Source organism: Mediannikoviicoccus vaginalis (assembly GCF_928097925.1).
Classification (GTDB): Bacteria; Bacillota; Clostridia; order Tissierellales; family Peptoniphilaceae; genus Mediannikoviicoccus; species Mediannikoviicoccus vaginalis.
Window position 1 is genome coordinate 692,057 of record NZ_CAKMRI010000001.1, and the last position, 57,671, is coordinate 749,727.

The 57,671-nt window shown below is 35.2% G+C and carries 58 protein-coding genes and 1 other annotated feature (2 of these 59 running past the window's edge); of the genes, 3 read left to right on the forward strand and 55 right to left on the reverse strand.

Annotation, left to right across the window (positions count from 1 at the left end):
- The 38 genes from L6651_RS03410 to rpsF form a co-directional block, all read right to left on the reverse strand.
- Window positions 1–2,042 carry the 5' portion of a molybdopterin-containing oxidoreductase family protein gene (locus tag L6651_RS03410; RefSeq protein ID WP_237036621.1) on the reverse strand. Its footprint begins 73 nt before the window's first position, so 2,042 of the gene's 2,115 nt are visible here — the first part of the coding sequence; the start codon lies at window positions 2,040–2,042; its stop codon lies off the left edge, out of view.
- A gap of 87 nt (window positions 2,043–2,129) precedes the next feature.
- Entirely contained in the window at window positions 2,130–3,380 is a 1,251-nt protein-coding gene (gene saoX / locus L6651_RS03415; protein WP_237036622.1) for an ABC transporter substrate-binding subunit SaoX, read from the reverse strand.
- Window positions 3,381–3,452: 72 nt separating this feature from the next.
- On the reverse strand, window positions 3,453–3,848 hold the full coding sequence (locus L6651_RS03420) for a MerR family transcriptional regulator (RefSeq protein ID WP_237036623.1): 396 nt from the start codon (window positions 3,846–3,848) through the stop codon (window positions 3,453–3,455).
- Between the two features lie 36 nt (window positions 3,849–3,884).
- Entirely contained in the window at window positions 3,885–4,367 is a 483-nt protein-coding gene (gene saoC / locus L6651_RS03425; RefSeq protein WP_237036624.1) for a Cys-Cys-COOH (seleno)protein SaoC, read from the reverse strand.
- A 1-nt stretch (window position 4,368) separates the two neighbouring features.
- Window positions 4,369–5,454 carry an efflux transporter SaoE gene (gene saoE, locus L6651_RS03430; RefSeq protein ID WP_237036625.1) on the reverse strand — a complete coding sequence of 362 codons (1,086 nt, stop codon included), beginning with the start codon at window positions 5,452–5,454 and terminating at the stop codon, window positions 4,369–4,371.
- A gap of 121 nt (window positions 5,455–5,575) precedes the next feature.
- Window positions 5,576–5,908 (reverse strand): DsrE-related protein SaoD, encoded by a 333-nt coding sequence (gene saoD, locus L6651_RS03435; protein WP_237036626.1) that lies wholly within the window; start codon window positions 5,906–5,908, stop codon window positions 5,576–5,578.
- On the reverse strand, window positions 5,905–6,045 hold the full coding sequence (locus tag L6651_RS09500) for a hypothetical protein (protein ID WP_156331311.1): 141 nt from the start codon (window positions 6,043–6,045) through the stop codon (window positions 5,905–5,907). The genes saoD and L6651_RS09500 overlap by 4 nt, the downstream gene beginning before the upstream one ends.
- 38 nt (window positions 6,046–6,083) lie before the next feature.
- The gene (merB, locus tag L6651_RS09505; protein WP_465221313.1) at window positions 6,084–6,347 is read right to left on the reverse strand and encodes an organomercurial lyase; all 264 of its coding nucleotides are present in this window, start codon (window positions 6,345–6,347) and stop codon (window positions 6,084–6,086) included.
- A gap of 179 nt (window positions 6,348–6,526) precedes the next feature.
- Entirely contained in the window at window positions 6,527–7,315 is a 789-nt protein-coding gene (gene saoA / locus L6651_RS03445; protein WP_237036627.1) for an ABC transporter ATP-binding protein SaoA, read from the reverse strand.
- Complete coding sequence (saoP, locus tag L6651_RS03450; RefSeq protein WP_416389100.1) at window positions 7,312–8,076, reverse strand: ABC transporter permease subunit SaoP; 765 nt, start codon at window positions 8,074–8,076, stop codon at window positions 7,312–7,314. The genes saoA and saoP overlap by 4 nt, the downstream gene beginning before the upstream one ends.
- A complete protein-coding gene (locus L6651_RS03455) occupies window positions 8,073–8,585 on the reverse strand; it encodes a hypothetical protein (RefSeq protein ID WP_237036629.1) in 513 nt (170 codons plus the stop codon). Before L6651_RS03455 ends, saoP begins: the two co-directional genes overlap by 4 nt.
- A gap of 48 nt (window positions 8,586–8,633) precedes the next feature.
- The gene (locus L6651_RS03460; protein WP_237036630.1) at window positions 8,634–8,849 is read right to left on the reverse strand and encodes a hypothetical protein; all 216 of its coding nucleotides are present in this window, start codon (window positions 8,847–8,849) and stop codon (window positions 8,634–8,636) included.
- Complete coding sequence (gene saoT, locus L6651_RS03465; protein ID WP_305067680.1) at window positions 8,842–9,105, reverse strand: thioredoxin-like (seleno)protein SaoT; 264 nt, start codon at window positions 9,103–9,105, stop codon at window positions 8,842–8,844. Before saoT ends, L6651_RS03460 begins: the two co-directional genes overlap by 8 nt.
- 128 nt (window positions 9,106–9,233) lie before the next feature.
- A complete protein-coding gene (dusB, locus tag L6651_RS03470; RefSeq protein ID WP_237036632.1) occupies window positions 9,234–10,193 on the reverse strand; it encodes a tRNA dihydrouridine synthase DusB in 960 nt (319 codons plus the stop codon).
- Window positions 10,171–10,968, reverse strand: coding sequence for a type III pantothenate kinase (locus L6651_RS03475; RefSeq protein WP_331473717.1), 798 nt, complete (start codon window positions 10,966–10,968; stop codon window positions 10,171–10,173). The genes dusB and L6651_RS03475 overlap by 23 nt, the downstream gene beginning before the upstream one ends.
- An 83-nt stretch (window positions 10,969–11,051) precedes the next feature.
- Complete coding sequence (locus L6651_RS03480; protein ID WP_237036634.1) at window positions 11,052–11,516, reverse strand: DUF5673 domain-containing protein; 465 nt, start codon at window positions 11,514–11,516, stop codon at window positions 11,052–11,054.
- Complete coding sequence (gene ftsH / locus L6651_RS03485) at window positions 11,506–13,425, reverse strand: ATP-dependent zinc metalloprotease FtsH (protein WP_255784616.1); 1,920 nt, start codon at window positions 13,423–13,425, stop codon at window positions 11,506–11,508. Before ftsH ends, L6651_RS03480 begins: the two co-directional genes overlap by 11 nt.
- A 10-nt stretch (window positions 13,426–13,435) precedes the next feature.
- Window positions 13,436–13,990, reverse strand: a complete 555-nt coding sequence (hpt, locus tag L6651_RS03490) for a hypoxanthine phosphoribosyltransferase (protein ID WP_237036635.1) — start codon at window positions 13,988–13,990, stop codon at window positions 13,436–13,438.
- Window positions 13,980–15,335 (reverse strand): tRNA lysidine(34) synthetase TilS, encoded by a 1,356-nt coding sequence (gene tilS, locus L6651_RS03495; RefSeq protein WP_237036636.1) that lies wholly within the window; start codon window positions 15,333–15,335, stop codon window positions 13,980–13,982. Before tilS ends, hpt begins: the two co-directional genes overlap by 11 nt.
- Window positions 15,336–15,368: 33 nt before the next feature.
- Complete coding sequence (locus L6651_RS03500) at window positions 15,369–15,770, reverse strand: S1 RNA-binding domain-containing protein (RefSeq protein WP_237036637.1); 402 nt, start codon at window positions 15,768–15,770, stop codon at window positions 15,369–15,371.
- A 70-nt stretch (window positions 15,771–15,840) separates the two neighbouring features.
- Window positions 15,841–16,131: an FtsB family cell division protein gene (locus L6651_RS03505; RefSeq protein WP_237036638.1), complete on the reverse strand. Its 291-nt coding sequence runs from the start codon at window positions 16,129–16,131 to the stop codon at window positions 15,841–15,843.
- Entirely contained in the window at window positions 16,128–16,370 is a 243-nt protein-coding gene (locus L6651_RS03510; RefSeq protein WP_237036639.1) for an RNA-binding S4 domain-containing protein, read from the reverse strand. Before L6651_RS03510 ends, L6651_RS03505 begins: the two co-directional genes overlap by 4 nt.
- A gap of 41 nt (window positions 16,371–16,411) precedes the next feature.
- Window positions 16,412–17,341 carry an HAD family hydrolase gene (locus L6651_RS03515; protein WP_237036640.1) on the reverse strand — a complete coding sequence of 310 codons (930 nt, stop codon included), beginning with the start codon at window positions 17,339–17,341 and terminating at the stop codon, window positions 16,412–16,414.
- Window positions 17,342–17,348: 7 nt separating this feature from the next.
- Complete coding sequence (rpiB, locus tag L6651_RS03520) at window positions 17,349–17,789, reverse strand: ribose 5-phosphate isomerase B (RefSeq protein ID WP_237036641.1); 441 nt, start codon at window positions 17,787–17,789, stop codon at window positions 17,349–17,351.
- Between the two features lie 8 nt (window positions 17,790–17,797).
- Window positions 17,798–19,552 (reverse strand): pyruvate kinase, encoded by a 1,755-nt coding sequence (pyk, locus tag L6651_RS03525; RefSeq protein WP_237036642.1) that lies wholly within the window; start codon window positions 19,550–19,552, stop codon window positions 17,798–17,800.
- Window positions 19,553–19,567: 15 nt separating this feature from the next.
- Window positions 19,568–20,527: a 6-phosphofructokinase gene (pfkA, locus tag L6651_RS03530; protein ID WP_237036643.1), complete on the reverse strand. Its 960-nt coding sequence runs from the start codon at window positions 20,525–20,527 to the stop codon at window positions 19,568–19,570.
- 8 nt (window positions 20,528–20,535) lie between these two features.
- A complete protein-coding gene (locus L6651_RS03535) occupies window positions 20,536–24,042 on the reverse strand; it encodes a DNA polymerase III subunit alpha (protein WP_237036644.1) in 3,507 nt (1,168 codons plus the stop codon).
- Between the two features lie 152 nt (window positions 24,043–24,194).
- A complete protein-coding gene (rplL, locus tag L6651_RS03540) occupies window positions 24,195–24,569 on the reverse strand; it encodes a 50S ribosomal protein L7/L12 (protein ID WP_237036645.1) in 375 nt (124 codons plus the stop codon).
- 25 nt (window positions 24,570–24,594) lie between these two features.
- Entirely contained in the window at window positions 24,595–25,137 is a 543-nt protein-coding gene (rplJ, locus tag L6651_RS03545; protein ID WP_237036646.1) for a 50S ribosomal protein L10, read from the reverse strand.
- Window positions 25,138–25,173: 36 nt separating this feature from the next.
- Window positions 25,174–25,291: a sequence feature (ribosomal protein L10 leader region), on the reverse strand.
- A 37-nt stretch (window positions 25,292–25,328) separates the two neighbouring features.
- On the reverse strand, window positions 25,329–25,982 hold the full coding sequence (locus L6651_RS03550; protein ID WP_237036647.1) for a 50S ribosomal protein L25: 654 nt from the start codon (window positions 25,980–25,982) through the stop codon (window positions 25,329–25,331).
- Between the two features lie 21 nt (window positions 25,983–26,003).
- The gene (locus L6651_RS03555) at window positions 26,004–26,249 is read right to left on the reverse strand and encodes a pro-sigmaK processing inhibitor BofA family protein (RefSeq protein ID WP_237036648.1); all 246 of its coding nucleotides are present in this window, start codon (window positions 26,247–26,249) and stop codon (window positions 26,004–26,006) included.
- 11 nt (window positions 26,250–26,260) lie between these two features.
- Window positions 26,261–27,589 carry a M15 family metallopeptidase gene (locus L6651_RS03560; RefSeq protein WP_237036649.1) on the reverse strand — a complete coding sequence of 443 codons (1,329 nt, stop codon included), beginning with the start codon at window positions 27,587–27,589 and terminating at the stop codon, window positions 26,261–26,263.
- Window positions 27,582–28,739, reverse strand: a complete 1,158-nt coding sequence (locus L6651_RS03565; RefSeq protein WP_237036650.1) for a glycosyltransferase — start codon at window positions 28,737–28,739, stop codon at window positions 27,582–27,584. Before L6651_RS03565 ends, L6651_RS03560 begins: the two co-directional genes overlap by 8 nt.
- 1 nt (window position 28,740) lies before the next feature.
- Window positions 28,741–30,588: a polysaccharide biosynthesis protein gene (locus L6651_RS03570; protein ID WP_237036651.1), complete on the reverse strand. Its 1,848-nt coding sequence runs from the start codon at window positions 30,586–30,588 to the stop codon at window positions 28,741–28,743.
- Complete coding sequence (locus L6651_RS03575; RefSeq protein WP_237036652.1) at window positions 30,589–31,737, reverse strand: glycosyltransferase; 1,149 nt, start codon at window positions 31,735–31,737, stop codon at window positions 30,589–30,591.
- Window positions 31,738–31,781: 44 nt separating this feature from the next.
- A complete protein-coding gene (rpsR, locus tag L6651_RS03580) occupies window positions 31,782–32,006 on the reverse strand; it encodes a 30S ribosomal protein S18 (protein WP_237036653.1) in 225 nt (74 codons plus the stop codon).
- Window positions 32,007–32,022: 16 nt separating this feature from the next.
- Window positions 32,023–32,550, reverse strand: coding sequence for a single-stranded DNA-binding protein (locus tag L6651_RS03585; protein WP_237036654.1), 528 nt, complete (start codon window positions 32,548–32,550; stop codon window positions 32,023–32,025).
- A gap of 11 nt (window positions 32,551–32,561) precedes the next feature.
- Window positions 32,562–32,846 (reverse strand): 30S ribosomal protein S6, encoded by a 285-nt coding sequence (gene rpsF, locus L6651_RS03590; protein ID WP_237036655.1) that lies wholly within the window; start codon window positions 32,844–32,846, stop codon window positions 32,562–32,564.
- Window positions 32,847–32,986: 140 nt separating this feature from the next.
- Here rpsF and L6651_RS03595 point away from each other — a divergent pair, with 140 nt between their 5' ends.
- Window positions 32,987–33,661 (forward strand): hydrolase, encoded by a 675-nt coding sequence (locus tag L6651_RS03595; RefSeq protein ID WP_237036656.1) that lies wholly within the window; start codon window positions 32,987–32,989, stop codon window positions 33,659–33,661.
- Window positions 33,662–33,687: 26 nt separating this feature from the next.
- Here L6651_RS03595 and fni read toward each other — a convergent pair whose 3' ends face one another.
- The 5 genes from fni to L6651_RS03620 all read right to left on the reverse strand — a co-directional run bounded on the left by fni (window position 33,688) and on the right by L6651_RS03620 (window position 41,562).
- Window positions 33,688–34,704: a type 2 isopentenyl-diphosphate Delta-isomerase gene (gene fni, locus L6651_RS03600; RefSeq protein ID WP_237036657.1), complete on the reverse strand. Its 1,017-nt coding sequence runs from the start codon at window positions 34,702–34,704 to the stop codon at window positions 33,688–33,690.
- A gap of 48 nt (window positions 34,705–34,752) precedes the next feature.
- Window positions 34,753–35,805, reverse strand: coding sequence for an LCP family protein (locus L6651_RS03605; protein ID WP_237036658.1), 1,053 nt, complete (start codon window positions 35,803–35,805; stop codon window positions 34,753–34,755).
- Window positions 35,806–35,928: 123 nt separating this feature from the next.
- Complete coding sequence (locus L6651_RS03610) at window positions 35,929–40,161, reverse strand: 2-hydroxyacyl-CoA dehydratase (protein WP_237036659.1); 4,233 nt, start codon at window positions 40,159–40,161, stop codon at window positions 35,929–35,931.
- The gene (gene mnmL, locus L6651_RS03615; protein WP_237036660.1) at window positions 40,151–41,065 is read right to left on the reverse strand and encodes a tRNA modification radical SAM protein MnmL/YtqA; all 915 of its coding nucleotides are present in this window, start codon (window positions 41,063–41,065) and stop codon (window positions 40,151–40,153) included. The genes L6651_RS03610 and mnmL overlap by 11 nt, the downstream gene beginning before the upstream one ends.
- 38 nt (window positions 41,066–41,103) lie before the next feature.
- Window positions 41,104–41,562 carry a nucleoside deaminase gene (locus L6651_RS03620; protein ID WP_237036661.1) on the reverse strand — a complete coding sequence of 153 codons (459 nt, stop codon included), beginning with the start codon at window positions 41,560–41,562 and terminating at the stop codon, window positions 41,104–41,106.
- A gap of 114 nt (window positions 41,563–41,676) precedes the next feature.
- Here L6651_RS03620 and L6651_RS03625 point away from each other — a divergent pair, with 114 nt between their 5' ends.
- Window positions 41,677–42,801, forward strand: a complete 1,125-nt coding sequence (locus tag L6651_RS03625; RefSeq protein WP_237036662.1) for a ribose-phosphate pyrophosphokinase — start codon at window positions 41,677–41,679, stop codon at window positions 42,799–42,801.
- Window positions 42,802–42,866: 65 nt separating this feature from the next.
- Here the strand turns inward: L6651_RS03625 and ahpF are convergent, their stop codons facing one another.
- The 10 genes from ahpF to yfcE form a co-directional block, all read right to left on the reverse strand.
- Window positions 42,867–44,384 carry an alkyl hydroperoxide reductase subunit F gene (ahpF, locus tag L6651_RS03630; RefSeq protein ID WP_237036663.1) on the reverse strand — a complete coding sequence of 506 codons (1,518 nt, stop codon included), beginning with the start codon at window positions 44,382–44,384 and terminating at the stop codon, window positions 42,867–42,869.
- Window positions 44,384–44,953, reverse strand: coding sequence for an alkyl hydroperoxide reductase subunit C (gene ahpC, locus L6651_RS03635; protein ID WP_237036664.1), 570 nt, complete (start codon window positions 44,951–44,953; stop codon window positions 44,384–44,386). The genes ahpF and ahpC overlap by 1 nt, the downstream gene beginning before the upstream one ends.
- 185 nt (window positions 44,954–45,138) lie before the next feature.
- Window positions 45,139–46,542, reverse strand: coding sequence for an NADP-dependent phosphogluconate dehydrogenase (gene gndA, locus L6651_RS03640; RefSeq protein ID WP_237036665.1), 1,404 nt, complete (start codon window positions 46,540–46,542; stop codon window positions 45,139–45,141).
- 21 nt (window positions 46,543–46,563) lie between these two features.
- Window positions 46,564–47,904: a GntP family permease gene (locus L6651_RS03645; protein ID WP_237036666.1), complete on the reverse strand. Its 1,341-nt coding sequence runs from the start codon at window positions 47,902–47,904 to the stop codon at window positions 46,564–46,566.
- 17 nt (window positions 47,905–47,921) lie between these two features.
- The gene (locus L6651_RS03650) at window positions 47,922–49,421 is read right to left on the reverse strand and encodes a gluconokinase (RefSeq protein ID WP_237036667.1); all 1,500 of its coding nucleotides are present in this window, start codon (window positions 49,419–49,421) and stop codon (window positions 47,922–47,924) included.
- A gap of 98 nt (window positions 49,422–49,519) precedes the next feature.
- Entirely contained in the window at window positions 49,520–50,242 is a 723-nt protein-coding gene (locus tag L6651_RS03655; protein ID WP_237036668.1) for an aminotransferase class IV, read from the reverse strand.
- Window positions 50,243–50,741: 499 nt separating this feature from the next.
- A complete protein-coding gene (locus L6651_RS03660; protein WP_237036669.1) occupies window positions 50,742–52,481 on the reverse strand; it encodes a cell wall-binding repeat-containing protein in 1,740 nt (579 codons plus the stop codon).
- A gap of 205 nt (window positions 52,482–52,686) precedes the next feature.
- Window positions 52,687–53,094 (reverse strand): hypothetical protein, encoded by a 408-nt coding sequence (locus L6651_RS03665; RefSeq protein ID WP_237036670.1) that lies wholly within the window; start codon window positions 53,092–53,094, stop codon window positions 52,687–52,689.
- Between the two features lie 71 nt (window positions 53,095–53,165).
- A complete protein-coding gene (gene pabB / locus L6651_RS03670; RefSeq protein ID WP_237036671.1) occupies window positions 53,166–55,172 on the reverse strand; it encodes an aminodeoxychorismate synthase component I in 2,007 nt (668 codons plus the stop codon).
- 97 nt (window positions 55,173–55,269) lie between these two features.
- Window positions 55,270–55,812 (reverse strand): phosphodiesterase, encoded by a 543-nt coding sequence (gene yfcE, locus L6651_RS03675; protein ID WP_237036672.1) that lies wholly within the window; start codon window positions 55,810–55,812, stop codon window positions 55,270–55,272.
- 44 nt (window positions 55,813–55,856) lie between these two features.
- Here yfcE and L6651_RS03680 point away from each other — a divergent pair, with 44 nt between their 5' ends.
- On the forward strand, window positions 55,857–56,252 hold the full coding sequence (locus L6651_RS03680) for a GtrA family protein (RefSeq protein ID WP_237036673.1): 396 nt from the start codon (window positions 55,857–55,859) through the stop codon (window positions 56,250–56,252).
- On the opposite strand, the gene L6651_RS03685 is transcribed toward L6651_RS03680, so the two are convergent.
- Window positions 56,235–57,170, reverse strand: a complete 936-nt coding sequence (locus L6651_RS03685; RefSeq protein WP_237036674.1) for a glycosyltransferase family 2 protein — start codon at window positions 57,168–57,170, stop codon at window positions 56,235–56,237. The two genes, L6651_RS03680 and L6651_RS03685, sit on opposite strands and share 18 nt — an antisense overlap.
- A 70-nt stretch (window positions 57,171–57,240) precedes the next feature.
- Window positions 57,241–57,671, reverse strand: the end of a protein-coding gene (uvrA, locus tag L6651_RS03690) for an excinuclease ABC subunit UvrA (RefSeq protein WP_237036675.1). Its footprint extends 2,386 nt past the window's final position; 431 of the gene's 2,817 nt are visible here — the last part of the coding sequence; the start codon falls outside the window, past its right edge — the gene reads right to left on this strand; the stop codon is at window positions 57,241–57,243.

The following is a 57,671-nucleotide window of genomic DNA, read 5'->3' on the forward strand; positions in this document are numbered from 1 at the left end:
TCGGTCAATGTGTTGGTGTTGGCACGCCTCCAAAACTCACCTTGAATTGGGCTGCCTCCACCAAAGTTAAGTTCGGTGTCACCCTTTAATATCTCTCTAGTGGTCCTTGCGAACACTTCTATTTCTCCTCTTCTGGTACTAACAAGAACCTTATCTCCGTCTTCAATTCCCCTGTCCTTTGCATCTTCCGCATTCATATAGATATAAGGTCTATCTTGATGCTTCAAAAGTCCATCTATATTTAAGTGTTGTGTTCTAAATGTGGTTTGAATTCTTGCTCCAGTATTTAGTACAAGAGGAAATTCATCTTTTATGCCACTTTCACCTTCTAAGGTTTCCTCTCCTACAACAAATTTTGGTAGTGGTTCGTAGCCATAAGTTTTTAAAATTGTGGACTCAAACTCAACTTTACCTGTTGCAGTTGGGAATCCTTCCTTTCCGTCCTCTCTTAACTTGCCTAGTTTATATTTTTCGTATTCTCTTTCATTTTTATTCTTATAAACATAAACTCCATCTTCCTTTAATGCCTTAAGAGTTTCTGGCTCGTTATAGAATGCAAACTCAAGAAGTTCATCTTCATCCTTTGGATACATGTGGCCATATCCTAGGGCATCTGCAATTAAGTGCATGATTTGAATATTTGGCTTAGCCTGTCCAATCGGTTCAACCAATCTCTCTCTAACTTCCACCTTGTTTTTGTATACACAATAGGATTTATCTTCGTAGTATGTTGTGGCAGGTAAGACTACATCTGCATATAGACAGTCCTTAGACATAAATCTATCTACAGTTACAAAAAAGTCTAGTTTCTTTAACATCTCTTCATAAAGTTCTGATTGTGGGAATACGCTGGTAACTGCGCATCCTATGGAAAGCAGTCCCTTTACAGCATATGGTTTTTCTTCTAAAACAGCTTGAGGAAGCTTTGTAAGTTGAGGCGATTTCATAAACTTATCGAATAGTGGAAACTCGTCACTTCCAATCCTCTTGCAATAGGTTTCATTATTAAATCTCTTTACTCTGTCAGGTTTGCCCTTTGGGGAAATCAAAAGGCCACCGGGCACATCCACATTTTTAGTCATAAACCAAAGTAGGTATAGAGCTCTAATACTTTGCATTCCTGAGTTAGTATATTCCAGGCCTGTATACATTCTAAGTGCAGACTTGTAATTTACAATTGTATCTGCAATGAACTTTATATCCTCTTCTTTAACGCCAGTTCTCTCTTCACATGACTTTAAATCAAAATCTTTAATGTATTCTCTATACGAATCAAAACCATGGGTATATTTTTTTGCAAAGTCTTCATCAAAAGCATCTTGTGAATTTAAATAATTAAAAATAGTATGTATAAGCACACCATCCATACCGGACTTAATTAAGATATACTTATCAGCAACTTCACACATTCTGCTCTTATAGTGATCAATAACTATTACCTTTGCTCCATTCTTTTGAGCCTTTAAAATAGTTTCGTATTCAAAAGCTGGAGATGCAGTTGGTGGATGAGCTCCCCAAATAAAAATGTATTCTGCATTTTCATAATCTGGAGAAAATCTATTTCCAAGCATTCCAAAGTTTATCATTGGTGCAAACACACCAAAGGATACATAGCATAGTGATGAGACAGAACCATTGTTAGGAGAACCCAGCGGTGCAAAAAAACCAATTTCTTTGCCAGAATCAGCACTTAAATTCACAAAGTCCGATGTGGAGTTTTCAAATCCACCTCTACCTACAACGGACGCCAGGGCTTGTGCTCCATTTTCTTCAACTATTTTAGAATATTTTTCTCCTATTAAACTGATTGCTTCATCCCAAGTAGCTTCTCTAAAAGAAAACTCTCCCTTTGCTCCAGTTCTTATTAAAGGAGTTTTTAACCTGTCTGGAGAGTTTAAAATATCATCAGAATAAAAACCTCTTAGACATAATGCACTGGCAAAATTCTTTTCAGATTTTTTTATCTTTTTAATTCTTCCATCTTCAATATCCAAAGCCACATGGCATTGACCTGGACATATTCCACATATACCTTCTTTCATATTAATCCCCCTTATTGTTCATGTTAATATGATATCAAATATTTAGATATTTGTTAAATAAAAAATCGGAGTTTCCTCCGACTTTTATTACTTTTGTTCTTTATATACTTCTGGAATTTTAATGTCGTTTCCAACTTCATTGTCAATTCCATCTATTTCTTTAGCTTTCTTTAACCAGTCTTCAAAGCTAATTCCTACAGGGAATTTTTCATCAATTTTATCTTCCTTAGTAAAATCACTGAAGGATTCTATTCCTGATTCTTTAACGAAGTTAAGATTTACAAATTCATCAAGCTTATCAATTCTTGGTCTAAAATTTTCATCAATATTGTATTCATCGTATTCTTTTACGAAGTTATCAATATTTTCTTGATTAAATTCCCAAGTAAGTGTTCTACCTTCTGCTATGGTCTTCATATAGATTGTCATTAGACCAACTTCAGGTGCTGTACCAAATCCATCAGCAAACATCATAGCTGCGTTATATGGATGGTCATATAAGTATTTAAGTGACATTGCATGTGCTACTAAAAGTCTTTGTGCAACTTCTGGATGTTCTTTTTTGAAGTTTTCATTCATTGCATATATACAGCACATTCCCCAACCATGTTCATGGTCATTATCTCCTTTAGTTTCGTCAATAAGTCCGCCCCAACCTACAGCAACAACTTTTCCAAGTCCTTGGTATTCACATTGTGATGCAAATGGGTCACAACATGAGAAAGCTGAAATTTGTCCAGACTTAAGCGCCATTGGGGCGTCTTTTTGTGCCATCTTTATGATTTCAAATTGATCTTTGTCAGTTGGTAAGCCAAGTTTTGCTGCCCATTTAATCCATTCAGGATTGTTTTCAGGGTCTGCAGTAATCGCAAGCTTCTTGCCTACTAAATCCTTAGGATCCTTAATATCATTTGCAACAACTAAGTATCTTGATCCTCCAAGGTGATTTGCTGCAGCCATTATTATTGGAGCTCCTTCGGATCTTGCATTTAGTGCACCTTCAATGCCCATGTATCCAACATGCATTTCACCTGTTGTCATGGCCTGTGCTATGTTTGTGTTATTTGTCTTTGTAACTGTTACATTTAATCCTAAAGCTTCATAAATTCCTGCTTCTTCCCCTATAATAGCTCCTACCATATGGTCACAGTCATTATATCCCATTTGAATTTTTAAATTCTTATCGGCTTCAGGGATTTCTGGCAAGTCATACTTTGCCGCTTCAGCCTTTGCATCATATGCTACTTGTTCAACATTTCCAGCTGAATTGTCTTTACATGCTGCAAGTGAAAAAAGCATTGATGAAATAAGTAAAATAGATAAAATCTTTCTTTTCATTTTCAACTCTCCTTTTATTTGATATATCTATATGTTTATTTTAAACCTTAAACTTAACTTAAAGGTCAAGAGTTATTCATCTAAACCTTCAATATAATGACAAAAATGTCCTTTACAACAACTTACAGTATCCCCTTCTAGAAGATGTTCTATTAAAAGTTCTTTTTCTTGTTTCAATCTGTTAATTTCCTTGTCAATGTCTTCAATCTTTTTTCTCATATGGCTAGTTACATAGCTACAAGTTGAATTCCCACTTCTCTTAAGCATAATAATATCCTTGATTTCTTCCAGACTAAACCCCAAGTTCCTTGCCTTTTTTATAAAGTTTAAATTTTCCACATGGGACTCATCATAATCTCTATAGCCATTTTCTAATCTTTTCACATCCATTAGTAACCCCTGTTTTTCATAATATCTTATTGCAGAGTCACTAAGTTCTGTTAATTCGCATACCTCTTTAACTTTCATAATCTCTCCTTACTTGACCCAAGTAAAAAAATCCTATCAGCAAACGCCCATGCCCTCTGAAAACAAATTGTGAAGATGTTTGTCTTCAATTCTAAAGATACCATAACCATATTGTCCCCTTTTTGAACCACTTACAACAAATTCATTTGGCGGACTATTATCTATGTCTTTTAATTCAATTTTTTGATTTTCATATGGCGCTCTACTTTCCTCTGAAAAATAGATTTCTTTTCCTGAGTCTATAGCTACTACTAAATGATTTGCCTCTTTAGTCTTTCTAAAAATAATAATTAGGTCATCTTTGCCGTTACCTGATACATCTCCAAGCTTGCACTTCAAAACCTCTTTTCCTGGAAATTCATCATAAAATGCCTGCAACAAGTAATGATCTTTTTCAACTCCAAAGTCGACCTTTTTATATTTTATATTGTTCCTGTATCCAAAATAACCTAAAAGCAAAGCAATAATTATGATTAAGACTTTCCTTAAAATTATACTTTTATTTTTTTCTGCCTTCATATTAATTGTCCTTTTTAGAATAATAATAATTTCTTAATTTAAAGAATGCCGATTTTAGAAAAAAATAAAAGACAATGGCTGAGCAAACATACTTAACCCACTCTGGGAATGATAACATCATCTTGTTAGCATAGCTTATTGCATTTGTAACTTCATCATATTCCATTTGCCTTTGAAATCCTGGCATTAATAATTTATTTGTCATAAATCCTATAAACATAGCGTATGCAGAAATAACAACAGTATAAATCGTTGCAGTTCTCTTTCCAATCATTTTACCAATACTTATTATTTCAGGAATATTTGTTGCCGCCCCTGCCATTAGAAATGTTATTGCAGCTCCAGGAGATGCTCCCGATGCAATTAGCGCTGCAATTAATGGTATATGACCAACTGCACATACATACATTAATGCCGCAAGTACTGCAACATTCCAAAGTGATAATAGCCCTGGGTCTCCAAGGTATTTTTGAATAAATGACTCTGGGAAAATTGTTAATACAAAACCTCCAAACAACATTCCATATACAACATACTTACTAAGTGTAATGGCAAAGTCGTTTCTAACCCATTCCATTCCTTCTGATATTTTTGTCTTAATGCTTTTTTTCTTTTCTTCTTCTAAATCTATATGGCTTATCTCTTCTGCAACCATTTCATTTCTAAGCTCTTTGCCAGAAACTAAGTTTCCTATAATTCCGATTATTATTGGTAATGTAATCCCTGCAAATATATTAATTAATGCTATTTGCTTTCCAAGTAGTCCAAAACTAAGTATTAACGCCGCAGGGTTTAATACCGGTGACGAAGCTAGAAATGCTAAAGTTGGTCCAGCATATGCCCCCGAATAGTAAAGACTTATTCCTATGGGAACAGAGCCACAGCTACATACTGGTAGTAGCATTGAATATCCTGTTATTTTAAATATTGAGGATATCTTTGTATTTCCCAGTGACTTTTGTAGTCTTACTGGTGAAATTATATTTCTCATTAGACCTGCTATGAGTAAGCTAATTACAAGCCATGTTGAGGCTCCGTTAAGTAACTCTACAGATCTTAAAATTATCTCTTTAATATAATCAAACATCTATCTCTCCAAACTCTAAAGCTAAAATATAATCAAACATCTATCTCTTAAAACTCTGAAGCTAACTTTAATGTTGTCTAGAATTAAAAACCGTACCACCGGTTTTAATTCTGTCAAGCTCTTAAATAGTTATAACTTGATCTAAATTTGCGTCTTTCAAAAGTCCATATAACATAGGGAAGCAACCTATATGTGCTCCTTTGATTAGCTTGTCTTCAATTTCTCTTTCATAGACACATTGATCGCATGCTAATACTACCATGTTCTTTTCATCAATTAACTTTTGAATTCTTCCTCCTAAGTCGGTGTTGTCTAACAACGTGAATGTATTGTCAAAAACAAAAAACATTCCAACGACTTCTGCAACATGTTCTCCAGCTTCCATTTGAGGAATAATCATATCCCTTAAAATCTTTCTGGAATTGCTTGAACTAACAACATAAGCTACTCTCATTTCAATACCTCACTATAAAATATTTTTTTGCCTACTTCAAAAGCTTTATCTAAGCTTAATCCATAGGTTGTTTCATAGTCTAATTCATTGTCTACAAAGTAATCCTTCATCTTTTTTTCATCCAGAAAAAAGTTCATTACGTTTCAGCAACATGCTGACCAATCTTCAAACTCGTTTAAATCCACATGGATACAATGAATACCTGGACTACTTTTATAAACAATCTCCCATTCTTTACCACTACTTTAATTGGTTCTCCACTGGTTGAACATACGGAATCAATTTCCAAGTCCTGCCAAAATGTAAAGTAGGATCCAAGGGAGTCTATGGCACACATTGAGTAATACTCTCTTCCATCGCTAAGTGTAATGTGATGAGATGTTGGAAGCCCTGAGACAGGATATGCAAATTGTATCTCTTTGCCTTCCTCATCTAGTATAAGCTTCCTTTTTTTATCAAACTGTCCAGCGTTTTAAACTTTGAACATTTTGAAATAGGAAGTACTCCACCTTCATCCACCATAAGATTTAAAATATCAATTCTATCTTACGTTCTTCAGGTGCTAAAATCTCTTCATTACATTCAACTTCTTTTATACCAATAGATGTTTTCATTTATTTATTTATTTTCAAAATTCACCTCCACTCCTTTCTTTTTTCTACTACCTGCTTCAATAAATTTATTAGATAAAAGCCCTACATATTCTTTGAATTTTTCATCCTCTGGATTTCTCGGGCTATCTAACTCTATTTTTTCATTAAGAATAATCTCTCCATAGTTTGTAGACATTAAAATTACTCTGTCCGATAGATAAATCGCTTCACTAACATCATGGGTTACTATTATTACCGTTAGATTTTCTTTTCTAAATATATCAAGTAACTCATTTTGAAGGCTCTGTCTCATTTCAATATCTAGGGCACCTAGAGGCTCGTCCATTAAGAGTATTTCAGGTTTAACAGCCAAGGCCCTTACTAAAGCCGTTCTCTGTTTCATACCTCCAGACATTTGATGAGGGTAGAGATTTTTATGCTCTTTAAGTCTAGAAATTTCCAGTAGGTAATCCAGTCTTTTTCTCTGTTCTTCTAAACTCATCTTCGCCTGTTTCATTGGGAAGAGTATATTATTTTCAACGGTCTTCCAAGGATATAGGGCGTAGTTTTGAAACATAAAAGCCTTATCTGGTCCAGCTTTTGTAACCGGTTCTCCATTAAGTAGAATAACGCCACTGTCCTGTTTTTTAAATCCTGCGATTGTTGTTAACATAGTGGTTTTCCCACAACCTGAAGGACCTAGTAATGTTACTATTTCTCCCTCTTCCACATTAAAACTTATATCATCTAAAACTATCCTTCTGCCTTGTTTTTCTTCAAATCCTTTACATATGTTTTTTACTTCTAGTTTCAACTTATATACCTCCATGCGGTAAGTTTTTTATTTAATAAAAGTAAAAACCTATCCAAAATAAATCCAATCAAAGCTGATAACATCATTAGCGCCAATAACCTATTGGTCTGCATCATTGACTGTGCTTGTAACATCTCATAACCGATACCAGCACTTGTCGCGATGAACTCCGCTCAGATAACGGACATCCAGCCTGCGCCGATGGCAAGCCTTGCACCTACAAGAATATGAGGCATGGATGCTGGAACAACTACATTCACAAAAGTACTTCCCTTTGAAGCACCCATACTCTTTGCGGCGTTATAATAATCCTTATCTATCGATGCAACTCCTGAAGATGTATTCATAATAACTTGAAACACCCCATTAAGTGCAATCATAAATAGTGTTGGTCCGTCTCCAATTCCTAACCAAATAATTGAAAGTGGTACCCATGCCATCATAGGTATTTGCCTTAGGGAGTTTACAACACCACCTAAGATGCCTTCAAATATTTTTGATAGACCCATTGCCATTCCTATGGGAACTCCTATAAGTACAGCTATAAGCCAACCTTTAATTACTCTTGACATTGTTATTCCTATATTAGTCATAACTTGTTTACTTGTAATATTTGCGTAAAATTCTGTAAATGTAGATTTTGGTGTTGGCAATAACAGTGGTATGCCTACTTTGGTTGAGGCAATTTGCCAAGCTATAAGTAATATAATAACAAAACCATATTTATAGACTTTTTGACTGAACTCTTCAGATTTCATCATTGTTTTAAATCTATTTTTCTTAATTTTACCTTCCAAATTTCATTCCTCCTTTCATCTTTCCCAAATTTAAATTTAAAATAATTTGGATTTGGATTTTTATTGTATTCTAAAACCATTTTGTTATAAGAATCTAAAAACTCTTTGAATTTTTTATCCTTAAGGATTTTTCTATTTGCTATTATTACATTTGAACCATAATCGCTGTCAGAAACATTTTCAATTTCACCTTCTAAATTAGAATTAATAAGCCCTATATCTATAACATAACCATCTATTTGGTCGCTTTCATAGGCGTAACCAAAGCTGTGGGGACTCATGTATTCAATTTCTGCATCAACATATTTTTCTCTAATAAAATCTGAAAGATAATCCTTATTGCTTGTAAGTCCGATTTTTTTTACATTATTATCTTTTTTAATTAACACATCTGTATTTTCAGTTATGGTTCCAAGCAAAACAAAATCATCACTAGCTTCTATGAATTTATCTGCGGCATCAGTACAAATCATAGCCACATCATAAACATTTGATTTCAATGACCATTGAGCAGTTGGTGCTCAGCAGTCCTTTAAGTAGTAGGTTTCAATTTCAAAATCAAACTCGTTTTGACTTATAACCTTTTTTAAAATTGATCCTGCCATATCATCTCCCGCACCAATCCTTAAGGTTGCGGTCTCTTCACTCTCAGGAAAAATCACTATTAGTGCTACAATACCGATTATTGCAACGATTAATAAAAAATTTATTAAAAAACCATTATTATTTTTATTCATTTAAATTATCAACTGCCTGAGCAATTTCTTTTCTTATGTTCTTTACACTTAATCTAGTTACTTTCTTTTTTTCGTTAATAATCATGGTGCCTTGAAACATCATTCCGTATTTTTTTAAAGCCTCTATGTCCTTACCTTGACTATAGAGTTTAACTTCAACCTTATCTCCAAATTCTTTTGCCACATCCTTGACGTTTCTCCCTATGGAGTCACAACTTGGTCAAGTATTAATAAATTCTACAAGTACCTTATTCAACCACTCACTCCTTCTAGTTATAATACTACTCGTCTATTTAATAATTATATGCAAAATAAAAAATAAGTCAAACAGTTAATCAATCATCATTTGACTTATTTGCATTTCGAAATTGTAATGATTTATTATTAGATGCTAGTTAAATACTCATCTAAAATTTCTTCCACCAATTCTTTTTTGTCCACTGTGTTTATTTTATTTTTTAATTCCTTGGAGTTTCTAAATCCCTTCAAGTACCATGCAATATGTTTTCTCATTTGTGTTACTGCAACTCTTTCTCCAAGGTATTCGCATTTTAAATTTAAATGCATTTTAATTAGCTCTATCATTGTAGCTATGTCGGGCTTTTCCATTCTACTAAATAGATATGGATTTTCTAGCGCTCCTCTTGCAAGTAAAATTCCGTCACAATTTGTTTGAGCAAACATATTTTCAATATCCTCTGGCGTATTCACGTCTCCATTTCCTATAACGGGAATTGATAAATGACTCTTTAGTTTTGCTATGGCGTTCCAGTCCGCTTCTCCAGAGTAAAATGCATTTCTAGTTCTTGGGTGAAGGGTTACAAAGGACACTCCCAGCTCTTCACAAATTTTTCCAAGCTCAAGGTAGTTGATGTTGTCTTCGTCCCATCCCAGTCTAAATTTTACGCTAACTGGCTTTTGGGATGCAGTTACAACTTTATCGATAACTCTCTTTGCCAGGTCTAAGTCCCTCATCAATGCAGAGCCGTCTCCATTTTTTACAATCTTTGGCGCAGGGCATCCCATGTTTATGTCTATGGCTTGAAATCTGTCGTCATGATTTAAATAACTTTTAACTACTGATTCCATAATGTCTGGGTCACTTCCAAAAATCTGTATGCTTAAGGTGGTTTCATCACCCCTATCCATAAGCGTCTTTGTATTTTTATCTTTGTAGTATAGTCCCTTTGCAGAAACCATCTCTGTAAAGTTAAGTCCCGAACCAAGTTCTGACACAATTTTCCTAAAGGCTCTGTCGGTTATTCCCGCCATTGGAGCCATAAATAGGTTGTTATCCAGTTTTAGTTTTCCAATTTCCGTTTTATTTCTTAAAATTTCTTTCATATATTAATCTAAGGCCTTCCATTGCAAGCTCTTTGTCTATTTTATTAATATAGCTGCTATGTTGTGAAATAAGTCCTGCAAATCCTCCCGTTCCTATTACACTAACTTCTTCTACTTTCAAATCCTCTTCTTCTAAAATCTTTTTTATTAAAAAGTCTATCATACCGATGTATCCATATACAATCCCTGATTGCATACTCTCTCTTGTGGTCTTTCCTATTACACTTTTAGGTTTGGTTAAGTCTATCTTAGGTAGTTTTGCCGTTCCTGTAAATAGCGCGTTTGATGAAAGCTCTATACCTGGAGCAATTGCCCCTCCCATGTACTCGCCATTTTTATTTATATAGTCAACTGTTATGGCAGTGCCTAGGTCAACCACTATGGTCGGTGCTTTATACTTGTGATATGCACAGCTTGCAGTAACAAGCCTATCCATTCCAACTTCTTTTTTATTTCCATATCTATTTACAATTCCTAAATCCTTCGCCATTGTAACTAAGTATGGCTTTTTATTTAAATATCTCTTACATGCGGACTCCACACATCGTAGCATATTTGGCACCACTGAAGACATTACAATATCTTCAATGTCACAAACTTTAAATCCACTACTTATTAAAAAAGATTTTATTTCCAGTCCCAGTTCGTCAGATGTTTTTTCAACCTTTGTGGACATGACCCATTGATGAACCAATTTATCTTCTTCAAACACACCAAACTTCATATGGGTGTTTCCCACATCTATAACTAATAAAATAATATCACTTCTTTCAATTTATTATTCACAAATTATTACCCCCTAGCCATTGCTTAGGGGGTAATATAATTTTATCATAGTTTTATTAACATTAGTAATTTTTATTTATTTTTCTTTTTTCTCTTTATTATTGTCATGACTTCATCTTTGTTATCCGGTGAGATTGGAATAATTTGTCTTGGGCTCTTTGTGGCATTAGTAAGAATTTCTAAATTCTTAGTTGTGTCATTGTAACCCCATTTTTTTATTTTATCCCAGGTTGTAAACTTAGTGTTATATAGTATTCCATCTTCATAAAAATAAATCTTTTGATATGAGATATATGCAAATCCTATTCCGGAAAGTAGATATACGGCACCAAAGTAGTCTTTAGCAACTAATGTGTATGCTCCTAACATCATAAGCATAATTGATAAAAATCCTATTAAAAATTTGGATTGTGGTGTATAGTATGCTATTAGTTTTCCAGTGGCAGCCTTTTTTGCATGGTAGCCCAAATAGACCTGTCTAATTACCACAAGTAAAATAATAATATAGAGAATGTTTAAAAAATCTTTATACTTCATTTTCACTATCTCCTGAAATTTTATCTTCTATTTTTTTCTCATCTTTCTGTACTTTTTCTAAAAGCTCTGGTGGTTCTTCCTTGATTTCCTGATTGCTATACTTATAGAAAATTTCTTCAAACTCTTCTGCTTTAATGGTTTCTTTTTCTAGAAGAACTTTTGCAAGTTTATGAAGTAGGTTGATGTTTTCTTCAAGGAGTTTAAGTGCCTTATCAAAGGCATCGTTTATTACTTTCCTCATCTCTTCATCTATTTCATATGCAACTCTATCGGAATAATGTTTTGCTTTTCCAAGTTCTTTACCAACAAATACTTCGTCTGATTCAAAGTCGTACATAATCGGTCCAAGCTTTTCGCTCATACCATATTGGGTTATCATTGCCCTTGCAATCTTTGTAGCTCTTTCAATATCGTTAGATGCTCCAGTGGAAATGTCATTTAAAATCAAATGCTCTGCACATCTACCACCAAGTAGAGTTATGATTTCGTGCTTCATCTCGTTTTTAGTCACATAGGATCTGTCCTCTTCTGGCACGAATGAAGTAAAGCCTCCTGCACGTCCCCTTGGAACTATGGTTATCATGTGAACAGGGTCCGTATCTGGAAGAAGTCTTGACACAATTGCATGGCCCGCTTCGTGGTAAGCTGTAAGCACTCTTTCCTTTTCAATAACAACTGCAGATTTCTTTTCAGGTCCTGCCACAACTTTTATTGTAGCTTCGTCAAATATATCGGGAGTGATAAGTTTCTTATCTTCCCTAGCTGCAAGAAGTGCCGCTTCATTTGTCAGGTTCTCTAAGTCCGCCGGAGTAAATCCTGTTGTTGACTTGGCAATGGCGCTTAGGTCCACGTCTGGGGCAAGCTTTTTATTCTTCGTATGCACATTTAATATTGCTTCCCTCTCTCTTACATCAGGTATGCCAATATAAACTCTACGGTCAAATCTACCTGGTCTAAGAATTGCCGGGTCCAAAATATCTGGTCTATTTGTGGCAGCCATAACGATTATACCTTCGTTTTTACCAAAGCCGTCCATCTCAACTAGCAACTGGTTTAAGGTTTGTTCCCTTTCATCATGGCCTCCTCCAAGGCCTGCACCTCTCTTACGTCCTACTGCGTCAATTTCATCTATGAATATAATACATGGTGAGTTCTTTTTGGCATCTTTAAATAAATCTCTAACACGTGACGCACCAACACCAACGTACATTTCAACAAAGTCCGAGCCTGAAATACTAAAAAATGGAACACCAGCTTCTCCTGCAACGGCCTTTGATAAATAAGTTTTTCCCGTTCCTGGAGGTCCAACTAGTAGAACGCCTTTTGGAATTCTCGCTCCAATCTCAATATATTTCTTTGGATTTTTCAAGAAGTCAACTATCTCTTGAAGCTCTTCCTTCTCCTCTTTTAGTCCTGCAACATCATCAAAGTCCACATTAGTATTTTCTTTGTATAGCTTTGCCCTGCTCTTACCAAAGTTTGCAGCATTACTTCCTCCACCCTTTTGCATTTGGCCAATAAATAGATACCAAACCACAAATACGGTAAAGGCAAAAAATAAAACATTTATTAAAGTATTCCAAATTTTGCTATTATCTTGCAGCGGCCTTGCCTTTAGTTCGATGTTCCCCGACTCAACTTTTTCTTTGATATAGTCATTATAGAAATTTTCTGACATGTCGTCAGGTAAATAGGCACTAAATGTCTCTTCGCCCTTCTTTGTAGTTATGATTACATTATTTCCCTGTCTAGTGACGGTCTTTACATCATTGTCCTCTATATAGTTAATCAGTTTGTTTACAGATATTTCCTTGGAGTTATTAAAGCCCCTGGAAAATACAGAAACCAGTACCAAGAAAAATAGTAGAGGCCCTATATAATAAAATATATTTCCTGCTTTTTTTCTCAATTTGTCCTCCTTAGCTGTAGTATTCTTCCTTTAGTGAAGCTATAAAAGGTAAATTTCTATGTTGTTGACTATAGTCCAGTCCATATCCAACGATAAATTCGTCTGGAATTTTAAAACCTACAAAGTCAACATCCACATCTACAGTCCTTCTTTCAGGTTTGTCTAATAATGTGGCAACTGCAACTGAAGAAGCTCCCCTGTCCCTAAGATTTTTTGTTAAGTAGTTTAAAGTGTTTCCAGAGTCAATAATATCTTCAACAATAAGTACATCTTTCCCCTCAATATCTTCTTCTAAGTCCTTTAATATTCTTACAACTCCTGAAGACTTTGAGCTAGCTCCATAACTTGACACTGCCATGAAATCCATTTTAACTTCTAAGTCAAGTCTTATAATAAGATTTGACATAAAAATTACAGCTCCCCTTAATATCCCAACTACAAGAAGCTCTCTCTTGCTGTTCTTATATTTTTCAGATATTTCCTTTGCCATTTCATCAAGTCTTTTATTTAATTCTTCTTCTGAAATTAAAATATCTTTGATGTAGTCCATATTTTTATTTAACATTTTTCTCCTCCAATCTAATTTTTATAACATAGTCGTCATTTGAACAAACTTTGTAATTATGAGTTCTTTTTAAACCTGCAATCAATATTATATCATCTTTATACTGTAAAATAGGCATTTTCCCTCGAAGATGTTTAGGAACTTTTAAGTCTATCAAAATGTCTTTAACTTTCTTAGTAAAGTTTTTTAATCTAATCTTATCTCCATCTCTTCTAGCCCTTACGACTATGCCTTCTTCAAGAAGCTCTGCCGGAAAAATAAATTCATTCTTCTTTAGCTTTATATTATTATTTTCCACAACTGAAACTTCAATTAAAAAGTTTCCAAAATTATATTTACCCTTTTCCTTGATTATAAAATCTAATATATTTATATTATCATCAAGATTTGTTAAATATAGATGTCCATATGCCATGTAGAACATAAAATTATTAATATAAAACTCACCGCTGCCCTTTAAAATAATCTTTCTTATGGACTCCACATTGTTAAAGGAAATATCTTTTCTATCACCATTTATAGCTTCATAGGCCTTTAATATTAACTTTCTTTGAATGGCAACATGATGCTTTTTGAAATCTTTACAATTTAATTTATAATAATCTCGCTCAGGGCCTATTAGGTTTAGACCGTCTGCATAATCTTCTAAAAATTCTTCATTTGACTCAAGGATTTTGGAAGATCTAACTAGGGAGTCTATAAAATTTTCATTTATTTCACTTTCAACATATGGAATAAGCACATTTCTAATTTTATTTCTCAAGTAATCATTTTCAAAATTGGTCTTGTCCTCTACAAAGGGGATATTGTTTTCATTTAAAAAGTTTATTATCTCAGTTTTCGTTATGTTGATTAAGGGCCTTACAATATTATTGTTTTTATCACTTATGCCTGAAAGTCCTGCGCCTCCTGCACCTCTAATCAAGTTTAGTAGTATGGTCTCCGCATCGTCGTTTTTATGATGGCCAACAGCAATGACCCCACTTTGAAACTCACTCATTAAAACTTCATTGAACTTTTCATACCTTATACGCCTTCCTGCATCTTCCACAGATATTTTATGCTCTTTCGCATATCCATTTACATCCATGTGAAAAGAGATACATTTCACCCCAAGGGAATTGGAAAAATCTTTAGAAAATTGCTCGTCCTTGACCGCATCTTCCGCCCTTAACTGATGGTTAATATGAACAGTAATAAGGTTATATCCAAACTCTTTTTTCAGTTCATTCAGTGCATATAGTAGCATTACTGAGTCTGGTCCGCCGGAAAATCCGATTACAATATTTTCTTCATCTTTTATTAAGTTGTTTTCTTTAATGTATTTTTTTATTTTATCAATCATGGCCTTAAAAAAATAAAACCGGTGCTCCCGGTTTTAATAGTTCTTTGTTTTTCGATTGCCCATTTTTCTTTTATTATCACGGGTTCTCATTTCAACATATTTTTCATTTGATTCCTTTAAAAACTTATTAAGCTTATCTTCAAAGGATAAATCTTTTGTGGCTTCGTCAACATTCCATTCAATTTCCTTTGGAGCGTTAACTTTCTTCTCAGCTTGCTTAATGGATAGGCTCACCTTTCCATCTTTAACCGAAAGCACTTTTACTTTAACTTCATCGTTCACTTTTAAAAAGTCTTCAACTTTTTCTACATAATCATTTGATATCTCAGATATATGTACTAGACCATTTTCACCCTCAGGAAAAGAAACGAATGCACCAAACTTAGTAATTCCAGTTACTTTTCCTTCCAATATCTGTCCAACAGAAATAGACATTTACTAACAAATCCTCCTAAAATATTATACTTAAAATTATACGTAATCTAAAGAAATTGTCAATATATTTTTACTTTTCTTTAACAAGATATTCTTTAGGTTTAATCATGCCAAGTTTTTCTCTAGCAACCTTCTCCGCGAACTCTAAAGTTTCTCTATTTTTATAATCTTTTTTTAATTGTGATATATCTTCAATCAGTTCTTGCTTCTTCTCTGTGTAAGAGTTAAGCTGTTTTTCATATTCAGATATCTTTATGCCTTGCTTTGCCAGTGCATATGGAAAATAGGTAAAAGTTAATATAAAAAGAATAAAAATCAAATTGCTCTTTCTTCTTTTTGAACTCCTCTTTCTTTTCATCATTCGATCCTTTCCACCATTTCAGAAGCATCTGCCTTTTTAGGATTTTCTAAAAGTTTTAAAACTTTCACCTTTATAGTTCCCGTTCCAAAACCAACTTCTATAATGTCTCCAACGGAAACTTCGTCCCCTGCTTTGCAAACCTTGTCGTTAATTTTGACTCTCTTTCCATCACAGGCTTCTTTTGCAACGGTTCTTCTTTTTATAATTCTTGAATTCTTTAAAAATTTATCTATACGCATAACTACCTCTCATTTAAGTATATCAAACTTTTGTGGTTTTTCTACACTAAATAGAAATCATTTATTATTTTTAAACTTTTTTCAAGTTCACCTTGGGCTTTTGTGTCTTCATAAAGTGGATTTATAAAAACTTTACCATTTTTTTCTTTGGATTTTAAATCCCTTTCCAAATATCCCACAAGTCTTGAGTCGTCTTTTAATGCGAGCCTAAATAAATCTTTCTCAGAAAGATTTGATTTTTTAATTTCCTTTTCAAGTATGTGGGCCTTTAAATATAATTTACTTCCATAATCTAAAGAAGCGTACTCTAAACCAGTGTCATTATTCAAAAGGATTTCAATAATGGTATTTAAAAGGTTCATATCTTCTAAAATAATATCTGCGGCAGATTGATTTATGGAAAAGTCGAAATCTTTTTTTGCAATGGTATATAGTCCGGCGTTCTTAGCAGCCTTTATTCCAGCAAATGAATCTTCAACGGCAATGCAGTTCTCGTTTTTAAGTCCAATGCCAGACACCGCCTTTAAATATATTTCATTGTCTGGCTTTGGGTTTTCAACCAAGTCGCCGCCGATTATAAAGTCAAAATAATCTTTTATGCCAGTCTGCTCTACGGCCTGGGTAATTGTCCTCATGGATGAAGATGATGCAAGGGCAAGTTTTAATCCCTTACTCTTTAACTGTGAAAGGGCTTCATGCACATATGGAAAGAGTATGGTCTTATAGTCAATGTTTTCACCCATATATCCACTTCTAAAACGATGCATAAAGTCACCATGGTCAAAGTCATCTTCGTAATAAAAGGCAATTACATCCCTTGAGTCCTTTCCTGAAAGGCCTACAATTTTTTTAAAGTCTTCTCTATCTACTTTTTTACCGTCGGATTCAATAAGGCGGATAAGTGCATTATAATAGTATATTTCACTATTTATAAGCACTCCGTCCATATCGAAAATAATTCCTTTAATCATACTTCTATTAACATCCTTCATAGTCAGAGATAATCTTTAATCTGTTTGCATGTCTTCCACCTTCGTACTCAGCGTTAAGGTATTCAGAAACTATCATCTTAGCAACTTCTGAACCTACAACTCTTCCACCGATGGAAATTATATTGGCATTGTTGTGAACTTTTGCCATCTTTGCAGAGAACACTTCATTTGTTACTGCACATCTTATTCCCTTAACCTTGTTTGCAGCTATGGAAATTCCTATTCCAGTGCCACAAAGTATTATTCCGCAGTCAAAGTTGCCCTTAGCCACTTCTTCTGCAACTTTAATGCCAATATTTGGGTAGTCTGCCTTCTCGCCAATCTTTACACCAAAGTCTGTAACTTCATGGCCCATTTCTTTAATGTAATCTATTAATTCTATTCTTAATTCTGCGCCACCGTGGTCGCTTCCCATTGCTATCTTCATTTGTCCTCCTATAAAACTCTTGCTGATCCCTTGTAAACTGCTCCTGATGAAGAGTCTACAGTTATAATCATCTCATCATTTAAAATTGACATTGCATCCTTTGCTCCAATTACAGTTGGCTTTTTAAAGTGAAGTGCAAGAATTGCACCATGGGATGTAAGTCCACCCTCTTCAATAACGACTGCTCCAGCTCTTTCAAAGAAAGGAACTAGCTCCTTGTCTACAGAACTTGTAACTAAAATATCTCCATCTTTAAATTTATTTATTAACTCTTCTTCAGTATTGCCCTTTTTAACAAGGCCTATTACAGATTGTTTTCCAATTCCCTGTCCATTAATAACGACTTCACCAATGGTGTGAACCTTGATTAAGTTAGTAGTTCCACCAATACCCGCCGGCACTCCTGCAGTTATAACTATTAAGTCCCCTTGTTTTACAAGATTTTCTTCTAAGGCCGCCTTAATTGACTTGTCAATAACTTCGTCGGTACTATCGCACATTTCTGATATAACAGGGTAAACGCCCCATGAAAGTGCAAGCTTTCTCATAACAGACTCATCATAGGTTGCAGCTATAATTCTCATATTTGGTCTTAGTCTTGAAACAGCTCTTGATGTGGAACCAGTTGTTGTCGCCGTTAATATGGCCGATGCACCAAGTTGTTCAGCTAAATCCCTTGTAGCATGGCTAATTGAGCTTGTTGTGTATCCATCAACCCAAGTTGTTCTTACCTTTGTACTGTCTTTAAAGTCCTTTGAGTTTTCTGTTGACATAGCAATTTCACTCATAACTCTAACGGCTTCAACTGGATAAGAACCTGCTGCTGTCTCTCCAGATAACATTATGGCATCTGAACCATCTATAATTGCATTTGCCACATCTGTAACTTCTGCCCTGGTAGGTCTTGGATTTCTTATCATGGAGTCAAGCATTTGAGTTGCTGTTATAACTGGTTTTCCAGACATATTTGCCTTTCTAATTATATCTTTTTGAACTAGTGGCATAAGTTCTGTCTTTGTTTCAACTCCCAAGTCTCCCCTTGCAACCATAATTCCATCAGAGGCATTTAATATTTCAGTTAGGTTGTCAACACCTTCTTGAGACTCAATCTTGGAGATGATTTGAATATCTCCTCCACCATTTTCCTCAAGAATTTTTCTAATGTTTATTACATCATCTGCTTTTCTAATAAAGGATGCGGCAACAAAGTCAATTCCATTTTCAATTCCAAAAACTAAATCTCCGTAATCTTTTTCTGTAATTGATGGAAGATTAATTTTTGCTCCTGGAACGTTAACACCTTTTCTGCTCTTTAAAATACCATAGTTTAAAACTTCAGTTATTATATCCGTATCAGTAACGTCAACTATTTTTAAGTTTACAAGACCGTCATCTATTAGAATATGTCCACCTATGTGAACATCTTTTGGCAAGTCCTTGTATGATACGGAAATCTGACTCTGATCTCCAAGAACTTCCCTTGTGGTTAATGTGAAAGTATCACCAATGGAAAGTTGAATCTGTTCCACTGAAAAGTCTCCCAGTCTTATTTCTGGACCCTTTGTATCAAGCATTATAGCAACTGGAAGTTTAAGTTCTTCCCTAGCTTTTTTTATATTTTCTATTCTTTTTAAATGTTCCTCATGATTACCATGGGAAAAATTTAATCTGCACACATTCATGCCTAAGCTCATCAGTTCTTTTAATATTTCTAAACTTTCTGATGCGGGGCCTATGGTGCATACTATTTTTGTCTTTTTCATAAAATCCTCCTGATTTTAAATGGATATCTCCTGTGCCATATCATATAGTTCTTCGTTTAGGATATGAGGTGTTTCAATTGCATCATCAAGTGAAACATCAATAATCTTTCCTGCTTTATAAGCCATTGCCAAGCCCGATTGACCGTCAATTAAAAGTTTTACTGCACGATTTCCCATTTCACTTCCAAGTAGTCTGTCGTGAGGGCTTGGGGAACCTCCCCTTTGAACATGGCCAAGTATAGTTACCTTCGTATCCACCTGTGTTATCTCTTCAATTTTTTCCTTTAACACATATGGCCTTCCTACTCCCTCAGCCATAACTATAATATGATGTAGCTTACCTCTTTTTCTACCTCTTTTTATCTTATTCATAATCGATTCTAAATCAAGGGGCTTTTCAGGTATAACTATACTTTCAGCTCCTGACGAAACTCCTGCATATAGTGCCAGGTCGCCACATCGTCTTCCCATTACTTCCACAATATTCGCTCTACCGTGGGATGATGAAGTATCTCTAAGTTTACTTACAGCTTCTGTAACTGTATTTACAGCAGTGTAAAAACCGATGGTGGAGTCAGTGTAGCCCATGTCGTTGTCAATGGTGCATGGTATTCCTATAACCTTAACTCCCATATCATGTAAAACCTTGGCTCCTTTAAAGGATCCGTCTCCTCCTAACACCACTAGGCCATCAATTCCAAAATCCTTTAATATTTGAAAGGCCTGCTTCTGTCCCTTTTCCGTTTGAAAATCTTCTGATCTAGCAGAACCTAGTATCGTTCCGCCCCTTTGTATTATGTCTGCAACGGATGACACATTCATTTCATATATATCGCCGTTAATCAGTCCATCATATCCAAATCTAATTCCCATTACTCTAAGTCCATTAAATATGGCTGTTCTTGCTACAGCTCTAATGGCAGCATTCATTCCTGGAGCGTCTCCTCCGCTGGTTAAAATGGCAATTGTCTTCATATACACCTCTAAATAATTCTTATATTTTCACTTCCAAGTATTGACTTAAGTTCATTCAACACCTGTTTATCTGCAAGATTTACATTGTACTCATCATTAAACATAAATCCTGTATTTGTCTTTTTAAAAAACAACTTCACCTTTGAATTACCCTTTTTTCTTGAAAGCGCCTGTTTTACAAGTTCAACTTTTTCCTTTTCACTTCCAACTTCAAAGATTAATTCAAGCATTTTTTTATTGTTTACACGACTAATGGCATCGCTGTAATTTTTAAATCGCGATTCAAGATCTTCAATCTTTTCTACAAAGATATTTCCCTCGCCATTTTCATTTATATTTACCCTACCTTTAATAGTAATAACTCTATCTTCTTCAATTAAGTCTTTAAACTCCGAATAGGTTTTAGGAAATATTACAAGGGGAATGGTTCCGTATAAATCTTCTAGGGTTGCCGTTGCCATGGCAGAGTGGGTGTTTCTCGTGTATCTCTTTGTAACTTGGTTTAGTACTCCAGAGACAAAAACGACTTTCTTATCCCAATTATCCTCTGCTTCCCTATTCTCAGAATCAAGTTCTAGACTGGAAAACTCCTGTGTCTTTAAAATATAATCTTCATATTCCTTTAGTGGATGATCTGAAAGATATATTCCAAGGACTTCTTTTTCCATCTTTAAAAGTTCTTTTCTCGGATATTCCTTTACAGTATATGTCCTCTCTTCCTCTTCTTCAACTGTAGAGCTGAAGTCGTCGAATAGACTTGACTGTCCTGGTATATTTGTCCTCTTGTCCTTTAAGACAGAATCGATAATCATGGAGCACTCCACCATAAGGGAATGTCTATTAGGAGATATTTCAGAAAGGGCTCCTCCCATTATTAAACATTCTATGGCCCTTTTGTTTATGGCCTGTGAGTTTTTAGATGCAAGTCGTTCAATGAAATCTCTAAAATTTTTAAAGTCTCCTCCATCAACTCTAGCTTCAACAATCGTATCTATTAATCCCGTTCCAACATTTTTTATTGCTGATAGTCCAAATCTTATTTTATCTCCTTCAACGGAAAACTTTTTAAAACTGCTGTTTACATTAGGAGGAAGAATTTCTATTTTTAATCTCTTGCACTCCTGAATGTACTGGGCAACTTTCTTACTATCTCCCATTATAGATGAGATTAACGCCGCCATAAACTCCACTGGATAATAGTACTTTAACCAAGCCGTTCTCATGGCAACAAGTGAATATGCAGCGGAGTGTGACTTGTTAAAGGCATACTTTGCAAAGTCAATCATCAAGTCATATATCTTATTTGCAGTATCTTCGTCAACTCCACGTCTTATGGCTCCATCTATAATGATATTGCCTTCATCGTCTTTTTGCCCGTAAATAAATTTTACCCTTTCCTCTTCCATTACATCCATTTTCTTTTTACTCATGGCCCTACGAAGATTGTCCGCTCCGCCAAGGGAGTAGCCTGCAAGTTGTTGTACTATTTGCATAACCTGCTCTTGATACACTATTGTTCCATAGGTTAAGTTTAGAATTGGTTTTAGTAGTGGATGTAGGTACTTTATGTTTCCAGGGTTATTTTTATTTTTAATATAATTAGGAATCTCGTTCATTGGCCCCGGTCTAAATAGTGAGTTTGCCGCAATTAAATCGTCAAAAACCGTTGGCTTTAGCTCCGACAAGAAATTTCTCATGCCTGGAGATTCAAATTGAAATATTCCCAATGTCTCTGCATTTGAAAATAGTTTTAGTACCTTTTTATCGTTTACATCAATGTTATTTATGTCAATGTCGATGTTTCTATTTTGCTTTATAAGCTTAATGGTGTCGTCAATAACAGTTAATGTTCTCAGTCCCAAAAAGTCCATCTTTAAAAGGCCTAGCTCTTCAAGCTCCGTCATGTTGAACTGTGTAATAACAGAGTCTTTGTTCTTAGCAAGGGGAACGTATTCCACTATGGGCTCTTTTGAAATAACTACTCCCGCCGCATGGGTTGAAGTGTGTCTTGGCATGCCTTCCAGGTCATTTGCCACGTCAATGAGCTTTTTAAGCTCTTCGGAGCTGTTGTATATCTCTTTGAACTCCTCGCTTGTATCCAAAGCCTTTTCAATGGTAATATTAAGCTCATTAGGCACGTTCTTTGCCACCTTGTCTACTAGATTTAACGGTATTCCCATAACGCGGCCTACGTCCCTTATACAGCCTCTAGCGCCCATTGTTCCAAATGTAACTATTTGGGCAACTTTATTTTCACCATACTTTTCAACAACATAGTCAATAACTTCTTCTCTTCTCTCATAACAGAAGTCTATATCGATATCGGGCATGGATACCCTCTCTGGATTTAAAAATCTCTCAAAGAGTAAGTTATATTTAATTGGATCGATGTCCGTTATGCCTAGAGCAAAGCTAATAATGGACCCTGCTGCTGATCCCCTTCCAGGTCCAACTGGAATGTCTTTACTCTTGGCAAATCTTATAAAGTCGGAAACTATTAAGAAGTAATCAACATATCCCATCTCTTCGATGGTCTTTAATTCAAATAGAACTCTCTCTTTAATCTCTTCAGTTACATCTTCATATCTATTTTCTATTCCTGTCCATGTTAAGTTTCTTAAGTACTCATTATTACTAAGGCCTTCTGGCACTTTAAAATAAGGCAAGTGCAGATGTTCAAAGTCAAGTTCCACATTACATCTCTCAGATACCTTCATGGTGTTTTCTAAATATTCTGGATTATCAAAAAGTTCACTCATCTCCTGTGGAGAGCGTAGATAAAATTCTCCAGGAGCATAGTGCATGTCTTGGTTATTTGCTTCTTGTAAAGTACGCCCCGTCTGAACACATAAAAGTACTTTATGGTTCTTCCAGTCCTCTTTTTTAATATAGTGGACATCATTTGTGGCACAGATTGGAATGTGAAGTTCTTTTGAAATGTTTTTCATTCCCTTTAAAACAATTTCGTCTTCCTTCATTCCATGATTTTGAACCTCTAAAAAGAAGTTACCCTTACCAAATATATCTTCAAGTGAAGCGGCTGCCTTTTTTGCTGCATCATAGTCGCTGTTTACAAGTTTTTCAGATACTTCTCCTTTTAAACATGCAGAAAGGCAGATTAGTCCCTCGCTATACTTTCTAAGCACATCTTTATCAACTCTTGGTTTATAATAAAACCCATTTAAATAACCAAGGGACACTATCTTCATCAAATTTTTATATCCAATATTGTTTTCTGCAAGCAGTATCAAATGATTATAATTTTTATTTTGAGGACTTTTATCCATATAATTTTTATTAACGGTATATACCTCACAACCAATTATCGGTTTTAAATTTCTCTTTTTAGCTTCTTTATAAAATTCAACTACACCGAACATGCATCCATGGTCTGTTATGGCACAGCTTTCCATACCAAGTTCCACTACTCGGTCCAGTAGTTTAGGTATTGGACTGAAGCCGTCAAGCAAGCTATATCCCGTATGTAAATGTAAATGAGTAAATTTGTTATCCATGTTTATTCCTCTCCTGTGTAAATTGTATCATAAGCTAAAAGATTTCCTAAATTTAAAGATATAATAAAAAGCTGTTGAATATGGCTTCATATCCTATCAACAGCTAAAAAAATATGGTACCAAGTTTCCTCGGTACCATTAGTTTTTGGTAATTACTTAAGTTCTACAGTAGCTCCAAGTTCTTCTAATTGAGATTTCATTTCTTCTGCTTCAGCCTTAGCTACGCCTTCCTTAAGTGTCTTAGGAGCTCCGTCAACTAATTCCTTAGCATCCTTTAGGCCAAGACCAAGTAAGTCTTTAACAACTTTGATTATCTTAATCTTTTGGCTTCCTGCTGATTCTAATACTACGTCAAATTCAGATTTTTCTTCTGCTCCGCCAGCTTCTCCGCCTGCAGCAGCTACTCCACCCATAACTACTGGTGCTGCAGCTGATACTCCGAATTTTTCTTCTGCTTCTTTAACTAAGTCATTTAATTCAAGAACTGACATGTTCTCAATTGCTTCTAATATTTGTTGAATATCCATTGTAAACCTCCGATTATTTTTTAATTTATTCTGCAGTAACTTCTTCTGCTTCTTGTGCAGGACCTTCTTCAGATCCTTCTTCTTTTTTCTTAGCTATAGCATCTATTAAGTATACGAAGTTAGATACTGGTGCCTTCAAGCTACCAAGTAACTTACCGATAAGAACTTCTTTAGATGGTATAGACGCTAATTCTTTAACACCTTCCATGTCAAGGAATTTTTCATCAATATAACCTGCTTTAATTTCTAAGTTTTCATGCTCTTTTGCAAAGTCATTAGCAATTCTAGCAGCTGCAGTTTCTTCGCTCATACTGAATGCAATTGCATTTGGACCATTTAAATGTTCTAAGATAGAATCATGTCCAAGGTTTTTAAATGCAATGTTCATCATTGTATTTTTGTAAACTTTGTAAACTACATCTTCTTTTCTGAATCTTTCTCTTAGTTCTGTTAACTCTTCAACATTTAGTCCTCTATAGTCAACTAATACCATTGATTTAGAATCTTCAATGTTTTTAGTAATTTCAGATACTACTGATTCTTTTTGCTTTAAAACGTGATCTTTCAAAAAAATTCACCTCCACTACCGTTTAATACCAAAAACTTAAATATAAAAAATCTTTCCACCAAAAAAGGCAGAAAGATCTAAATTCAATCTTGTCCACCTCGGTAGGAAATTAAGTTTTCACACCTACTGTCTTTGGCAGTATTTAATTACCTAGTATATTATGACAGATGTTTTTTAATCTGTCAAGCTTTTTATTCTTCTTCTGCTGCTTCTTCTTCCTCTTCAGTTTCATCAACAGTTGGAACATCAGCTGCATCTACTTCTTCTACATCTTCTTCAATTACTTCTTCTCTTGGTTCAGAAAGAATTGCAACTGGTTCATCAGCATCTTCAAATAGTTCAATCTTGTCGTTTCCGTAGATGTCTAAATCAGCAACTGTTAATGTTTCACCAATCTTCATGTTTTCTACATTAACTACAGCTTCTGAAGGGATGTCTGATGGAAGACATTCAACTTCGATTTCATTTAGTAAGTGCATTAGTACTGATGGTTGTTCGTGGATGTTGTCTCTTCCTTCACAAACAACTGGAACAACAACTCTCATCTTAGTGTTCATATCTACACCAACGAAGTCAACGTGAACGTATTGGTTCTTGAAAGGATGTTTTTGAATGTCTTTAATAAGAGCCTTTCTTTCTTTTCCTTCAATGTCTAAAGTTACAAGGTTAGAAGTACCTGCTGTTAAGTATAACTTTTCTAAGTCTCTTTCTTCTACAACTAGATTGATATTTTCTTCGCCTCTTTGATAAATAACTCCTGGAACTCTTTTTTCCACTCTTAATTTATCTACTTTATTCTTTCCTGTACCCATTCTAACTTGGGCATTAATTTTAAAATCTGTCATGCTTACCTCCATATAAAAATATTAAGACTTTAACAATAATAACACAATTATGCCTGGAATGCCAAATATTCCTGCAACTAATGCGTTTAAAAATGTTAAGTTTAATGTAATTCCAAAAATTCCGCCAATTAAATTGAAAACAAATAGTAGTAAAAGTCCCGAAATACTATTGATGACTAGCTTGCCTGCTGCTTTTATTGAAAAGCTTAAAAGCCCGAAAAATAGCATCATCAGTATAACGGCTATTATGATTACAAAAATCTGCATATTATCACCAACTAATATTCGTTTTCGTCGTTGGAATCTTCATCAAGATTTTGGTCATTATCATCATTATAATTATTATTTTCACCATTGTCATCATTTGTGTTGTCATTTGTGTCGTCATTTGTGTCTTCTTGTTCATCATCATTTGTATTTAAGTTGTTTTCGTTACTTACCTTAGCAAGGCCTAAATACTCTTCTAAGCACAAATTGTTTCTATGCATTTCGTCTGCAACAGTTGGCTCCACAAATCTTATATGCCATGGTTCAAACTTTCTTCCCGTTACATTTTCTTTTTCCTTAGGATATCTGATAATGAATCCATATTTATGAGCATTTTCAACTAGCCACTTATACTCTTTGCTGTCTTTGAAGTTGTCGTTGTACTTGTTTTCATAATCCTCTCCAACAACGTCAAAGGCAAGTCCAGTTTGATGTTCGCTCTTTCCTGGTTCAACCTGTGAGCCGTCGGCCATGTACTCGCCAAATGCCGATTCGCCATCGGTATATCCATTGGTTTTTTGTTGTTCAAAGCTTCTAAAGTCACTTGCAATTTTTATTATTATTCCATCATTTTTAGCTTTTCTTGCCATGATGTCAAAGTTTGTCTTTGCCTGTACATTCATTCCCGGTTGGAAGTCCTCTGGCAAGCTATATTGATCATTTACCACAAGTATGCCCTTTATAACCTTAAGTTGGTCTGGGTTGTTTACTGTTGAAAGGTTTGAGCTTTCAATATAACCGTCGATGCCATTATATCTAACCTTGTTAAATCCATTTGTAACACCATAGTTTTCAAGGTATTCTCCTGCTGCAATCTCTCCAAGCTCTGTAGATGAAGTATTGCTTTCTTGGTAGTACTTAGCAGACTTTGTAACTAGCACAAAACCTTTTAAACTTGTGGTTTCGTTGCTATTAATAGTTTCAACAATATTTGCAGGGTCTGTAGCCGCTACATTTTTATTGTTCTTTGCATCAAGAACTGATTTTAGTAAAAGTGCAAGGACTAATACTGCTATAACTGAAACTCCCACAGTAATCATTCGCTTTTTCTTTTTCTGTTCTTCCCTCTTCTTCATGGCAATATGTTGTAGCCTTCTTCTCTCCTGCTCAATAGCTTTAGGATCCATCTTTATGGTATGGTCTCTAAAGTCTTCATTTCTTTCGTAAGAAGGGCTATGCTCTGATGAAGAATTTCTTCGTCTATACTCCTCAGACCTTTGGTTTCTCTGTCTGGACTCTTCGTCTCTGGTGACGTTTCTGTTTTTCAGTCCATCCACACCTTCATCTAAGAAGCTATATTTTTCGTTGATATCTTTAAAGCTCTTTCTTTTCTTAGACATTTTTTACTCCTTTTGAAACTGCGGAATATATTTTTAACAAATCTTTTACACTTGCCTCTTTTGAAAAGTTTAAGTCCACATATTCCCTGATTTCTAGTTTGTTAAATCCTTTTATACCATTATACATTAATTTTAGTTTATTTGCTAAGTCTAAGGCATTGTTTTTCTCTGCAATTACGCCATTAAACTCCCTGATGAAGTGTTCAGACCCTCCATTGTTCACTGTAATAACTGGAAGACCACAGTTCATCGCCTCAATATACACCTTTCCATAGGTTTCATGGCGTGATGCCAATATAAAAAGATCTGACCTGTTGTACTCTTCATTTATTTCATCTAAACTCTTATGGCCCATTAAAAATATTTTGTCTTCCATGCCATTTTTTTGAATCAACTTAAGGAGATTTTCTCTTTCAGGTCCTTGTCCAAAGATTTTTAAAGTTGCATTCTTATCCTTAAACACATCTGTAAAGGCTTCAATAACTTCAAAATGGCCCTTGTCTTTAATTAAATTTCCCGTTGATACCACATGAAATGAATTTTCATCAAAATTATAATTTTTTAGAGTAAATGAATTAGTGTCAACTACAGTTGGAGAAACCACTGGAACTACTCCAAAGTTTTTCTCCATTATATTTTTAAAGTATGGGCTTCCCACAATTAATTTGTCACAGTTGTGATATACATAGTCACCAATAATCCTCTTCTCTTTTGAAATGTCTTTCATATCTTCCTTGTTCACATGGGAAGAGTGCTCTGAAATTATTATCGGCAAATCAATTTCATTTTCTTTAATGACTTTAACGAAGGGATATGAGTGATTTAAAAAATGTGAGTGTAAAATATTTGTTCCACTTTCTCTATCCAAAATTTGTGGAAGATATTTTTTTAGGGCAAGGCTTCCATATTTCATTTGGGTGAGCTCATTGAAATTGCCAAGGGGAACACTGATATTATAATATCTTATTCCCTTGTACTCCCCTTCACTATAGCCCCACTTTCTCCATCTTCTAATGGATCTTAAGTCAAGGGACACCATATACACATCAATTCCCGCTTCCTTTAAGGCCTTGGCATATTCAAATTGATGTATACCATACATTGGCGTCTTTTCATTTGGAATACCCTGTGTGGCCATTAACACTTTCATTTTACTTCTCCAACCTTTCGGGAGTGAAGTTAGGAACAATATTTTTTAAATCCCTAAGTATTACATTGTAATCCTTTTGATCCAAGTCTCCCTTGAGTCTATTTAATCCCTCTTCTAATTTTTCCTTGTCATGTATAACTGGTTTTTCTATAAATATCTTTTTAAATTCAGTCTTTGTGGAATTGTCTAAGTCCAAAATCAACTCCTCATAAAGTTTTTCTCCGGGACGTAGCCCTGTGAATTCTATTTTTATGTCTTCATTTGGAATAAATCCAGAAAGTTCAATTAGTTTTTCCGCCAAGTCCACAATTCTTACTGGCTCACCCATGTCAAGTATAAATATCTCTCCACCCTTTGCAATGGCCCCCGCCTGCATAACCAATTGGCAGGCCTCTGGAATGGTCATGAAATATCTTATGATGTCAGGATGTGTAACTGTTACCGGCCCTCCATTTTTAATTTGCTCTTTAAATAGAGGTATAACCGATCCATTGGACCCTAACACATTTCCAAACCTAACTGCAACGAAGTCGGTGTTTGACTCTCTGTTTATGGTCTGAATCATTATTTCACAAATTCTCTTTGTGCATCCCATTACGGAAGTTGGATTAACCGCCTTGTCAGTGGATATATTTACAAATTTTTTTACACCATACTTGTCGGAACATTTTAAAATATTTAAAGTTCCAAACACATTGTTTTTCACTGCAGATATTGGTGAGTCTTCCATTAGTGGAACATGCTTATGGGCTGCGGCGTGAAACACTATGTCAGGCCTATACTTATCAAAGACACTGTCCATTCTGTCCATGTCCCTAATACTGTCTATTAACACTTCAATAGGTGGGTTTTTATATTTTCTAACAAGTTCCATTTGAATGTTGTAGATACTGTTTTCATAAATATCTAACATAACCATCTTCTTTGGACTAAATTTAATTATCTGTCTACATAGTTCAGATCCTATGGACCCACCGGCACCAGTAATTAGCACCACTTTGTCCTTAATAAAGTCTTTCAGTGAGTCTTGGTCCAAATGTACCTCTTCTCTTCCTAAAAGATCTTCTATTTGAACTTCCCTCATCTTGGACAGGTCAAAATTCTTTTCGTCTATTACAGAGTAGTACCCTGGTATTAACTTTGTCTTTATCTTTGTCTTATTACATCTTTGAAGAATATCCCTTGCATCATTTTCCTCTGCAGAAGGAAGTGCAACGATAATCTCCTCAATACCATAGTCCTTTACAACCTTTTCAATGTCGTTTCTGTTGCCAAGAACTGGTACTCCTTTAATAATTTTATTTTTCTTATTTATATCATCGTCGATAAAGCCAATGGGGACATTTAATATCTCAGCATGTTTGTTAAGTTCCTTTACCACCAAAACTCCCGCTTCACCTGCGCCTATTATAAGGGTCTTTTTCGGCTTCTTCCCAGTTTTATTCGGTGACTTATTGTCTATTAGGCTATACTTCGCCCTTGAAAGTAGTCTTACCCCTGGAATTAAAGCAGATTGAATAACAAGTCCTATAACATAAATTGACCTTGGCAAGTCCTTGTCGATTGTAATTAACATTCCTACTACGACAAAAATATTTGCAATTAGAACCGCAAATTCCGCTCTCACAAATTCTTCAATACTTGCATATCTCCAAAGTGTTTTGTAAAGCCCCATAAAAAAGAAAACCAATATACAAAACACAGTTATAAATGGCGCGTATTTGAAATATACATTTAAGTATATATCCGGTAATGTACCATCAAATCTCAAATACAATCCAAAGAGATAACTAAAATTTATGATTATTATGTCAAGTAAAACCAAAGTAACTGTTCTTAAGTACCTCATCTAATTCTCCTCTTTAAAACTTTGATAAACACTTTCTATTTTAGCAAAGTTTTCTTCAAGTATAAACTTATCTGAAACATATTTTCTAGCATTTTTTCCCATTTCAACTCTTAAATCTCTATCCAAATAAAGTTTTTCTAACCCTTCAAAAAGTTCTCCTACATTTTCCGGCTCCACAAGTATAGAGCTTTTACCTGGACATGTAGCTTCAGGTAGTCCTCCTACATTTGAACATACAACAGGCACACCACAGCTTTGTGCTTCAACTGCTGAAACTCCAAAGCTCTCTTGTAGTGACGGAAAAACTGCCACATCCATTTCATTGTAAGTGTCCACAACTTTATCAATCTCTAAAAATCCTCTAAATTCAACTAATTCATCTATACCCAATTCCTTAGAAAGATTTTTTAGATTTTCTTCCTCTTCGCCAACACCTGCAATGATTAGTTTAAACTTTTCATCTCTGTAATTATCTACAAGTACTTTAAAAGCCCTTATTAAATAGTCTAGGCCATATACTTTAAAAAGCGACTTTACAGTTCCAATTGTAAATTCATTTTCATTTTTAAATCCAGGAATCGGTTTATAGATTGCAGTATCAACGCCAAAGTACGTTACCATAACATCTCTATTTGTATACTTTTGAATTTCTGCCTTCATATCACTAGATGTGGACATGATAACAGAAGGCTTTTTCAAATTGTATTTCAATAAGCACTTGTGAATGAAAGACCTTCTTGGAAAGTCATAAACATCCGAGCCCCATACTGAAAGAATATATGGTTTAAAATTCGAAAGTGCTCCTAATAGCCCATAGCTAGTGGCATAGTGGGCATGAACTATATCTGGATTTTCTTTTTTTATAATCTCTTTAACTCTCTTTATTTTTCCAAAATATGAAAAGAGTTTTTTTCTATCACTTTCATAAATCGTCTCACCAACATCAAAATTGTAAACCTTACATTCAGGTATATTTCCCTTCGTAAGAGATATGACGATAATTTCAAAGCCTCTATTCAAAAAATATTCGCACCACTTCTTAGTGTGGGCGGAAGTTGCGTCTGCTAAAAAACAAATTTTCATTTCAATCTCCATTTCTAATGAAATTATACCATAGAAAAGCTTTACTCCTCCAAATTGCTGAGACAATAAAAAATCTCCTGAAGCATTTTTCAGGAGATAGTTTTATTTTATTATTCTGCAGAGTATGGTAATAATGCAACTTGTCTTGCTTTTTTAATCTCTTCAGTAACAGCTCTTTGGTGTTTTGCGCAACATCCAGTAGCTCTTCTTGGAAGGATTTTGCCTCTGTCAGAAATGTATTTCTTTAAAGTATTGATATCTTTATAGTCGATCTTTTTGTTCTTGTCAGCACAAAAAGCACATACTCTTCTTCTAGGTCTAAATCTTCTTTGCATCAAAGTACCTCCTTATCTAAAATGGTATATCGTCATCATTTAAAGGAAAAGCATCGCCGCCTAGGCCAAAATCATCCTCTGGAAAATCTTGACTAAAACCAATTTCCTTATTGTAGTTATTTCCTTGATTAAAGCCTTGGTTTTCTTGATTATAATTTGAATTGCCTTGGTTGTAGTTTGAATTACCTTGATTATTTCTCTGACCTGAACCACCAATGAAGTAAATTCTATCAGCAATGACATCTGTTCTGTAAACTCTTTTACCGTCTTGTCCATCATATGAGCTGGTTTGAATTCTTCCTGAAACAGCTAACTCTCTTCCCTTAGTAATATAAGTAGATACGAGTTCAGCAGTCTTACCAAAGGCGGTAATTCCTATGAAGTCAGCAGTTGGTTGACCTTTTTGTTCAGCTTCCATCTTCTTGTCCCTAGACATACCTCTGTCTACAGCCAATGTGAATCTACAAATAGCTAAACCTGATCCTGCTGCATATCTAAGTTCAGGGTCTCTAGTAAGTCTTCCTATTAAATTAACGCTATTCAACTTTGCCCTCCTTAGGCTTCCTTTACCACGAACATATATCTTATGATGTGGTCAGAAATTTTACACTTTCTTTGAAGTTCATAAATTAATTCAGGTTCAGCTTCGAAATCAATTATAACGTAGTATCCCTCTTTTATATAGTTGATTTCATACGCTAGTTTTCTCTTACCCCATTCATCAACTTCAAGAACTTTACCATTAGATTCAACAGTACTCTTGATAACATCAAGGGCTTTGTTTCTCACCTCGTCTTCTAGATCTGGTTTGAATACAATAACTCCTTCGTAATTTCTCATGTCTATACACCTCCTTTTGGTCTCTGGCTCGCTTACGCGGCAAGGATACTTAAGTATATTATCACAAATGAAAAAATAATTCAAATATGTATTTAAATTTTATAAAATGGTATAATCTTTTTAGTATAGAGGAGGTTGAGATGAAGAAAAAAGCTTATGTTCCAGTGGTTGAATCGGAACTTCGTAGAAGATCCGTAACAATGCCACAAGTAATTAGAAATGCCAGCGGCATAATCATTTTAAACAAGAGAATTAAATCATTAATATTTTCTACAGATATAGCTGTAATTCACAATAGCAATCCCGATGCGGTTATGGCGGTGTATCCTTTCACGCCTACATTAACAATAACACAGGCGCTAATGTCCGCGTCTTTCGTTCCACTTTTTATTGGTGTTGGCGGTGGACTTACCTCTGGTAATAGATCTGTGTACTTGGCGCTTCAAGCAGAGCTTCTGGGAGCCTATGGAGTAGTTGTCAATGCACCAATTAAAAACGAAGTTATAAGGGATATGTCCTCTTCACTTGACATACCTGTGGTTGCCACAGTAGTTTCAGAAAACGACGACTTCGAAGGGAAAGTAAATGCCGGCGTAAAAATATTTAATGTTTCCGGTGGAAAGAATACAATCGAAATCGTGAAGAAAGTCAGGGATATATTCGGAGAGGAGTTTCCTATAATAGCAACCGGTGGCAGAACCGAGGAGTCCATTATAAAAACTATTGAAGCAGGAGCAAATGCAATTACCTACACTCCTCCTTCCAGTGCAGAAATATTTTCTTCCGTAATGCAAAACTATAGAGAGTTCAAATAAAAAAACAGGTAAGGATATCCTACCTGTTATTTTTGTATTAACTCTTTTAACCTTCCAGTCAAAGTGTAGTTAACATTTTTTAAATCTTCTATTTTTTTAACGCCTAAAAGCATCATTATAATCTTTGATTTTTCTATTGTTGATTCCACATACTTCTTTGCTTCGTCAAATCCACCATGCATTAAATATCTTAACACCTCGCCGCTAAGAGCTGTAAAGTCTGCTCCAAGTATAAATGATTTTATAACATTATCCGCAGTATTTATTCCACCGCTGCTAATGTAAAATGCATCTGGGTTTTCTCTCTTGCAGTCCATAAGCGCTTTGGCTGTAGGTATGCCCCAGTTGTACATGTCTGAAAAATCTTTGTCCATATTTCTCATATCTTCAATCTCTATGAAGTTTGTTCCACCGGCACCTGCGACATCGATATATTTAACACCAATATTTGTAAGTTTTTTTGAAACCTCTGCAGATATTCCAAAGCCAACTTCTTTAATAATAATTGGCTTGTCATAATTTTTTACAAGGTATTCTATATTTTTTTCAATATGGCTGAAGTCCCTGTCCCCCTCATCCATAAACATCTCTTGGGCAACGTTTAAATGTAGCTGCATTGCATCTGCATCTATCATAGAGGAAGCCTCTTGTAGCTCTTCCAAACTTTTATTTGCAGAAAGATTTCCTATTAGAACACCTTCTTCTCCCAAGATGTCTCTCGCGATTCCGAAAGACTGCCTACATTCAGGATAATCTAGTCCAACGGTTTGTGACCCCACTGCCATAGGTATGTTTAAATCCCTGGCAATTCTTGCAAGATCTTCGTTTGTTGAAGAAAGCTCTTCAGTGCCACCTGTCATTGCATTTATCATTAGTGGAAAGTCTACTGTCTTTCCTAAAAACGAAACTCTTGTATCAATTTCTTCAAAGTTAATTCCCGGTAATGAGTTATTTTCGATATAAATATCTTCAAAAAGATTGTCTCCAACGTATTCAGTTTTTAAATAGCTTTCTACATGTTCTCTTTTTCTTTCCTGTCTCATCTAAACCTCAATTCTAATTAACTTTCCAAAAGCATAGAAAATCTTGTTTTAATTATAGTCATCCTCGTCATCATAATCATTGTAGTTGTCATTATCGTTATAGTCGTCATCGCTATAATCGTCATTATAATTATTTTGGTTATTTTGGTTTTTGTATTTATCTATTTCGCTTGGGTCAATGAAATAGTCTCTAAAAATATCTGAGAAAAGTCTATTCATTTTCTTTTCATCTGCATAAAAATACGCAACCCTAACACCATTAGGATACTCATCTCCAGTGGTACCTTCCAAGGTATAGGTGTGGAGTTTATCGTCACTAAAGTTTACTGCCTTTAATGCAACTGCCCCTAGATTTCCCAAGTCGATATTGGTTTCAACATTTTGTTTATATACATCTAAAATTTTACCGATATTCAAAATATTTGACGGTTTAAGTACTGCTTTCATAAGCTGTTTTAAAAAGTAATGTTGGTTTTGAACCCTCTCTAAATCTGTACCAGTTCGCAAAAGTTCCCTTGCCCTAACAAAATAAAGTGCTTGGGCCCCATCCAATGTGGTTGGTCCCTTTGGAATGTGTAAATTTATTTCTGGAACATTTAATTCCACCGGCGAGTCTACTTCAACTCCACCCACTGCTTCTACAATTCTTGTAACAGCGTCATAGTCAACGCTCATATAGTAGTCTACGTCGAGTCCAGTAAGTTCTCTTACGGCCCTTAGTGCTCCTGTAATTCCATCGTAGGCATGGGCTGCGTTTATCTTAACATCGCTGCCTTTGTAATTTACCTTAGTGTCTCTAGGAATTGAAACTACGTTTATTTCTCCTGTTTTGAAGTTTACATTACATAGCATCATAGTGTCAGTTCTTACATGTTGGTCCATGGCTTCACCTTGTACATCTATGTTCTTGTCAACTCCCACTAACAAAAATAGTAAATCGTCGTCAAGTTTTTGTTCTATTTCATTGTCTTTTCCTATGTCTGTTCCATCTATTTCAACGGTGGATCGCTCTTGTAAATCTTTAAGTTCACTGGCTACAAAATAGCCTCCACCGAAAATTATTAAAGATATTAAAAATATTATTACTGATCTTGCTTTCATTTTTCCTCCAAAGAACAAAATGTTCTTATTAATTATATCACTGAGGGTTTATTTTTCAATAGCAAAAATTAGAAAACTGGGCTAAAATAGCCCAATTTTCTAATTTAAAATGTTACAATTTTTCTACATTTCCTTTGCAATTTCTTTTCTTTTCAGTATTTCCTTCGCTTGAGATAGCATTAGTTTTATTCTGTTTACTTGGTTTACCTCACTAGCTCCAGGGTCGTAGTCAATTGGAACAATGTTTGCATCAGGATACATCTCCCTTACTTTTTTTATTACGCCTTTTCCGGTAATATGGTTTGGCAAACATCCAAATGGTTGAATACATACAATGTTGTTTGCACCAACTTCTATTAACTCGACCATTTCCGCAGTTAATAACCATCCCTCTCCATATTGATTTCCTAGAGAAACTATTTTTTCTGCCCTGTCTTCAAGGTCAGTAATATATAGCGGAGCATGGTATCTAGTACCTTCCAGTGCTCGCCTAATATATTTTCTGTAGTACTCAATATACTTTACTCCCATCTGTGAAACAAATGCAGAGAACTTACCCTTTGACAGTAGCGTTGCCTTGTGGGTGGTGTTTCTCAAGCAGTAAAGCACAAAGTCTGTCAAGTCTGGAAGCACGACTTCGTTTCCTTCCGCTTCCAAAATATCTTGCAAATTATTATTTGCCTGTGGAAGATACTTAACTAATATCTCTCCAACTATTCCAACTTTTGGTATTTCCTTTTCTACTATTTCAATGGCAGAAAAATCTTCTACGATTTTATCCACATTCTTTTTGAAATTACTTGTGGCATTTTTCTTAATGTCCACTCGACACTTGTCTATCCAAGACCTCTTTAAGGCATCGGTTTCTCCCTTAATGACTTCATATGGCCTTGTGGCATTGGATAGTCTCATAATTAAATCACCATATAAAATTGATATAACCATCTTATGTGCCAGTGGCGCCGAGATTTCAAAACCAGAATTGGTTTCAATTCCCTGTGCCGATAGAGCTATAACCGGAATATTTGGATATCCCGCCTCTGTAAGTGCTTTTCTAATGTAACCCACATAGTTTGACGCTCTACATGCTCCACCGGTTTGAGTCATAAGAAGGGAAATATTATCGTTATCGTACCTTCCTGACTTTACAGCTTCCATCATTTGACCAACAACCGTAATTGATGGATAACATGAGTCGTTGTTTACATACTTAAGTCCCTCATCAATAACCTTTGAGTCAACATCTTTTAAGAATTCCACATTATATCCTTCTGTTTCAAAGGCAGCCTGCATAATCTCAAAGTGATCCGGTGCCATTTGAGGCGCTAGTATTGTGTGAGTCTTTTTCATTTCCTTTGTGAAGTCTATCGTTTCAACATGGAAATCTTCATCTTTTAAAACGGGCTTTTTATCTTTTAGTGCCTGTGTTAAAGATCTCAATCTTATTTTAATCGCTCCAAGGTTTGAAACTTCGTCTATCTTAATCAAGGTGTAAATTTTTCCCTTTGATTGTAAAATCTCTGAAACTTGGTCTGTGGTTACAGCGTCAATTCCACATCCAAAGGAGTTTAGTTGAACAAGTTGTAAGTCCTTTGAATTTGAAACAACCTGCGCCGCTCTATACAGTCTTGAATGGTAAACCCATTGGTCCAGTACCCTAAGCCTTCCCTTAATGTCGTCTTCATAGGTTAAAACTGAGTCTTCAGATAGAACCGCCCATCCTAAAGATGTTATAAGTTCTGGAATGCCGTGGTTTATACCTGGGTCCACATGGTATGGCCTTCCTGCAAGTACAATTGCATTGATGCCCCTCTCTCTAATGTAAGCTAGAGATTTTTGTCCTTCCATTCTCACATCTTCCCTAAAGGCGTGGAATTCTTCCCAAGCTCTATCAAGGGCATTTTTTATTTCAGACTTTTTAATTCCTTCACATTTAAGCTCTTCGTAAAGTCTATCTGCTAACTTCTTTTTATTTTGAAGTGATAGAAATGGATTTAAAAACTTAACATCTTTGTCATCTAAGTTTTCTAAATTATTTTTAATAACTTCTGGATAGCCTGTAACAACAGGACAATTTATATTATTATCCACATTTTCAAACTCTTGCTTTTCATAGAAGATTGAAGGATAGAATATAAATTTAACTCCCTTTTCTATTAACTCTTCAATATGTCCATGGACCATCTTAGCCGGGAAGCATGCAGTCTCACTGGTTATAGAAGCTATTCCCTTTTCGTACATCTGTCTGTCGGACTTGCCCGAAAGTACAACTTCATATCCCAGTGATGTGAAGAAAGTAAACCATAGAGGATAGTTTTCGTACATATTTAAAACCCTCGGCATTCCCACCGTTCCCCTAGTAGCCTTTTCCTTTGGTAGAGGCTTATAGTAATTGAACAGTCTATTGTACTTGTATTCGTACATGTTTGGAAGCTTTGAGTCATTTGATATTTCTACTCCCGCTCCCCTTTCACATCTGTTTCCAGTTACATATCTCTTGCCATTGTTAAAAATATTTATTGATAGCTTACAGTGGTTTGAACATCTATTACACTGCGCACTTTTTTGTGTATAAGTAAAGGCTTCAAGTTCTTCCTTATTTAGTAAAGTAGTTGAACCTGTACTTTTTTCTTTTGCCATTAATGCCATTCCCATGGCTCCCATAAGTCCAGCTATTTCAGGTCTTACTGCAGTTCTTCCAGTCACCTTTTCAAATGCTCTTAAAACTGCATCGCCATAGAAGGTTCCACCTTGAACGACTATGCTCTTTCCCAGGCGTTTTGGGTCACGAACCTTTATAACTTTTTGAATTGCATTTTTAATTACAGAATAACAAAGTCCCGCCGCAATATCTGGAACGCTGGCTCCCTCTTTTTGCGCCTGCTTTACCTTGGAGTTCATAAACACAGTACATCTTGAACCGAGGTCTACAGGGTTTCTTGACTTTATCGCCTCTTGTTGAAACTCTTCCGCAGTATATCCTAAAGATTTGGCAAAGGTTTCAATAAATGATCCACATCCAGATGAGCAGGCTTCATTAAGCTGTATGGAGTCAATTATTCCATCAGAAATATGCATTGCCTTCATATCTTGGCCACCAATGTCCAAAATAAAGTCCACGTCATTTCTAAAATAGGAGGCAGCTTTGTAATGTGCCAAGGTTTCAACCTCTCCCACATCCACATTTAATGCGGCCTTTATAAAGTCTTCACCATAGCCTGTAATGCCGGAACACTCTATCTTTGCCTTAGGATTTAAATTGTCGTAGATTTCCTTTATAACTTCAATTACAAGTTCCAGTGGCTTACCATAGTTATTGCCATACTTGCTATATAAAATATTGTCGTCTTTGTCAATTAAAACCACCTTGGAAGTAGTTGACCCTGCATCTATCCCCAAGTAACATGACCCTTCGTAGCTCTTTATATCATTTTTCTTGCTGTAAGCATCACTGTGATTTTGTAAAAACTCTTTATATTCCTCTTCGTCTTTAAACAGAGGTTCTAAAACCTGTTCCTTGTCAACTTCAACCTCAATTGGCCTATTGATACTTTCAACAAGTTCTTTAAATGAAACTGCTTCTAATTCTCTTGATGCAATGGCAGCTCCCATGGCAACAAATACTTCAGAGTTTTCAGGAACGATAAATTTATTGTCTTCTCGTCCCAAAGTCTCTTTAAATCTTTCTGCTAATTGGTCCAAAAAGTGTAGTGGGCCACCTAGTAGGGCAATATTTCCCTTAATAGGCCTTCCGCAGGCAAGGTTTGAAATAGTTTGGTTTACCACAGACTGTAGCACCGAAACTGCAATGTCCTCCTTAGAAGCACCTTGGTTTATTAGCGCTTGTATGTCTGTCTTTGCAAACACGCCACAACGGGATGCAATGGAAAAGATATTGTTATAATCCTTTGCATATTCATTCAACCCCGATGCGTCAGTTTTAATTAAAGATGCCATCTGATCGATGAAGGCTCCCGTTCCACCGGCGCAGATGGAGTTCATTCTCTGTTCCACATTTCCTGTTACATAAGTTATTTTACTGTCTTCGCCACCAAGTTCGATGGCAACATCAGTTTCTGGAATAAATGTCCTTATGGCAGTGGTTCCAGACACAACTTCTTGAATGAAGTTTATATCCCAATACCTTTCTACAAACATACCTCCAGAACCTGTAACCATAATTGTAATATCCTTATCCGGAAACTCTTTATAAGCATCCAAAATAACAGACTTAACAGTCTCTTCCACATTTGATTTATGTCTTTTGTATTCTCTGTATAATAACTTGTTGGATTCATCAATCACAACTAATTTTACTGTGGTTGATCCAACATCAAGTCCAACATTATAAGCCATGACTACCTCCTAGGGCTTTGCCCTGTTCTATATCTCTCTTCTTCAATTCTTTATTAATATTCCCGATGACCTTAATCTTATCCCTTGGCCAAAGGGGCTCAAATAATTTGTTTTTATCAGGATCACCTGTGATCCTATGTACAACTATGTCCTTCCTTAGTAACTCAATGGAATCGCAAACTGCATCAATGTACTCATCCATTTCTAAGATTTTAAACCTAGTATTTAAATAGTAATTATATAGCGAACTATCCCTTTGAATATAAAGGCTGTGAAACTTTACTCCCCATATGGGAAGGTTATTAATATACTTTACAGTATTCATAAAGTCTTCATGCGTTTCAAAGGGTAGGCCAAAAATTATATGGGCAATTGTCTTAATGCCCGCTTTATGTAATAACAAAGCCTGTTCTTTAAAAATACTATTTTCATAGCCTCTATTTATTATTTTTGCAGTTTCTTCATTTGAAGTTTGAAATCCAAGTTCAACCCAAGTTTCATACTGCTTTGAAATTTCTGAAAGAAGATTTCTCGTCTCTTCATCTATACAGTCGGGCCTGGTGGCTATGGAAATACCAACGATATTTGGATGACTCAAAGCTTCATAATATTTTTTTCTTAAAACCTCCACCGGTGCAAAAGTATTTGTAAAGGACTGAAAGTAAGCAATATATTTTTCAGACTCACTCTTATGTTTTAAAAACTCTATTTGCGAATCAATCTGTTCAGTTATGGATAGTCTCCTACTTCCGGCGAACTCCCCTGCACCTTCCTCACCACAAAAAATGCAACCTGTGCCATTTAACCTGTTTGGACAGGTAAAGCCTGCGTCAATGGACAACTTAAGAATTTTTTCTCCAAATGTACTTTTGATATAAGTGGATAAGTCGTTATATCTTTGCATTCAATCACTACCTATTTGTATAATATAACACAAATTTATTAATTCTTTCTTAAATCTTTAAAAAAGTTCTGTATAAGACTCAGTGACTCCTCCAGTAAAATTCCCCCTTCAAAGTCCACTGTATGATTAAGCTCTTTCCTCTGTAAAATATTATCTACTGAGCCTACAAAACCCCTTTTTTTATCATAGGCACCAAAATAAACTTTTTTTATTCTTGAATAGACCATGGCGGAAGCGCACATTGCACAAGGTTCCAGTGTTACATAGAGTTCGCAGTCTAATAGACGCCAACTGCCAATCTTTTTGCTTGCCTCTTCAATGGCAATAAGCTCTGCGTGCTTAAGAGGATTTTGTAAAGACTCCACCAGGTTATGTGCCCTTGCAATTACTTCTCCGTCCTTGACTATTACACATCCCACCGGCACTTCTTTTAGTTCATACGCCTTCTTTGCTTCCTTCAAAGCCTCTTTCATAAAGAAAATTTTTTTATCTTCCATTTAACCCTCCAGCTTTTATTATAGTACATTTAGAAATATTTATCCCCTTTATGTTTGAGAATTAGTACCAACTGTGATATTCTTAATTTAAAGTAAATTTGAAGGGAGCTACAAATGTCTGAAGAGTTTTTTTCTGATACCCCTTATGGCGAATTGGGGCTAATAGTATTAAAGAGTTGTTGTCAATTAGGTAAAGAAGTTGATGGATTTTTAAAAGAGCAATATGGTATTAAAGATCCAGATTTTACATTTATTACCGACATTTCTGAAGTGAGATTTTCAAACGGAGAAGGAAAGGTAACTATCAACGAAACCGTTAGAGGAAAAGATATCTACATCTTAGCAGATATCGGAAACTACGGACTTACTTATAAGATGTATGGCATGGAGACAAGAATTGGACCAGATGAACACTTTGCCGACATTAAAAGAGTTATCTCTGCAATTAATGGAAAGGCTAGAAGAATAAATGTGGTTATGCCTTTGATGTATTCAAGTCGTCAACATAGAAGAAAGGCAAGAGAGTCATTAGATAATGCAATGGCACTACACGAACTTGAACAAATGGGAGTACATGGCATCTATACATTTGACGTGCATGATCCAAATGTTCAAAATGCAATTCCACTTCTAACTTTTGAAAATATTTATCCAACTGCAGAAATTGTAAAAGATTTTGTTGAAAACGAAAATATTACTCCAGAAGAATTAGAAAAAAAGGATATGATTATCATAAGCCCCGACACTGGAGCTATGGCTAGAGCCGTTTACTATTCAAATGTTTTAAAACAAGACATAGGTATCTTCTATAAGAGAAGGGACTACAGTAGAATAGTTGACGGTAAGAACCCTATAGTTGAACACAAGTATATTGGTAAAGATGTTAAAGGAAAGGACATCTTAATCGTAGATGACATGATAGCATCTGGAGAGTCTGTGCTTGACATCTGTACTCAACTTAAAGAGCAAGGTGCAAGAAGAATATATGCTGCAGTTTCATTCTCACTATTTACAGAAGGACCAGCAAAGTTTGATGATTACCATGAAAAAGGACTTCTTGATGCAGTTTATTCAACAAACCTAACCTATGTTCCAGAAGAAGTAAAGAGTAGATCTTGGTTTAAACAAGTTAATATGTCAAAACTTTTAGCAAACTTTATCTACAATATTAATCTAGATATATCATTAAGTGGACTACTAGATAAGACAAGAGGAATAAAGAGAATAGTTAAAGATTAAGTTTTAGCCCTTGCACTGCAGGGGCTTTTTATTTTACAAATAAAAGAGAGGGTCTCCCTCTCCCTTTATAATCTCATAAGATAGTTGTATGCTCCAAGGGATGCAGTTGCTCCACTGCCCTGTGCAATTACAATCTGTTTAAAGGCAACGTCGGTGCAGTCGCCGGCAGCATAAACCCCTTCAATATTCGTAGCGCCAAATCTATCCACCAAGATTTCGCCAAATTTATTTTTTTCAACATTATTAATCCATTCAGTATTTGGCACTAGACCAATTTGAATAAAGCATCCATCAATATCTTCTTTTATGATTTCTCCATTCAGTCTATTTTCATATTCAATGGACTTTAGAGTGTTATCTCCTTTTAAGGCCTTTGTATCTACATTTGTTAGGACTCTTATATTTGAAATCTCCTTAAGTTTTTCCTGTAAGACACTATCTGCCTTAAGCTTGTCAGAGCGTTGTAATAGTATTATTTCCTTTGCAATGGAAGAAAGTTCAATTGCAGCTTCAACTCCAGAGTTACCTCCACCTATAACGGCAACTTTTTTATCTTTAAACAGTGGTCCGTCACAGTGAGTGCAATATGCAACACCCTTGTTTTTAAATTCCTCTTCTCCAGGTACACCCATAGACTTCCATCTTGCTCCCGTTGCAATTATAATTGACTTTGCAGAAATTTCTCCCCTGTTTGTTTTTAATTTAAGCAGAGATCCCTCCACAATTTCAAGAGCTTCCACATCATCATACATAGAAACTTCATATTTATTTAAATGTGAACGCACACTTTCCATATACTTAGGGCCTTCTATATATTCCATTCCAGTAATATTTTCAATTCCCGAAGTATCTTCAACCTGTCCGCCATATTCCTTTGCCACCATTGCCATATCTAGACCTTTTCGAGCTCCGTAAATTGCAGAAGTTGCCCCTGCTACACCTGCACCTACAATAAGCATGTCTAGAGTCTTATCTATGTTTAAGTCCTTCTTTGAAGAGTCTCCAATAACTTTTTCTAATATTTTATCAAGGCTAGTCTTTCCAATATTAAAAGTCTCACCATTTAAAAAAGTTGTTGGAACAGACATGACGTCTTTATCTTCAACATAGTCCTTAAAGAAACTTCCCTCAACCATGGTGTGGGTTATGTTAGGATTTAGTACAGCCATTATGTTTAAAGCCTGTACCACTTCAGGACAATTGTGACAACTCAAACTAACTATCGTTTCAAAATCAAGTTCCTCTTCAATAGATTTTATCATCTGGATTTGCTCTTGTTCAATCTTTGGAGTTCTTCCTCCAACTTGAAGTAGCGCCAATATAAATGACTCAAACTCATGACCAAGGGGTATTCCAGCAAAGCTTACACCACTTACTCCTTCGGCGGTTAATTTAAAACTTGGCTTGAATTTCAAATCTTCTTCCACTACAGATAAGTTGTCTGAAAGAGAAGCAATCTCTTCAACAAAATCCGAAAGTTTTTTAGAATTTTCGTCATCTCCCCTAGATAATAAAATTACAACTTCCCTTTCGAGAAGTTGTAAATATTCACGTACTTGATTTTTTAAGTTCGTATCAAGCATTAAATCTTACCTACAAGGTCAAGACCTGGAGTTAATGTTTCTCCTGACTCTTTCCATTTTGCAGGGCATACTTGATTTGGGTTTTCACGAACAAATTGAGCAGCTCTTAGCTTGTCATATACTTGACTTGCATCTCTACCAATTCCATCCGCATTTATTTCTACTGTTTGAATGATTCCGTCTGGATCTATTATGAAAGTTGCTCTTTGTGCAAGTCCAGCTTCTTCATCCAATACATTAAAGTCTCTTGAAATTTCTTTATGTGGATCAGCTAGCATTGTGAATTCAAGCTTGTTAATAGCTTCTGAGTAGTCATGCCATGCTTTATGAACAAAGTGAGTGTCAGTTGACATTGAATAAACTTCTGCACCTAGTTCTTGTAACTTTGCATATTGATCTTGCATATCTTCAAGTTCTGTTGGACATACAAATGTAAAGTCTGCAGGGTAGAACATTAATACATTCCACTTACCTTCAAAATCCTTATTGCTAACTTCAACAAATTCTTCTTTCTTTGGGCAATATCCCATAGTTTTAAACTCAGGGATGTGCTTTCCTATTTGTGACATAATACCTCCTAAAAAAATTTAAAATTTATTTGATATTTATTATCATTCTTATTATAGCATAGGACTTAAAACATTTCAAGAAATTTCTGACAAAAGATTAAATTCATTTGATATTCTTGCAAAATATTGTAATCATTACAATCTTTTTCTCAATTAAAAAAGGACGTCTCAGACGCCCCCTTTAACTATCTATTCCATTTGTGATGGAAAGTTCCTTCCCTATCTACTCTTTCAAAAGTATGAGCTCCAAAATAGTCCCTAAGTCCTTGAATCATATTTGCTGATCCTGGATAGGTCTTAAGGCTGTCGAAGTATGAAAGGCCACTGCTAAGTGCAGGAATTGGTATTTCAAGTTCAAAGGCCTTTGAAACCACTTTTCTAAGTGATGAAGAACATTCTTTAACTATATCTTCAAATACAGGACTAAGTAGTAGATTTGAAAGCTTTGGATTTTCTTCATATGCATCCATAATCTCTTTTAATAATCTACCTTGAAGAATACATCCAGCTGTAAAGCCTTCTGCAATTGATTTGTAGTCGAAGTCCCAGTTGTACTCAGATGCAGCTTCCTTTAAAAGAGCAAAGCCTTGAGCGTATGCTATGATTTTTGAAAGCAGTAGAGCATTTTTAATATCATCTCTCCACATTGCTATGTCAAGTGTTTCATAGTCCCCTCTTGGATACATTTCACTAAATTCTTTTCTGTCTTCGAATAGGGATGAAATAACCCTTGCATTTAATCCAGCAACTAGAACAGAAGTTTCAACTCCCAAGTCGATAGCTTCAAGAGCCGCCCACTTGCCTGTGCCCTTGTGCTTTGCCTTGTCCTTAATGTTTTCTAACAAGTAAGAGCCGTCTTCGTCCTTTTCTTTTAAAACATTAACAGCAATGTCAAGTAGATATCCAGATTGAATACCATCTTTAAAGTATTCAAACTCTTTAGCCATTTGGTCGTTGTCAATTTTAAAAGCTTCACGAAGAATTAAATACATCTCCGCAATAATTTGCATGTCGCCGTATTCAATGCTGTTGTGAACCATCTTAACATAGTGTCCCGCACCGTCAGTTCCAGCATACTTACAACAAACACCACCATCTTCGTTTTTTGCAGATACGGCTTCAAGAAGTTCTTTCACATGGCCATAGGCCTCTTTGTCCCCTCCTGGCATAATTGCAGGGCCAAGTCTTGCTCCCTCTTCACCACCAGAGACTCCAACACCTAAAAAGTTTATGCCATGTTCCTTTAGCTCATTGGTTCTTCTTATTGTGTCCTTATAATATGAGTTTCCAGCGTCCATTATGATGTCGTCTTTTTCCAAATATTTTAAAAGCTCGTTACACATTTGGTCAACTGGATCACCAGACTTAATCATAAGAAGAACTCTTCTAGGTTTTTCTAAACTTTCCACAAAGTCTTTCAGGGAGGAAAAACCCTCTAAGTTACCTGTAGCATCTTCTTCTAAAGCTTTCTTCAACGGTTCTTCTGACCTGTTGTATACGGCAAGCTTATAGCCCTTGTCCGCAAAGTTAAGTGCAAGGTTCTTGCCCATTACAGCCATTCCAATGATTCCTAATTTATTTTTAGACATTTTTCCTCCTCTTTATCTATTCTATACAAATAAGCTTAATATTAATGCCATTATAAGACCTACAAAACCGATTAAGGTTTCCATAACAGTCCATGAACGTAAAGTGTCCTTTGTGCTTAGTCCAAAGTATCTGTTAACTAGCCAGAATCCTGAGTCGTTAACATGACTGAAAGCAGTTGCTCCAGCTGCAATTGCAATTACAACAAGTGCTGGTTCAACGGAAGTTCCTTGTACTATAGGAGCTACGATTGCCGCTGCTGTAGCCATTGATACTGTAGCAGACCCTGCAGAAATTCTTACTACTACTGCAATTATAAATGCTAAGATTAATGGACTTAGGCTAAGTGTTGAAAATGCATTACCAACTGCATCACCAATTCCAGAGTCTACAAGAACTTGTTTAAACACACCACCTGCTCCAGTTACAAGGATAATAAGTCCTGTTGAGTTTAGAGCAGCATTTGAAACTGATTGTATGTCTTCCATTGAAAGCCCTTTAAATCTTCCAAGGATTACAAATGAAAGTAGACACGCAATTATAAGAGCTACAATTGGGTGACCTATAAATGAGAATACAGTTCTCATGGTGTTACCTTCTGGAAGAGCAGCAGTTGTTGCAGTGTTTAGAAGTATCAACACGATTGGGAAGATAATTAAGAACATAATAGTTCCAAAGCTTGGAAGTTCGTGTTCTTTAGCTTCAATAACATTGTTATCAAGTTCCATGTACTCAGGAACTTCAGCCATAATCTTTTTACCAATATGATTACCCCAAATAGGTCCCGCTACAATAGCTGAAGGAATACCACAGATTATACCGTAAAGAATAACCTTACCTAGGTCCGCGCCAATAAGTTCAGCAACCATGATAGGTCCTGGTGTAGGTGGAACGAAAGCATGAGTTACAGCAAGACCAGCTAATAGTGGAATACCATAAACTAGTACAGACTTTTTAGAACTCTTTGCCAGTGCATACACAAGTGGTACCAAAATAATAAATCCAACGTCAAAGAATACTGGAATTGAAACTAAGAAACCTGCTATAAGCATTGCCCAAGGCGCCTTTTCTTCTCCAAAGGCCTTTAAGAATGTCCTCGCAAGCTTTTCAGCTCCACCACTGATTTCAAGCATCTTACCGAACATTGCACCAAGTCCGATTACAGTTGCTAAGAAACCTAATGTACCGCCCATTCCAGATACCATGGAGTTTACAATATCTCCCAGTGGCATCTTTGTTGCAATCCCCATGAATAAACTTACAATTAATAGGGAAATAAATGCATGAAGTTTAACCTTCATTACTAAAAACAATAAAATTCCTACCGTTACAAGTAATAACAGTATAAGCGATGTTGCAGACATAATGTCCTCCTTAAAATTTATTTATCATCTACAGAACTTGAAAGTTTTGCAAGCTCATGTAGTAATGACCTATTTTGTACAATAGCTCTTTTATAAATATCGAATTCTTTATCCCTTCTGTAGTTTTCAATAGGCAAGTATTCCTTTCCAGAAATAAAGTAGTCCTTTGCTTCATCAAGGCTCTTTATCTTTCCAATGGCAAGAATACCTAACAAGAAAGCTCCAAATAGTGGCCCATCTCCCTGTTCAGTTACAAACACAGGTCTGTCCACAATGTTACAGAAAGTTTGAACCCATATGTCAGACTTAGTGAATCCACCATTAACATAAAATTCATTTACCTTTGTGTCTGTTGCCTTTAGTAGTACCTCAAACACATCCCTTAGACAGAAGGACACTCCTCTAATGGCAGCAATTAAAATATCTTCAGGTCCATGACCATGGGATAGTCCCAGGGCTGAGCCCTTTAAATCTGCGTCCCAATAAGGTGCCCTTTCACCGGAGATAAATGGAAGAAATACAATTCCATTTCCATAGTCCTCTGGGTTAAGGCCTTCGAAAACTTCATCAAGGTGCTTATCAATGTTTAAATTCTTTCTAATCCATTCATAGAAAATTCCACCATTATTAATTGCTCCACCGGAAACATATAGCTCATCACTTAAAATATATGAGAAAATCGCTCCGTTTTCATCAATGAGAGGATGATCCGTAACAACCCTTAATGCTCCTGAAGTTCCCACTGTGGATACAGCAGTTCCCTTGTTTAGACCATGGGATCCAAGATTTGCAAGACATCCATCACTGGCGCCAAGAACAATTGGAATATCTTTTTCAAGACCTAAGTCATTTTTAAACTCATCAGTTAATTCATCCATAACATGGGTGGTACTAAATACCTTAGGTAGGTTCTCTTCAGTAATTCCTGCATACTCAAGAGCCTTTTCATCCCACTTTCTAGAGTGGATATTATACATTCCCGTTGCAGAAGCTATTGACTCATCAACTACCCATTCCCCTGTCATCCAGTGTAATATTATTTCCTTTATGCCCACAAATCGTTTTGATTTTTCGAAAATTTCATTTTCCTTTTCTCTTAAGTAAATTATTTTATAAAGAGGACTCATTGGATGCACAGGCGTTCCAGTTTCCCTATAGATTTCAATGCCCTTTCCATCTTCTTTTGCTCTTTCAACAAACTCTTGACTTCTTCTGTCATTCCAGAGCATAACATTTGTAAGTGCATTGTTATCTTCATCTACCGCAACAAGAGAGTGCATATATGCAGATAGAGAAATAAAACCAACCTCTTCCCTCTCAACATGAATTTTAGAAACAAGTTCCTTTAAAACAGAACTCAAATTCCATTTAATTGCATCAGGTTCTTGCTCCATAAAACCGCTTTCCGGCTTAACAATATTTGAGTTTCTATAGCTTTCGTTAACTACAAAACCCCTTTCATCATATACAATTCCCTTGATTGTAGTAGTGCCTATATCTATACAAATATATCTCATAAAATCACCTTTCATTCACTTCAATCTTTAACCATCTCTTACCTGTAATAATATAATATTTTAATTAAAATATCAATGTATTTTATTCATCATTATTATTAAATAAAGCCTATTTTCCTAAGCTCTTTATCAAATTCATTTGTAATTTTACTTCTTCTGAAATTAAATTCTCCTAACGCTTCGAACTCCACATATCCCATTAGAGAATTGGTAATAAATCCAGAATCAAACTTCTCTAAATCCTCTTTTTTAATCAGCACCTCCTCCACATCAAAGTGCTCAATAAAAAAACTTCTCATAACGCCATTTAATATTCCAGTGGACAATTTAGGTGTAAACATTTTCTCATTTCTTATAAAAAAGATATTAGAAACTGCCCCTTCCGCAATATATCCATTTTCATTTAGAAAAATCGGTTCAAAAAAACCTTCTTCCTTTGCCCTTCTCTTCTCCAAAATATTATCCATATAATTAAAAGTCTTGTGATACACCATTTTAGAAGTAGAATTTCTTATGATGCTTGCAAAGTTAAGTCTCACTTCATCTGTAGTTTTTTTATTATAAGGATCTTTTCTTGTGGTGATAATTTTATTTTTCTCTGACACAGAGAGCTTTAACGCGTAGGACTCTTCACTATGACTGTCAGTGAAATTAGTTATGTCTTCTTCGTTGACCACTTGGTCCATATTAAAATATTTCAAACTATTGTTGATTCTATTAATATGCTCGTTTAAAAGAATTGGCTTTCTATTTACCACCTTGATGGTTTCAAAAAGACCCATGCCAAAGAAAAACCCATTGTCTAAAATAATTTTCTCCATGAAACTTCCTTTCATTGTGATGTTAAATATATTATACCATTTATTAGAGGCGATAATCTCGTCTGTCATCCTTGTTAATCGGCAGCGACTCCCTTCCTTAAGTTCATTCTGAGCGGAAATTTTTGCAAGCAAAAATTGGAGTCGAAGAATTCAATATAATGTAGACATTGATGAAATAGAATACTTAGTTCAATTTAAACCCAACATAACACATTCTCAAGCAGCAAAAAATCCAACAAGATTTTCTTCTTCTTTTAAAGCAGGTTTTCAGGACTGAAGTCTCAATCGTTTGGAAGGTAAGGAAGAGAGGATTTCAAGGAGAGAACGTTAGAAACCATACGACAAGGTTTCTTAGTTCTCTCCTTGGTTAAAAAAGAAAATATTATAGAAATAAAAATGAAGTAAGATAAAACTTGAAAAACATCATATACTTTTAAAGTTTGAATTTTTTCAGAAAAAATTCAAAAAAAGACCCAGGATTTCTCCCAGGTCCTCTCTATTACTTTGTTAACTCTTTAAACACTCTTTCACTAATCATATTTGTACCACCTACAGCTGTAAGTTTTTCTACCTTTGCCTTAGCTATATAGTCCTTTAATGATTGTGATGCGCTATTTGCTCCAGTTAATAGAATTGGCATATTTAACATTCCACCAACTGGTCCTATTACAAGTGCATCCATCCATTGTTCGCCATTTGCAACAAAGATTTCGTCGGATTTTTTAATTCCATTAACTGCTATATCCATAGCTGTTTCATATCTGTTTTTACCACTTAGTCTTTCTGATACTGATGGTAGTAAACCTTCTACTTTCTTTGATACAGAACCAGTACCACCTGCAATGGACACTTGTTTTATATCAAGTGCTGTTATAGCATCTTTAACTGATTTTGGTAAGCTCTTTTCCTTTACAAGTAATATTGGATAGCCTTCCCTTGCTGCATAAGGTCCAACTGTTAATGCATCGGCAAATACTTCTCCTGATGCTATTACGGCATGTTCTAGCTCTCCAGTCTTATCAACAACTTCCTTAGCTACCTTTGCTGAAGTTTCATATCTATCCTTACCATGAATTCTTTCTACACCATCTGTGTCTATTTCAGCTAGTTCTCTTCTAACAGCTTCTGAAACGGATGAATTTCCACCAACAATTATTACATCACTAGCTCCAAGTCTTTCGATTTCAGCTTTAACTTTAGAATCTAATTTCTTTGAATTAGTTAATAAAATAGGCGCTTTATATTGTTTTGCCAGTACTGATGCCGTCATTGCATCTGGGAAGTTAGAAGCATCAACAACTATAACAGTGTCCGCGGAACCAAAGTAGTCCTTAGAAATTTTAATAGCTGTTTCAACTCTATTTCTACCACTAATTCTATCCCCTTCAGGTTTTGTTGGTATTTTTGATTTAACCTTTACAGCTTCTGACATTTTTTGTCCATAATAATTTTCAGTCCATGCGCTTACTTCTGTTTCATCAGCTACCTTATTTCCTGGAATAATTATTTTTCCAGTTTTTTTATCTAGCTTAATATCTTCATTAGTTGTGGTCCATTTATGTTTCATGTCGTCTCTTATTACTTCAACCTTTACAGATTGTTTTGAACCTTCTGGTATATAAGTTACATGAATTGTACTAACACTACCATTTTTTCTTGGTAATGTTATTTCAACACTTCCATTATCTTTCGCTTCTATATTTGGTTTAACTGGATCATCACCTTTATAAATTATGTCTGCTGTATATACTGTATCCTTATTAAGAATTCCTTTAACTTCAGGTTCCCATCCATTAAATGCAAATGTACTTGTTCCACCCATATCATTATCTTCTGGAACTTTTATATTATCTACATTAGTTCCCTTTGGATATAAAAATGTCATTGAGAATATATATCCACCATCATTTTTAATAAGATATTCTGCCTTGTTTTCAAATGACTTTTCTAAAAAATAATTATTAAATTGGTCATTTGGAAGTCTCCAAGTTACGCTAATCTTTCCATTAGGTGCATCCGGTTCTTTAAAATCATAATATGCTACTTCAACACCATTTTTATCTTTCGTTGTTACATTTACCTTTTGATAGCCTTTTAGATTTTTATTAGCATAACTTTCTGCTAATTCAATTGCTTTTTGGTTTGCATTTGCTTTTGTTGTTATGAATTCTTCTGCATCTATTATAGTGTCTAATTTCCCATCTTTTTTCTCTATAAAAGCAGCCTTATATTTTTTCATATTAGACTCATTATGAAATGTAACTTTGAATTTAGCTGTACCAATTTCTTTTGTCTCTCTATAATCTTTTCTTTGAAAAGTAAAATTTAATTCTTTTCCTATAAGATCATTAACTTTTATCTTATCTACATCTAAATTTAACTGTGAACTTATTTTTGAAATAATTTCTTCTTTTACCTCTTTCTCAGCTAAATCTTTTTGATTTTCACCTTGATGTTTTTTTAGCTATACTTACAACATCAATAGCTTCCTGATTTCCAACTTGAAATTTCTCAAATAAATCATCAAGTGTATAATTTTCGCTAGAGCTAACAGCACAGTTCGATACCAAAGAACTTGCCAGTCCTATTCCATCAATATCTTTAAGTAACTTTTCTGTATAATTATCTCTTATAAATATATCTGCCTCTTTTTTATCTTTGTCTAGAACAGCATAATACATAACTTCTTCACTATCCATATGGCTTTGTACTGTGTGGTTAAACGTTGAACTTATCGAACTATATAGATCTTTTACAAATTTAGTTTCACTATTTCCTTCCGCAAAAACCGTTCCTATGCTTCCAAAAATCATGGTGAAAGCAAGAAACATTGCCAAAATTTTCCTTTTCATTTTATCCTCCTGTTTATTATATTTATAAATATTTTATCAGATTTCAGTGTTAAAGACAATCTAACATCAACCTACTTACCGCCTTCAATTTCTATTTCAGCATCTATATCTATTCCAAAATATTCTTTCACAGAACCAAGGGCTCCCTTTGCCTTTAAAAGTATCTCGTCAAATTCTTCCTCTTCATCGGACAGGTTTACTATGGCTCCTCCAACTCCCAAGGTGGTTTTGTCCTTTTCTATAACTGCAGTTCTTATAACTATATTAAAGTCCAATGTGTTGTTATTTGAAATATATCCAATGCCACCGGAGTAGACTCCCCTTGGACAGTATTCTAATTCGTCTATAATCTCCAATGTTCTCTTTTTTGGCGCTCCCGTCATGGATCCTCCTGGGAATACTTCCATTAATGCGTCAATTATGTCATATTCGTCGTCCAGTTCTCCCGACACCGTGGTCACTAGTTGGTGCAGTGTGGAGTAGGTTTCCACGTCCATTAGCTTTGGCACTTCAACTGATCCTATTTTTGAAATCTTTCCCAGGTCGTTACGTAAAAGGTCAACTATCATCAAGTTTTCCGCCTTTGTCTTAACGTCTTGTCTCATACTTTCAATTAGCTTTTCGTCTTCTTCCCTGTCCACGCCCCTTCTAATGGTTCCCTTTATTGGCTTTGTATTCATAACGCCATGTTTATCTATCTTTATAAATCTTTCCATTGATGAAGATGCCACTGAAATTTCGTCAAATTTCAAAAGTGCAGAGTATGGCGCTGGACTGATTTGTCTAAGGATTTCGTAGTATCTAATGGGATCAAATGAATAGTCGATATCCATTCGGTTTGTTAAACAGATTTCGTATGACTCGCCCTCTACAATATAGTCCTTGCATTTTTTGATATCTGAAATATATTCTTCTCTATTTCTTAAAAGGGAAATCTTTGGAAGCTTTCCCTCAATATTTTCATTGGTCACTTCAACTTTTCTTTTCAAAACTTCTTTTATTTCATTATGAAACTCTTTATCATCGTTATAAGAAAGGATATAGATTTCATTTTCCCTATGATCAAGGATTACAGCTCTATCTATATATCTTAGGTATGCATCTGGGTATTCATAAACTTTTTTATTCTTTACCACATGACATCCCTTTAATTCATATCCAAGGTAGCCAATGTAACCAAGTTGAAAGTCGCATGGAATTTCATCAACATAATCCCAATTTTTTAGATTTTCTTTTAAATAACTGAAAATATCTTTGTAGGTTGTGGTTGTGGAACTTTTTTCTATTTTAGTAACTTCATTCTCTTCCACATTGTACTTAATTATATGGCTTCTCTTTCCATTGGCAAGTCCAAAAATGGAAAATCTCGAAAGACCTTCTTTTACAAGGGAACTGTCAAGCCACTGAACATTGTGGTCATATTCATGAAGGGACTTGAAAAGAGCAAGGTCATCACCATCATATTCTATTTTGCTATATTTTAATCTGTTTTCGCCGTAAAATTCCTTTGATAGTTTGAAGAAATTTTCTATAATCTCCCTTCCATATTCAGAGCAGATTGATTCAGGATGAAACTGCACAGCATAAATTGGTTTTGACTTATGGGATATGCCCATAATTATTCCATCTTCCGTCTTTGCGTCCACATTAATATCCTGTAGTTCTTCTGGTTTGCAAATTAAAGAATGGTACCTAGTCACTTCAAAACCCTGTTTTAATCCAGCGAACAATCCACTGTCGTTATGAAAAATTTTTGAAGTTTCTCCATGCACCGGCCTTGGAGCTAGAACAATTTCTCCACCATTTAAGTGCCATATGCCCTGGTGTCCTAAGCACACTCCAAGTATTGGCTTGTTCAGTTCCTCTATAACACGCTTACAAATTCCAAAGTCCTCTTCCCTGTCGGGACGCCCCGGTCCAGGAGAAATAATTACATTGTCAAAGTCCAGTTTCAAAAGTTCTTCAAAGCTTACCTCGTCATTTTTTATTACATGTGGCTTTTTTTCAGTAACCTCAGCCACCAGTTGAAATAAGTTATAGGTGTATGAGTCGTAGTTATCTATTATTAAAGTTTTCATTTTCACTCCTTAGGTGTTGTTATATTAAAATTATATAATACTGTGGGGTTAAAGCAAATAAAAAACCCTCCTACCATTCCAGTAGCGAGGGTTTCTTTTAATATTCTAATGTATCTATAACTTCTCCTGTTTCGAGGTCAATTAGTTTTACATCTTCTTCTGATATAACTGCAACTGACGAACTTCCGTCTTTTGGTATTGTGATTGATCCTGGGTTAATAACTATTACTCCGTCTTCTTCTTTTAAAACTTTCACATGGGTGTGGCCGGACACTGAAAATTTTGCGCCCTTTTCCTTTGCTCTTTGAACTCTTTCTTCTTCGCTCTCTTCGTAACCATGGATGCAATAGATTTTTATGTCGTCAAATTTAAAGAGCTGCTCTTTTTTGCTTAGGTCTTTTCCTATAACCATTTCATCCACATCTGAGTCGCAGTTTCCTCTGATGTAGTAAATGTTTTCTATTTCTGAAAGTAGTTTTGCCAGTTCTTTTGGATTATAATTTTTTGGTAGATCATTTCTTGGACCATGATATAACACGTCTCCACAGTGTACAATATAATTGCAATCTTTTAATAATTTTAAAGCTTTTTCCACTTGGACTATGTCTCCATGTGTATCTGAAATTATTCCTATTTTCATTTTTATTACCTCCCTATGCTATAATACTTGTTGGGGTGAATGTATTGAAAAAAATTAATTCAACTTTTATAAAGTTTGCCATTGTCGGCGTTGTAAATACAATTGTTGGAATGAGCATAATGTTTATCTCCTACAATGTTCTACATCTTGGATATTGGTTGTCCTCGTTTTTAAACTTCTCTTTGGCAAGTATCTTATCTTTCTTTTTAAATAAGAACATTACTTTTCAGTCAAAAGGAAATACTGGGACAAAGGCAATTCGTTTTGCGTTAAACATTGCCATTTGCTACGTAATTGCATATGGTATTGCAAAGCCTTTTACAATGTTTGTTTTAAAGGGCCAACCTGTTAAAATTCAAGAGAATATTGCCATGCTCATTGGCCTTGGAATTTTTTCTATTTTAAATTATTTTGGTCAAAAATTAATTGTCTTTAAATAGGTCTTCTGATTTTTCTTTTATGATATAGGAAGGCCTATTTTTTACTTCTTCATATATTCGTCCAATGTATGAGCCGATTATTCCTAAAAAGATTAGGTTTACTCCACCGATTATTAAAAGTAGACATACTATTGTTGCAAATCCTGGAACGTCCTTGCCCAGTGCCAAGGTCTTTATGGCAATGTACAGGGCATAAAAAAATCCGATGGCGGAAAGGATTGTTCCTAAAAAAATCGCCAGGTCCAGTGGGGCTGTGGAGAAGGAAATTATTCCATCTAGTCCATATCTAAAGGAGTCCATAAACTTCCACTTAGTCTTTCCCCTAAGTCTTTTATAGTCTTTTATCTCTATATATTTTGTGTTGTATCCCACCCAGTTAAAAATTCCTTTGGAAAATCTTCTTTTCTCATTTAAACTCAGTATTGAATCTACAACTTGTCTTTTCATTATTCTAAAATCTTGAACTCCAGGGGTTAGTTTTACGCCTTTCCCCGTTCTATTCATTATCTTATAAAACTTCTTTGCACCAAAGTTGTAAAATTTACTGGTGGAATTTCTATTCATTCTAATTGTCGCAACAACATCTGTGTTGTCGTCAATTTCACTAAGCATCTGTGGTATTAGTTCGGGAGGGTGTTGCAAGTCTGCATCCATTACACATACTAAGTCTCCCTTTGAAAACTTTAGCCCTGCTAACATTGCAGATTCTTTTCCAAAGTTTCTTGAGAATGAAATAAATTTCACCTTGCTGTCATTTGCAAAGTTCTTTATTATATTTAAACTATTGTCACTACTTCCATCATCTATGTAGATGAGTTCATAACTCATATCTATGCTTTTTAAAACTCTCGTAAGTCTTTCGTTAAATAGATTTAGTGAGTCTTCTTCGTTATATACGGGAACTACAAAACTTATCATACAAACCTCCATATGAATTTATTATAGTTTAAAAGGGGGAAATAGTAAAAGGCCTTCTCAATGAGAAAGCCTATTTTGCTAAAATATCTTTTAAAAATTGTCCTGTGTAAGATTTTTTCACCTTTGCAACTTCTTCTGGAGTTCCCTTTGCAATTAGAGTTCCTCCTCCACTGCCTCCTTCTGGACCAAGGTCCAAAATATAGTCTGCAGTCTTTATAACGTCAAGGTTGTGTTCAATTACAATAACTGTATTGCCTTGGTCTACTAACATATCTAAAACTTTTACTAGTTTATGAATGTCTGCTGTATGCAGTCCAGTTGTTGGTTCGTCAAGGATGTAGATGGTCTTTCCTGTGGACCTCTTGGAAAGTTCCGTTGCAAGTTTAACCCTTTGGGCCTCTCCTCCTGAAAGTTCTGTAGATGGTTGCCCAATCTTTATATATCCCAGGCCAACATCGTTTAGGGTTTGCAGTTTATTTGCAATGCTTGGAATGTTTTTAA

Excerpts from the sequence above, each read along its gene's own strand:
- pfkA (WP_237036643.1), bottom strand. The coding sequence starts at position 20,527 with ATGAAGACAATTGCCATTTTAACCAGCGGAGGAGACGCTCCAGGAATG.
- saoX (WP_237036622.1), bottom strand. The coding sequence starts at position 3,380 with ATGAAAAGAAAGATTTTATCTATTTTACTTATTTCATCAATGCTTTTT.
- tilS (WP_237036636.1), bottom strand. The coding sequence starts at position 15,335 with ATGATTGATAAAATAAAAAAATACATTAAAGAAAACAACTTAATAAAA.
- L6651_RS03535 (WP_237036644.1), bottom strand. The coding sequence starts at position 24,042 with ATGGATAACAAATTTACTCATTTACATTTACATACGGGATATAGCTTG.
- L6651_RS03605 (WP_237036658.1), bottom strand. The coding sequence starts at position 35,805 with ATGAAAGCAAGATCAGTAATAATATTTTTAATATCTTTAATAATTTTC.
- L6651_RS03560 (WP_237036649.1), bottom strand. The coding sequence starts at position 27,589 with ATGTCTAAGAAAAGAAAGAGCTTTAAAGATATCAACGAAAAATATAGC.
- L6651_RS03665 (WP_237036670.1), bottom strand. The coding sequence starts at position 53,094 with ATGAAAAGGAAAATTTTGGCAATGTTTCTTGCTTTCACCATGATTTTT.
- L6651_RS03555 (WP_237036648.1), bottom strand. The coding sequence starts at position 26,249 with ATGCAGATTTTTGTAATCATAATAGCCGTTATACTGATGATGCTATTT.
- rpsR (WP_237036653.1), bottom strand. The coding sequence starts at position 32,006 with ATGCAAAGAAGATTTAGACCTAGAAGAAGAGTATGTGCTTTTTGTGCT.
- saoD (WP_237036626.1), bottom strand. The coding sequence starts at position 5,908 with ATGAGAGTAGCTTATGTTGTTAGTTCAAGCAATTCCAGAAAGATTTTA.
- L6651_RS03610 (WP_237036659.1), bottom strand. The coding sequence starts at position 40,161 with ATGGCTTATAATGTTGGACTTGATGTTGGATCAACCACAGTAAAATTA.
- yfcE (WP_237036672.1), bottom strand. The coding sequence starts at position 55,812 with ATGAAAATAGGAATAATTTCAGATACACATGGAGACATAGTCCAAGTG.
- L6651_RS03565 (WP_237036650.1), bottom strand. The coding sequence starts at position 28,739 with ATGAAAGTGTTAATGGCCACACAGGGTATTCCAAATGAAAAGACGCCA.
- L6651_RS03570 (WP_237036651.1), bottom strand. The coding sequence starts at position 30,588 with ATGAGGTACTTAAGAACAGTTACTTTGGTTTTACTTGACATAATAATC.
- L6651_RS03510 (WP_237036639.1), bottom strand. The coding sequence starts at position 16,370 with ATGCGTATAGATAAATTTTTAAAGAATTCAAGAATTATAAAAAGAAGA.
- L6651_RS03460 (WP_237036630.1), bottom strand. The coding sequence starts at position 8,849 with ATGAATAAAAATAATAATGGTTTTTTAATAAATTTTTTATTAATCGTT.
- ahpC (WP_237036664.1), bottom strand. The coding sequence starts at position 44,953 with ATGTCACAAATAGGAAAGCACATCCCTGAGTTTAAAACTATGGGATAT.
- L6651_RS03595 (WP_237036656.1), top strand. The coding sequence starts at position 32,987 with ATGAAGAAAAAAGCTTATGTTCCAGTGGTTGAATCGGAACTTCGTAGA.
- dusB (WP_237036632.1), bottom strand. The coding sequence starts at position 10,193 with ATGAAAGAAATTTTAAGAAATAAAACGGAAATTGGAAAACTAAAACTG.
- saoC (WP_237036624.1), bottom strand. The coding sequence starts at position 4,367 with ATGAAGGCAGAAAAAAATAAAAGTATAATTTTAAGGAAAGTCTTAATC.
- L6651_RS03685 (WP_237036674.1), bottom strand. The coding sequence starts at position 57,170 with ATGATAAGTTTTGTAGTTCCCGTATATAACGAAGAAGACTCACTAAAT.
- fni (WP_237036657.1), bottom strand. The coding sequence starts at position 34,704 with ATGAGACAGGAAAGAAAAAGAGAACATGTAGAAAGCTATTTAAAAACT.
- L6651_RS03625 (WP_237036662.1), top strand. The coding sequence starts at position 41,677 with ATGTCTGAAGAGTTTTTTTCTGATACCCCTTATGGCGAATTGGGGCTA.
- mnmL (WP_237036660.1), bottom strand. The coding sequence starts at position 41,065 with ATGCAAAGATATAACGACTTATCCACTTATATCAAAAGTACATTTGGA.
- rplL (WP_237036645.1), bottom strand. The coding sequence starts at position 24,569 with ATGGATATTCAACAAATATTAGAAGCAATTGAGAACATGTCAGTTCTT.
- pabB (WP_237036671.1), bottom strand. The coding sequence starts at position 55,172 with ATGAAAACTTTAATAATAGATAACTACGACTCATACACCTATAACTTA.
- L6651_RS09500 (WP_156331311.1), bottom strand. The coding sequence starts at position 6,045 with ATGAACTTTTTTCTGGATGAAAAAAAGATGAAGGATTACTTTGTAGAC.
- L6651_RS03650 (WP_237036667.1), bottom strand. The coding sequence starts at position 49,421 with ATGAGATATATTTGTATAGATATAGGCACTACTACAATCAAGGGAATT.
- rpiB (WP_237036641.1), bottom strand. The coding sequence starts at position 17,789 with ATGAAGATAGCAATGGGAAGCGACCACGGTGGCGCAGAATTAAGAATA.
- saoE (WP_237036625.1), bottom strand. The coding sequence starts at position 5,454 with ATGTTTGATTATATTAAAGAGATAATTTTAAGATCTGTAGAGTTACTT.
- L6651_RS03480 (WP_237036634.1), bottom strand. The coding sequence starts at position 11,516 with ATGAAGTATAAAGATTTTTTAAACATTCTCTATATTATTATTTTACTT.
- gndA (WP_237036665.1), bottom strand. The coding sequence starts at position 46,542 with ATGTCTAAAAATAAATTAGGAATCATTGGAATGGCTGTAATGGGCAAG.
- L6651_RS03455 (WP_237036629.1), bottom strand. The coding sequence starts at position 8,585 with ATGATTTGTACTGATGCCGCAGATAAATTCATAGAAGCTAGTGATGAT.
- L6651_RS03645 (WP_237036666.1), bottom strand. The coding sequence starts at position 47,904 with ATGTCTGCAACATCGCTTATACTGTTATTACTTGTAACGGTAGGAATT.
- L6651_RS03505 (WP_237036638.1), bottom strand. The coding sequence starts at position 16,131 with ATGATGAAAAGAAAGAGGAGTTCAAAAAGAAGAAAGAGCAATTTGATT.
- hpt (WP_237036635.1), bottom strand. The coding sequence starts at position 13,990 with ATGTTAAATAAAAATATGGACTACATCAAAGATATTTTAATTTCAGAA.
- L6651_RS03655 (WP_237036668.1), bottom strand. The coding sequence starts at position 50,242 with ATGGAGAAAATTATTTTAGACAATGGGTTTTTCTTTGGCATGGGTCTT.
- L6651_RS03500 (WP_237036637.1), bottom strand. The coding sequence starts at position 15,770 with ATGTCTATTTCTGTTGGACAGATATTGGAAGGAAAAGTAACTGGAATT.
- L6651_RS03420 (WP_237036623.1), bottom strand. The coding sequence starts at position 3,848 with ATGAAAGTTAAAGAGGTATGCGAATTAACAGAACTTAGTGACTCTGCA.
- ahpF (WP_237036663.1), bottom strand. The coding sequence starts at position 44,384 with ATGCTTGATACGAACTTAAAAAATCAAGTACGTGAATATTTACAACTT.
- L6651_RS03660 (WP_237036669.1), bottom strand. The coding sequence starts at position 52,481 with ATGAAAAAATATAAGGCTGCTTTTATAGAGAAAAAAGATGGGAAATTA.
- L6651_RS03515 (WP_237036640.1), bottom strand. The coding sequence starts at position 17,341 with ATGATTAAAGGAATTATTTTCGATATGGACGGAGTGCTTATAAATAGT.
- pyk (WP_237036642.1), bottom strand. The coding sequence starts at position 19,552 with ATGAAAAAGACAAAAATAGTATGCACCATAGGCCCCGCATCAGAAAGT.
- L6651_RS03550 (WP_237036647.1), bottom strand. The coding sequence starts at position 25,982 with ATGACAGATTTTAAAATTAATGCCCAAGTTAGAATGGGTACAGGAAAG.
- L6651_RS03620 (WP_237036661.1), bottom strand. The coding sequence starts at position 41,562 with ATGGAAGATAAAAAAATTTTCTTTATGAAAGAGGCTTTGAAGGAAGCA.
- rpsF (WP_237036655.1), bottom strand. The coding sequence starts at position 32,846 with ATGAGAAATTACGAAGGAGTTATTGTATTCAAACCAGATCTAGAAGAC.